This is a genomic window from Tritonibacter litoralis (assembly GCF_009496005.1).
In the GTDB taxonomy this organism is placed as follows: Bacteria; Pseudomonadota; Alphaproteobacteria; order Rhodobacterales; family Rhodobacteraceae; genus Epibacterium; species Epibacterium litoralis.
The window spans coordinates 140,647-197,790 of record NZ_WIBF01000002.1 but is presented as its reverse complement, the minus strand read 5'-3'; the positions used below and the strand labels follow the sequence as shown (position 1 = coordinate 197,790).

Annotated in this window: 52 protein-coding genes (2 of these 52 cut by a window edge); 40 read left to right on the top strand and 12 right to left on the bottom strand. The window is 55.6% G+C overall.

Translation table 11 applies throughout. The features are described from left to right. Positions 1 to 171, bottom strand: the beginning of a protein-coding gene (locus GFB49_RS05160; RefSeq protein WP_153214741.1) for a TRAP transporter substrate-binding protein. The gene continues 795 nt to the left of window position 1, outside the view; the window shows 171 of its 966 coding nt (coding positions 1-171); it begins with the start codon at positions 169 to 171; its stop codon lies beyond the left edge, outside the window. Between the two features lie 30 nt (positions 172 to 201). Further along, positions 202 to 1,452 (bottom strand): NAD(P)/FAD-dependent oxidoreductase, encoded by a 1,251-nt coding sequence (locus GFB49_RS05155; RefSeq protein ID WP_153214740.1) that lies wholly within the window; start codon positions 1,450 to 1,452, stop codon positions 202 to 204. A 101-nt stretch (positions 1,453 to 1,553) separates the two neighbouring features. Here GFB49_RS05155 and GFB49_RS05150 point away from each other — a divergent pair, with 101 nt between their 5' ends. Beyond that, positions 1,554 to 2,465, top strand: a complete 912-nt coding sequence (locus GFB49_RS05150; protein ID WP_153214739.1) for a LysR family transcriptional regulator — start codon at positions 1,554 to 1,556, stop codon at positions 2,463 to 2,465. 282 nt (positions 2,466 to 2,747) lie between these two features. Here GFB49_RS05150 and GFB49_RS05145 read toward each other — a convergent pair whose 3' ends face one another. The 3 genes from GFB49_RS05145 to maiA form a co-directional block, all read right to left on the bottom strand. Further along, positions 2,748 to 4,100: an aminotransferase class III-fold pyridoxal phosphate-dependent enzyme gene (locus tag GFB49_RS05145; RefSeq protein ID WP_153214738.1), complete on the bottom strand. Its 1,353-nt coding sequence runs from the start codon at positions 4,098 to 4,100 to the stop codon at positions 2,748 to 2,750. Positions 4,101 to 4,116: 16 nt separating this feature from the next. After that, positions 4,117 to 4,902, bottom strand: a complete 786-nt coding sequence (locus tag GFB49_RS05140; RefSeq protein WP_343032477.1) for an IclR family transcriptional regulator — start codon at positions 4,900 to 4,902, stop codon at positions 4,117 to 4,119. A gap of 119 nt (positions 4,903 to 5,021) precedes the next feature. Next, complete coding sequence (gene maiA / locus GFB49_RS05135) at positions 5,022 to 5,639, bottom strand: maleylacetoacetate isomerase (RefSeq protein WP_153214736.1); 618 nt, start codon at positions 5,637 to 5,639, stop codon at positions 5,022 to 5,024. A gap of 254 nt (positions 5,640 to 5,893) precedes the next feature. Between maiA and hmgA the strand changes: the two genes are divergently transcribed. The 5 genes from hmgA to GFB49_RS05110 all read left to right on the top strand — a co-directional run bounded on the left by hmgA (position 5,894) and on the right by GFB49_RS05110 (position 11,446). Then, entirely contained in the window at positions 5,894 to 7,246 is a 1,353-nt protein-coding gene (gene hmgA / locus GFB49_RS05130; protein WP_153214735.1) for a homogentisate 1,2-dioxygenase, read from the top strand. 85 nt (positions 7,247 to 7,331) lie between these two features. Then, complete coding sequence (gene fahA / locus GFB49_RS05125; protein ID WP_153214734.1) at positions 7,332 to 8,567, top strand: fumarylacetoacetase; 1,236 nt, start codon at positions 7,332 to 7,334, stop codon at positions 8,565 to 8,567. Positions 8,568 to 8,585: 18 nt separating this feature from the next. Further along, a complete protein-coding gene (locus GFB49_RS05120) occupies positions 8,586 to 9,536 on the top strand; it encodes an MBL fold metallo-hydrolase (RefSeq protein ID WP_153214733.1) in 951 nt (316 codons plus the stop codon). Between the two features lie 83 nt (positions 9,537 to 9,619). Further along, the gene (locus GFB49_RS05115) at positions 9,620 to 11,236 is read left to right on the top strand and encodes an FAD-dependent oxidoreductase (protein ID WP_153214732.1); all 1,617 of its coding nucleotides are present in this window, start codon (positions 9,620 to 9,622) and stop codon (positions 11,234 to 11,236) included. A 3-nt stretch (positions 11,237 to 11,239) separates the two neighbouring features. Continuing rightward, positions 11,240 to 11,446: a DUF2783 domain-containing protein gene (locus GFB49_RS05110; RefSeq protein WP_153214731.1), complete on the top strand. Its 207-nt coding sequence runs from the start codon at positions 11,240 to 11,242 to the stop codon at positions 11,444 to 11,446. Positions 11,447 to 11,598: 152 nt separating this feature from the next. Here the strand turns inward: GFB49_RS05110 and GFB49_RS05105 are convergent, their stop codons facing one another. Both GFB49_RS05105 and GFB49_RS05100 read right to left on the bottom strand, forming a co-directional pair. Continuing rightward, the gene (locus tag GFB49_RS05105) at positions 11,599 to 13,086 is read right to left on the bottom strand and encodes an aldehyde dehydrogenase family protein (RefSeq protein WP_153214730.1); all 1,488 of its coding nucleotides are present in this window, start codon (positions 13,084 to 13,086) and stop codon (positions 11,599 to 11,601) included. 95 nt (positions 13,087 to 13,181) lie between these two features. Then, a complete protein-coding gene (locus tag GFB49_RS05100) occupies positions 13,182 to 13,982 on the bottom strand; it encodes an IclR family transcriptional regulator (RefSeq protein WP_194269267.1) in 801 nt (266 codons plus the stop codon). 117 nt (positions 13,983 to 14,099) lie between these two features. Here GFB49_RS05100 and GFB49_RS05095 point away from each other — a divergent pair, with 117 nt between their 5' ends. The 7 genes from GFB49_RS05095 to GFB49_RS05065 all read left to right on the top strand — a co-directional run bounded on the left by GFB49_RS05095 (position 14,100) and on the right by GFB49_RS05065 (position 21,444). Further along, positions 14,100 to 15,038 carry a tripartite tricarboxylate transporter substrate binding protein gene (locus GFB49_RS05095; RefSeq protein ID WP_153214728.1) on the top strand — a complete coding sequence of 313 codons (939 nt, stop codon included), beginning with the start codon at positions 14,100 to 14,102 and terminating at the stop codon, positions 15,036 to 15,038. A 77-nt stretch (positions 15,039 to 15,115) separates the two neighbouring features. Continuing rightward, entirely contained in the window at positions 15,116 to 15,655 is a 540-nt protein-coding gene (locus GFB49_RS05090; RefSeq protein ID WP_153214727.1) for a tripartite tricarboxylate transporter TctB family protein, read from the top strand. 2 nt (positions 15,656 to 15,657) lie between these two features. Next, a complete protein-coding gene (locus GFB49_RS05085; RefSeq protein WP_153214726.1) occupies positions 15,658 to 17,166 on the top strand; it encodes a tripartite tricarboxylate transporter permease in 1,509 nt (502 codons plus the stop codon). Then, positions 17,159 to 18,439: an aspartate aminotransferase family protein gene (locus GFB49_RS05080; RefSeq protein ID WP_153214725.1), complete on the top strand. Its 1,281-nt coding sequence runs from the start codon at positions 17,159 to 17,161 to the stop codon at positions 18,437 to 18,439. The genes GFB49_RS05085 and GFB49_RS05080 overlap by 8 nt, the downstream gene beginning before the upstream one ends. Further along, the gene (locus GFB49_RS05075; RefSeq protein ID WP_153214724.1) at positions 18,436 to 19,392 is read left to right on the top strand and encodes a phosphotransferase enzyme family protein; all 957 of its coding nucleotides are present in this window, start codon (positions 18,436 to 18,438) and stop codon (positions 19,390 to 19,392) included. Before GFB49_RS05080 ends, GFB49_RS05075 begins: the two co-directional genes overlap by 4 nt. 18 nt (positions 19,393 to 19,410) lie before the next feature. Next, positions 19,411 to 20,652, top strand: a complete 1,242-nt coding sequence (locus GFB49_RS05070) for a Tm-1-like ATP-binding domain-containing protein (protein WP_153214723.1) — start codon at positions 19,411 to 19,413, stop codon at positions 20,650 to 20,652. A 3-nt stretch (positions 20,653 to 20,655) separates the two neighbouring features. Next, a complete protein-coding gene (locus GFB49_RS05065; protein WP_153214722.1) occupies positions 20,656 to 21,444 on the top strand; it encodes an SDR family NAD(P)-dependent oxidoreductase in 789 nt (262 codons plus the stop codon). A gap of 19 nt (positions 21,445 to 21,463) precedes the next feature. Here GFB49_RS05065 and hpaR read toward each other — a convergent pair whose 3' ends face one another. Next, the gene (gene hpaR, locus GFB49_RS05060; RefSeq protein ID WP_153214721.1) at positions 21,464 to 21,883 is read right to left on the bottom strand and encodes a homoprotocatechuate degradation operon regulator HpaR; all 420 of its coding nucleotides are present in this window, start codon (positions 21,881 to 21,883) and stop codon (positions 21,464 to 21,466) included. Positions 21,884 to 22,009: 126 nt separating this feature from the next. Between hpaR and GFB49_RS05055 the strand changes: the two genes are divergently transcribed. The 15 genes from GFB49_RS05055 to GFB49_RS04985 all read left to right on the top strand — a co-directional run bounded on the left by GFB49_RS05055 (position 22,010) and on the right by GFB49_RS04985 (position 40,261). After that, on the top strand, positions 22,010 to 22,393 hold the full coding sequence (locus GFB49_RS05055) for a 5-carboxymethyl-2-hydroxymuconate isomerase (RefSeq protein WP_153214720.1): 384 nt from the start codon (positions 22,010 to 22,012) through the stop codon (positions 22,391 to 22,393). A 1-nt stretch (position 22,394) separates the two neighbouring features. After that, entirely contained in the window at positions 22,395 to 23,903 is a 1,509-nt protein-coding gene (gene hpaE, locus GFB49_RS05050) for a 5-carboxymethyl-2-hydroxymuconate semialdehyde dehydrogenase (RefSeq protein WP_153214719.1), read from the top strand. Positions 23,904 to 24,000: 97 nt separating this feature from the next. Beyond that, entirely contained in the window at positions 24,001 to 24,855 is an 855-nt protein-coding gene (gene hpaD, locus GFB49_RS05045; protein WP_153214718.1) for a 3,4-dihydroxyphenylacetate 2,3-dioxygenase, read from the top strand. Positions 24,856 to 24,866: 11 nt separating this feature from the next. Continuing rightward, positions 24,867 to 25,850 carry a 3,4-dihydroxyphenylacetate 2,3-dioxygenase gene (gene hpaD, locus GFB49_RS05040; RefSeq protein WP_153214717.1) on the top strand — a complete coding sequence of 328 codons (984 nt, stop codon included), beginning with the start codon at positions 24,867 to 24,869 and terminating at the stop codon, positions 25,848 to 25,850. An 18-nt stretch (positions 25,851 to 25,868) separates the two neighbouring features. Continuing rightward, positions 25,869 to 27,344: an NAD-dependent succinate-semialdehyde dehydrogenase gene (locus GFB49_RS05035; protein WP_246149620.1), complete on the top strand. Its 1,476-nt coding sequence runs from the start codon at positions 25,869 to 25,871 to the stop codon at positions 27,342 to 27,344. Next, positions 27,344 to 28,741: a pyridoxal phosphate-dependent decarboxylase family protein gene (locus GFB49_RS05030; protein WP_153214716.1), complete on the top strand. Its 1,398-nt coding sequence runs from the start codon at positions 27,344 to 27,346 to the stop codon at positions 28,739 to 28,741. Before GFB49_RS05035 ends, GFB49_RS05030 begins: the two co-directional genes overlap by 1 nt. Then, a complete protein-coding gene (locus tag GFB49_RS05025; protein WP_153214715.1) occupies positions 28,738 to 29,592 on the top strand; it encodes a fumarylacetoacetate hydrolase family protein in 855 nt (284 codons plus the stop codon). Before GFB49_RS05030 ends, GFB49_RS05025 begins: the two co-directional genes overlap by 4 nt. Beyond that, a complete protein-coding gene (gene hpaH, locus GFB49_RS05020) occupies positions 29,589 to 30,389 on the top strand; it encodes a 2-oxo-hept-4-ene-1,7-dioate hydratase (RefSeq protein WP_153214714.1) in 801 nt (266 codons plus the stop codon). Before GFB49_RS05025 ends, hpaH begins: the two co-directional genes overlap by 4 nt. A gap of 11 nt (positions 30,390 to 30,400) precedes the next feature. Continuing rightward, a complete protein-coding gene (gene hpaI, locus GFB49_RS05015) occupies positions 30,401 to 31,177 on the top strand; it encodes a 4-hydroxy-2-oxoheptanedioate aldolase (protein ID WP_153214713.1) in 777 nt (258 codons plus the stop codon). A gap of 27 nt (positions 31,178 to 31,204) precedes the next feature. Then, entirely contained in the window at positions 31,205 to 31,936 is a 732-nt protein-coding gene (locus GFB49_RS05010) for a metallophosphoesterase family protein (RefSeq protein ID WP_153214712.1), read from the top strand. Positions 31,937 to 32,071: 135 nt separating this feature from the next. After that, positions 32,072 to 33,805 carry a sigma-54-dependent Fis family transcriptional regulator gene (locus tag GFB49_RS05005; RefSeq protein WP_153214711.1) on the top strand — a complete coding sequence of 578 codons (1,734 nt, stop codon included), beginning with the start codon at positions 32,072 to 32,074 and terminating at the stop codon, positions 33,803 to 33,805. Between the two features lie 140 nt (positions 33,806 to 33,945). Next, on the top strand, positions 33,946 to 35,745 hold the full coding sequence (locus tag GFB49_RS05000) for an NAD(P)/FAD-dependent oxidoreductase (RefSeq protein ID WP_153214710.1): 1,800 nt from the start codon (positions 33,946 to 33,948) through the stop codon (positions 35,743 to 35,745). 69 nt (positions 35,746 to 35,814) lie between these two features. After that, positions 35,815 to 36,867 carry a 2,3-butanediol dehydrogenase gene (locus GFB49_RS04995; protein ID WP_153214709.1) on the top strand — a complete coding sequence of 351 codons (1,053 nt, stop codon included), beginning with the start codon at positions 35,815 to 35,817 and terminating at the stop codon, positions 36,865 to 36,867. Between the two features lie 251 nt (positions 36,868 to 37,118). Further along, positions 37,119 to 37,829 (top strand): substrate-binding periplasmic protein, encoded by a 711-nt coding sequence (locus GFB49_RS04990; RefSeq protein WP_153214708.1) that lies wholly within the window; start codon positions 37,119 to 37,121, stop codon positions 37,827 to 37,829. 641 nt (positions 37,830 to 38,470) lie between these two features. Then, positions 38,471 to 40,261 (top strand): methyl-accepting chemotaxis protein, encoded by a 1,791-nt coding sequence (locus GFB49_RS04985; RefSeq protein ID WP_153214985.1) that lies wholly within the window; start codon positions 38,471 to 38,473, stop codon positions 40,259 to 40,261. A gap of 181 nt (positions 40,262 to 40,442) precedes the next feature. Here the strand turns inward: GFB49_RS04985 and GFB49_RS04980 are convergent, their stop codons facing one another. Then, on the bottom strand, positions 40,443 to 40,850 hold the full coding sequence (locus GFB49_RS04980) for a universal stress protein (RefSeq protein ID WP_153214707.1): 408 nt from the start codon (positions 40,848 to 40,850) through the stop codon (positions 40,443 to 40,445). A gap of 55 nt (positions 40,851 to 40,905) precedes the next feature. Further along, complete coding sequence (locus GFB49_RS04975; protein ID WP_153214706.1) at positions 40,906 to 41,355, bottom strand: phasin family protein; 450 nt, start codon at positions 41,353 to 41,355, stop codon at positions 40,906 to 40,908. 479 nt (positions 41,356 to 41,834) lie between these two features. On the opposite strand from GFB49_RS04975, the gene GFB49_RS04970 reads away from it, so the two are divergent. Next, entirely contained in the window at positions 41,835 to 43,055 is a 1,221-nt protein-coding gene (locus tag GFB49_RS04970; RefSeq protein WP_153214705.1) for an APC family permease, read from the top strand. 46 nt (positions 43,056 to 43,101) lie between these two features. Here the strand turns inward: GFB49_RS04970 and GFB49_RS04965 are convergent, their stop codons facing one another. Then, positions 43,102 to 43,563, bottom strand: coding sequence for an RrF2 family transcriptional regulator (locus GFB49_RS04965; RefSeq protein WP_153214704.1), 462 nt, complete (start codon positions 43,561 to 43,563; stop codon positions 43,102 to 43,104). A gap of 131 nt (positions 43,564 to 43,694) precedes the next feature. Between GFB49_RS04965 and GFB49_RS04960 the strand changes: the two genes are divergently transcribed. The 9 genes from GFB49_RS04960 to GFB49_RS04920 all read left to right on the top strand — a co-directional run bounded on the left by GFB49_RS04960 (position 43,695) and on the right by GFB49_RS04920 (position 53,366). After that, positions 43,695 to 45,314: an ABC transporter ATP-binding protein/permease gene (locus tag GFB49_RS04960; RefSeq protein ID WP_153214703.1), complete on the top strand. Its 1,620-nt coding sequence runs from the start codon at positions 43,695 to 43,697 to the stop codon at positions 45,312 to 45,314. Further along, positions 45,311 to 46,957, top strand: coding sequence for an amino acid ABC transporter ATP-binding/permease protein (locus GFB49_RS04955; protein WP_153214702.1), 1,647 nt, complete (start codon positions 45,311 to 45,313; stop codon positions 46,955 to 46,957). The genes GFB49_RS04960 and GFB49_RS04955 overlap by 4 nt, the downstream gene beginning before the upstream one ends. Positions 46,958 to 47,089: 132 nt before the next feature. Further along, on the top strand, positions 47,090 to 48,703 hold the full coding sequence (locus GFB49_RS04950; RefSeq protein ID WP_153214701.1) for a cytochrome ubiquinol oxidase subunit I: 1,614 nt from the start codon (positions 47,090 to 47,092) through the stop codon (positions 48,701 to 48,703). Between the two features lie 5 nt (positions 48,704 to 48,708). Continuing rightward, positions 48,709 to 49,872: a cytochrome d ubiquinol oxidase subunit II gene (gene cydB / locus GFB49_RS04945; protein ID WP_153214700.1), complete on the top strand. Its 1,164-nt coding sequence runs from the start codon at positions 48,709 to 48,711 to the stop codon at positions 49,870 to 49,872. Between the two features lie 13 nt (positions 49,873 to 49,885). Further along, positions 49,886 to 50,023, top strand: a complete 138-nt coding sequence (cydX, locus tag GFB49_RS04940; RefSeq protein WP_153214699.1) for a cytochrome bd-I oxidase subunit CydX — start codon at positions 49,886 to 49,888, stop codon at positions 50,021 to 50,023. Positions 50,024 to 50,112: 89 nt separating this feature from the next. Continuing rightward, positions 50,113 to 51,105, top strand: a complete 993-nt coding sequence (locus GFB49_RS04935) for an SLAC1 anion channel family protein (protein WP_153214698.1) — start codon at positions 50,113 to 50,115, stop codon at positions 51,103 to 51,105. Then, positions 51,105 to 51,542 carry a DsrE family protein gene (locus tag GFB49_RS04930; protein WP_153214697.1) on the top strand — a complete coding sequence of 146 codons (438 nt, stop codon included), beginning with the start codon at positions 51,105 to 51,107 and terminating at the stop codon, positions 51,540 to 51,542. The genes GFB49_RS04935 and GFB49_RS04930 overlap by 1 nt, the downstream gene beginning before the upstream one ends. A gap of 144 nt (positions 51,543 to 51,686) precedes the next feature. Beyond that, complete coding sequence (locus GFB49_RS04925) at positions 51,687 to 52,997, top strand: NAD(P)/FAD-dependent oxidoreductase (RefSeq protein ID WP_153214696.1); 1,311 nt, start codon at positions 51,687 to 51,689, stop codon at positions 52,995 to 52,997. Positions 52,998 to 53,009: 12 nt separating this feature from the next. Beyond that, the gene (locus GFB49_RS04920) at positions 53,010 to 53,366 is read left to right on the top strand and encodes a DUF5368 domain-containing protein (protein WP_153214695.1); all 357 of its coding nucleotides are present in this window, start codon (positions 53,010 to 53,012) and stop codon (positions 53,364 to 53,366) included. A 328-nt stretch (positions 53,367 to 53,694) separates the two neighbouring features. Here the strand turns inward: GFB49_RS04920 and GFB49_RS04915 are convergent, their stop codons facing one another. Beyond that, positions 53,695 to 54,201: a hypothetical protein gene (locus tag GFB49_RS04915; RefSeq protein WP_153214694.1), complete on the bottom strand. Its 507-nt coding sequence runs from the start codon at positions 54,199 to 54,201 to the stop codon at positions 53,695 to 53,697. Between the two features lie 355 nt (positions 54,202 to 54,556). Here GFB49_RS04915 and GFB49_RS04910 point away from each other — a divergent pair, with 355 nt between their 5' ends. Further along, positions 54,557 to 56,608, top strand: coding sequence for a TonB-dependent receptor domain-containing protein (locus GFB49_RS04910; RefSeq protein WP_194269266.1), 2,052 nt, complete (start codon positions 54,557 to 54,559; stop codon positions 56,606 to 56,608). A gap of 343 nt (positions 56,609 to 56,951) precedes the next feature. Continuing rightward, positions 56,952 to 57,144 carry the start of a TonB-dependent receptor plug domain-containing protein gene (locus tag GFB49_RS04905; RefSeq protein WP_153214692.1) on the top strand. 1,799 nt of this gene lie beyond the right edge of the window, so 193 of the gene's 1,992 nt are visible here — the first part of the coding sequence; the start codon lies at positions 56,952 to 56,954; the stop codon falls past the right edge of the window.

Below are 57,144 nucleotides of genomic sequence, written 5' to 3'. Positions count from 1 at the left end.
AGTGATGTCCACATCACCGCCGGTGTAGTCGCGCACCTTGTCGGCAAACACCACAGCCATTTCAGAATGGAAGTTGGTTGCAGCATAGGCCGTCGGCATGTCCCATTTCTCAGCCAGGGCAGAGGTCGCGCCCAGGGCCAGCATCAGGGTCAAAGTGGAAACAGATTTCATTTGTTTTCTCCCGTTGGTTATTTTCTTGAATTAGCTGCGCCTTGCAAAGCGCATTGGATCAAATGGGCTGAGGTCCTCGTTGGGACGAGTGCCGGCAATCAGATCAGCGATGAGGCGACCCGTTTTTGGCCCGCCCGTCAAGCCGATATGATGATGACCAAAGGCCGCAAAGACACCGGTGCGGCGAATTTCACCAATTAACGGCAGGCTGTCGCTGGGGGCAGGGCGGTAGCCCAACCATTCTTCTTCCTCGCTGGCCTGCAGTGCCGGAAACATCTGCGCCACGCTTTTGCGCAGCAGGGCCAGGGGGGCTGCGGATTTTTCCGGACTTAACCCGCCAAATTCTACCACGCCCGCACAGCGCAGCCCCTCCGCCATTGGGGTGGCGACAAATTTGCCCTCTGCCAACATCATTGGTGCGTTTGGCATCTGATTGGGGTGTTTAAACACAATATGATAGCCGCGCTCAGCCTCTAAGGGGACATGGATGCCAAGCTTCTTCATCAAAGGTTTCGACCAAACCCCGGTGGCCAGAACCAGCTGTGAACAGGGAAAAGATCCCTGGTCGGTTTCCACGGCGCTAATGTGTTCATCTGTAAACGTCACATCCCGTAGTTCCGCCTGAACAAAACGACCGCCCATTTGGGTAAATGTCTTGACCAGGTCCTGGACGTATTGGCCGGGATTGCGCACATAGCCGTGATCGCGGTTCAGCGCCAAAAGACCTGCCTGGGGACCAAGGATCGGTTCCAGCTCTTGCACAGCAGCGCCTTCGATGATCTCGGGGACAAAACCGGCGGCGCGGCGCAGGTCCCAGTCAAAGCGGTCCGCCTCATAGGCAGCACGATTGCGATACACGTAGTTATAGTCGCTGGTTTCAACCCAAGTCTCTGCTGCTGTGTCCTTGGAGAGCTGGATGTGTTGGTCTACACTGTCCCCCAGTAGCTGTGCCAGCCCTTTGGAAATCCGTTTCGTATCGCTCGCATTGGCGTGCGACAAATATTTGGTCAGCCAAGGTAAAAGCCGCGGCAGATACCCCCAACGCAGAAACAGCGGGAAATCAGCGTTCATCAGATAGCCGGGCGCTTTGCGCAACAGGCCTGGACCCGTGACCGGTACAATCGAGCACCGTGCCAGAATGCCGCCATTGCCAAAAGACGCTCCATGACCGGGTGTCCCCTTGTCAATCAGGGTCACATCAAGCCCTTTGCGTTTGAGCCATATCGCGCTGGCGGCACCTACGATCCCGGCACCAACTACAACCACGGGAGATTTCGTCATTTTCGCTCCACATTTTTGATTGGATTAAAAGTGAAACGATCCAAACATCATTTCAAATACAAAAAATTGCCATCCGCATCATAAAAAGTTATGCTTTTCTTATGAAGCCAAGATTTCGCCAATTGGAAGCCTTTCACGCCATTATGGTCAGTGGAACTGTGACGGGGGCTGCCGAAAAACTGGGCATTTCCCAACCAGGTATTTCAAACCTTCTGTCGCAGCTCGAAGCCAGCAGCGAGATCAAACTGTTTGAACGCCACAATGGTCGTCTCATTCCAACGCCCGAGGCGGATATCCTGTTTCAAGAAGTTGATACGTTGATGCGCGGGCTGGAACGGACAAGCCAGACACTCATGGATTTGCAAAGCAACCGGCTGGGTCAACTGCAAGTGGCGTCTCAGCACTCGCTTTCGTTTGGGTTTATGCCGCGTTTGATTTCCCGGTTTGCGACGGACCGCCCGGATGTCACGGTTTCTTTTCAGGCGCAGTATTCCGGAAAGATTCAGGAATGGGTTGCGGCTGGCCTGTTCGAAATCGGCGTGTGCGAAGCGCCGCTGTATCACGACAACCTCAATGCGGAACTGTTTCAGTTTGAGACATTTCTAGCCCTGCACAAGGCGCACCCGCTGGCGGAATATACCGTTTTGACGCCTGAAATGCTGCGCGGTGTCCCCTTTGTGGTCATGAGCCCTCAGCATCCCACCCAACGCCGGTTACGCCAGGCCTTTGACGATGCAGGTGTGCCCATTAATGCGCGTGTCCATTCGCATCTGTTCAAAAACCTACTGAGTTTTGTGAAACAGGGCATGGGCGTCGCCTTGGTGGATTGTTTTGTTTCCGATTATGACGACGAAACAGATGTCGTGCTGCGTCGCTTTGATCCAAAAGTTCCAATGGAGATGGCTGTTGTGACGTCTAAGTCACGACAAATGTCGCGTGTAGGGCATGACTTTATGGACCTATTGCTCGCGGCTCTTCACTTGAAGGCGAACAATCCCCTTAATAGAGCATGACAACTGCTGTTTGTGTCAATTCTTGCTTTTCGCACTAACCAACTCATTGGGGTCTGGTGCGAAGGCGCGCGTCACAGTCGTTTGGATGGCCTTCATGATCGATAGGCGCCAATTGTGTGATCTTTGCTGGGCCTGCCGCATACGTGCGGCCAATACAAACGGCACACAAGACGACAAGTAATCGCAGAAATTGCCGGTGAGAGACAGCTGAGCCGCGTTGTCGAGCCTTGGTGGTTCTGCCTCAGGATGGGGCAGAACCTTTTTCTTTTTTCCTATAAGCGCTTAAGCTGCTGAAAGGCCTGCATCAAGCGCTGTCAAAATTGTGTTCACATCTTCTGAGGACACGATCAGCGGCGGCGACAAGATGATGTTGTTGCCAGAGACCCGAACCATCGCGCCCGTTTCGTAGGCAGTTTTTTGGATCGTTGCCATCGTCGGTTTAGCGCCCGGGGCTTTGGTTGCCCGGTCTGATACGATTTCCAGCGCGATCATCAGACCTTCTCCGCCGCGTATATCACCGATCAGTTCGTGGCTCTCTTGGAGCTTTTGAACCCCAGCAAACAGTTCAGCACCGCGCGCTGCAGCATTGTCTTTGACGTTCAGGCGCTGGGTTTCCTTGAGGCAGGCAATCGCCGCCGCTGCACCAACCGGATGACCGGAATATGTGTATCCAGACCCGATCGCACCTTTGCCGGTTTTGTCGTTTTCAAACACGTCCGCGACCTTGTCGTTGATCATGACCGCACCAAAGGGGAAATAGCCGTTGGTGATTGCTTTTGCGGTACACATCATGTCGGGTTTCACGCCCCAATGGCGGGAACCGGACCAGCTGCCGGTGCGGCCGTAGGCGGTGATAACCTCGTCTGCGATCAAGAGGATTCCGTATTTGTCACACAGCGCCCGCACGCCAGGCATAAAACGCTTGTGCGGCGGGATAACGCCGCCTGCGCCCAGAACCGGTTCCATGATCATACCGGCAATTGTTTCTGCACCCTGGAACTTGATCTCGTCCTCCATCGCCGCCAGACACAGCTGCGCCAGTTTTTCCGGATCAGTTTCATTGAAAGGGTTGCGATAGGTGTAAGGGGCCGGGATGTGGTAGCAGCCCGGCATCAGCGGCTCGTATTGGGTGCGGAAATTGGCATTGCCATTGACCGATGCGCCCAATGTATGGGTGCCGTGGTAGCCCTTTTTCAGAGAGAGGAATTTCACCCGTCCGCCTTCGCCGCGGATCTTGTGGTATTGGCGCGCCAGACGCAGTGACACTTCGACGGAATCCGAACCGCCAGAGGTGTAAAAGGCGCGGGTCAGGCCGTCTTCTTTAAAGAAGTCTGCCAACATCGCGCCCAGTTCGATGACCTGGTCGTTGGTGGTGCCACGGAAAATAGAATAATAGGGCAAGGCTTGCAGCTGGGCAGCGATTGCGTCTTTTACAGGCTGGCATGAATAACCCAGGTTCACATTCCAAAGACCGCCAACGGCGTCCACAACGGTACGGCCGTCAACATCCGTGATGGTCACGCCTTCACCCTTGGTGATGATTTCGGGCGGGTTCGCGATGGAGTCCGCGGGGTGGGCCATCGGATGCCAGATATCTTTGGCGTTGCGCTCTTTGAGGAAGTTTGAATCGGTCATGTGCAAAGTCCTTCTTTCAGGCGTCTTGGTGCCATTTGTCTGCGTAAAGCCCGGGTAGGCTGCCACCAGTTCGTTCGGTTGCTCTTGCCGCCAGGGTCATGAGAGTTGTTTTGATTTGGGTCCGTTTAGTGTCGCTGTCGCGCAGGCTGGGAAAGGCGACTGCAAATGCGCCAATCACTTTGCTTTCTGCGCCAAACAGGGGAACCGCGAGGGAGGTGACGTCTTCGTCATATCCTTTTTCTGTCAGGCAATAGCCAAGCTCGCGGATCTTAGATAGGCGTTGTTTGATCGCATCGGGATCAGTGAGGGTTGCATTGGTATATGCCACAAGCGGCTCTTCGAGCTGCGCACGGGAAAATCCGGGGTCTGAGAATGCAAGCACACACAACCCCGATGAAGTGGCATGCAATGGCAAGATCTCTGCTTCGTCAAACTGAACGCGGGTGCGGTGCTGCTTGGTATCAGTATGGCATACCGCCGACAAAACACTCCCTTGCAGGAGTGAGGCATGGGCCAGCTCTCCGGTTTGTTCGGACAGATCAGCCACAATTGGCGAAAGGATAGAACGCATGGGATGGGTCACCTCGCGCACCCCGGAAAGGCGCAGAATTGCGGGACCCAAACGGTAGGCACGTGTCACCGGGTTCTGTTCGAGAAATCCATTCTCAGTCAGTTCGCTCAGGTGGCGATGCAATGTGGCCTTGTCGCGCTGCGCAATCTGCACGAACTCGGTCAATCCGATCTCCGGGCGCTGTCGCGAGAACGCATCCAGCAATTGCAGTGCTTTGGTAATGGTGCCCACACGACGCTCCTTTGGCTTCCTGCTTTCTTTGCTGGCAAACCGAAGGCGTGTTTTCAATAAAAATGATACTCAAGGTTCAATATGTGAACCCTGAGGTGAATTTTCAAAATCTTTGAGTTTTATGATTTGAGGGTCTTGTCGGGGTGAGCCTGTAGGAAAGCGTCGATTTGGTTCAGATGTGACGCGACCCTGCGAATCTTTGGCATGTTGGTAAGGTCCACGCCCCAACGGTCTGCGTTAAAGATCTGAGGCAGTAGGCAGACATCGGCCAACGAGACGCTATCGCCAAAACAATAGGACCCGCCGTCCAGCATTTCTTCAAATGCTTCCAGACCGGGGCGAATGAAGGTCTGCATCCAGATTTGCATCGTGATTTTTTCGCTTTGGGACGTAGCGAATTTGGCGACGCGGAGATTGCAGATGGGGTGGATTTCCATTGCAATGGCATGGGACAAGGCCCGAACGCGCGCGCGATCAATGGCATCGCCGGGTAGAAGGCCCAAGCCGCGCGTTTCGTTCAGGTATTCTACAATCGCAAGGGATTGGGTTAGTAGGTGCCCATCAATGTTCAAAACGGGGACCAAACCTTGCGGGTTTCGCGCAAGATGCTCAACGCGCGTTTGAGCACCTGCGACCAGATCCACAGGAAGGCTCTCCCATTCGAGCTTCGCTAGCCCAAGCGCAATGCGCACGCGATAGCTGGCAGTAGATCGCCAATAATCATGCAATTCTATCATTTTTATCCCTTGAGAATAGCCGTGTTTGGTGAGGAATCAGATCCGGTAATAGACAGTGCGGAGGCTTGGAAAATTCATCGAGCTGTGAACATCAAAAGGCGCGCGTCCATCGTGAGATCGAAAAAATTCCCATTCCTTTAGTGACTTAGTTATTTTTGTTGCAAGCGCAATGAATTTGATTGACTTTGTTGCATGCGCAATGAATATTTGTCAAGAAAGCGTAACTTGAGCATGCCAGTGCCGAGGAGGAATGGATGACTGAAGCCACGAAGATCAGCGGTTTGACCCGCGCCCCAAGCATTCCAGGGCCGCATGAGGGGTATATGCCAGGGTTCGCCAATGACTTTGAAACAGAGGCGCTTCCGGATGCTTTGCCGCAGGGGATGAACAGCCCGCAAAAATGCAATTATGGCCTATATGGCGAACAGCTGTCGGGTACGGCCTTTACCGTTCACCCGCCTGAGCGTACCTGGACCTATCGTATTCGCCCCAGCGTAAAACATTCTGCGCGTTACACACGTGTGGACATGCCGTTTTGGCGGTCTGCCCCTACAGTCAATGATGCGGTGAGCCTTGGTCAATATCGCTGGGGTCCGATTGAACACAGCGACACGCCGCTAAACTGGATTACAGGCATGCGCACCATGACGACGGCGGGGGATGTGAATACTCAGGTCGGCATGGCCAGCCATGTCTATCTGGTGACTGAGAGCATGGTGGACGCGTATTTCTTTTCTGCCGACTCCGAGCTGTTGGTTGTACCACAGGAAGGGCGACTGCGCTTTTGCACAGAACTGGGTGTGATTGATCTTGAACCCAAGGAAATTGCCATTCTGCCACGCGGTCTGGTCTATCGCGTCGAGGTGTTGGATGGGCCTTGTCGTGGGTTCGTCTGCGAGAACTACGGACAGAAATTCGAACTGCCAGCCCGCGGCCCGATTGGGGCCAACGCGATGGCCAACCCGCGTGACTTCAAAGCGCCTGTGGCGGCGTTTGAGGATCGCGAAGTGGAGAGCAAGATCACCATCAAATGGTGCGGGCAATTCCATGAAACCACTGTTGGACAATCGCCGCTGGATGTTGTGGCCTGGCACGGGAACTACGCGCCTTACAAATACGATCTGCGTGCCTATTGTCCGGTTGGGGCGATCTTGTTCGACCACCCGGATCCGTCGATCTTTACGGTGCTCACCGCGCCTTCAGGCAGCCCGGGCACGGCAAATATCGACTTTGTCCTGTTCCGTGAGCGCTGGATGGTGGCAGAAAACACCTTCCGCCCCCCATGGTACCACAAGAATATTATGTCCGAGCTGATGGGCAATATTTACGGGGTCTATGACGCCAAACCCGATGGGTTTGTGCCGGGGGGGATGTCACTCCATAACATGATGCTGCCCCATGGTCCGGACAAGGATGCCTTTGAAGGGGCGTCGAATTCGAACCTCGGTCCGGACAAGTTGGACAACACAATGTCCTTTATGTTCGAGACCCGTTTCCCGCAGCACCTGACGTCCTTTGCCGCCAATGAGGCGCCGCTGCAGGACAATTACATCGACTGCTGGGACAGTCTTGAGAAGAAATTCGACGGAACACCGGGGCTAAAGTGAAATCGGCCTTGCGGGCGTGGGCTGTGGCGTACGCCCGAAGAACTTTGTGAAAAAATCCGAACACCAGACAAGGGAAATGCGTAAAATGTCAGAGGTGAGATCGTGGGTCGAAACCGCGAACGGGGATACTGATTTTCCGATCCAAAACCTGCCTTATGGGGTCTTTGATGCGGGGCAGGGCGCGCGTATGGGCGTGGCCATTGGTGATATGATCCTGGATGTGGCCAAGGTCGATCATGGTTTGGATGCTGCATTGTTTGGCCGCCCTTCCTGGAATGCGGTCATGGGCGCAGGTCAGGCGGTTTGGGGGGCTTTGCGCAGCCGTTTGACCGAATTGTTGTCGGATGAAGCCTTCCGCAGCAAGGTTGAACCGCATCTGGTCAAACAGGCAGGCGCCAAGATGCTGATGCCCTTTGATGTGGCGGAGTATACTGACTTTTACGCGGGTAAGAACCATGCTGTGAACGTCGGAACCATGTTCCGGGGGGCAGAGAACGCGTTGCCACCGAACTGGCTGTCTATTCCGATTGGGTATAACGGCCGGGCGTCTTCGGTTGTTGTGTCAGGCACGGATGTGGTGCGCCCCTGGGGGCAGCTCAAGGGGCCGAATGACGAACTGCCGCGCTTTGGGACATGTGCCCGCTTCGATCTGGAGCTGGAGATGGGTGCCATTGTGGGCACGCCGTCTGATGGCATGGTGTCGGTGGAAGAAGCCGATGATATGATCTTTGGGTATGTGTTGCTGAACGACTGGTCGGCGCGCGACATTCAGGCCTGGGAGTATCAACCTTTGGGCCCGTTCCAGGCCAAGGCAACGGCGACCTCTATCAGCCCTTGGATTGTGACCAAAGCGGCGCTGGCGCCGTTCCGCACCTCCACGCCTGAACGTGAACGTCCGCTGCTGCCCTATCTTCAGGAAAAGACGCCGATGCTTTTTGACATCGATCTGGAGGTGGGTCTGAAACCCGAAGGGCAGGATGAGAGCATCATCGCGCGCACCAACTACAATGAGATGTACTACTCAGCCGCACAGCAGCTGTGTCACCACACCACGTCGGGCTGTTCCATGCGGACCGGCGACCTGTTGGGGTCTGGGACCATCTCTGGTGCCACCAAAGACAGCCGCGGTTCCCTGCTGGAGCTGAGCTGGGGGGGCAAAGAGCCGCTGACACTGGAAACCGGAGAAAGTCGCAGCTTCCTGGAGGACGGCGACACTTTGACCTTGCGCGGCGCGGCCAAGGGCGACGGCTACCGCATTGGATTTGGCGATTGTACGGGCACTGTTCTGCCCGCAGTCGATCTGCCCGACTGGGCGAAATGAGAGATAGGGAAGACCAAGATGGCAAAGGCATTTGCGTCCCAAGGGGACATGGAAGAAAAGAAAATTAGCTTCACTCAGGTCGGCGAAGGGCTTTATGCCTTTACCGCGGAAGGCGATCCCAATACCGGCGTGATCATTGGCGATGACAGCGTGATGATTGTCGAAGCACAGGCAACCCCGCGTCTGGCACGTAAGGTTATTGAATGCGTACGCACCGTCACCGACAAGCCGATCAGCCATCTGGTGCTCACCCACTATCACGCGGTGCGTGTTCTGGGCGCATCGGCTTATGGCGCGCGGGAGATCATCATGTCGGATACCGCTGCGGCCATGGTAGAAGAGCGCGGTCAGGAAGATAGGGACAGCGAATTTGGCCGCTTCCCCCGCCTGTTCCAAGGTCACGAGGAAATCCCCGGCCTGACGCGTCCGACCACGACATTTAGCGACAGCATGACTGTGTACCTCGGCAAGCGCCGTGTGGACATCATGAAGCTGGGCCGGGCGCATACCGCTGGTGATGCCGTGATCTGGGTTCCGGATCAGGAGGTTATGTTTACCGGCGATATCGTGGAATACCACTCTGCATGCTATTGTGGGGACGGCCACTTCCAGGATTGGCCAGAAACGCTGGCGAATATCGCTGCATTTGAGCCGAAATCCATTGCGCCGGGGCGTGGTGATGCGCTGGTGGGCGAAGAAATGGTGGCCAAGGCGCTGGATGCCACGGCCGACTTTATCGAGAGCACCTACAAGCCGGTGGCTCGGATCGTGGCCCGTGGCGGCTCGCTGAAAGAAGCCTGGGATGCGGTGCGCGCGGAATGTGATCCGAAATTCGCAGACTATGCGATCTATGAACATTGCCTGCCGTTCAACGTGGCCCGTGCATTTGACGAGGCGCGCGGCATCGACACGCCTCGCGTCTGGACCGCAGAGCGCGATCAGAAAATGTGGGAAGACCTGCAGGGTTAATCCCTGCATTTCCATCACAGGACCACGACGGGCGCACCGCTTGAAACAGCGCCCGTCGCACCAACAGTGGGAGGAGCCGCACGATGTTGCAGGACCGCTATTCGCTTGCCTTCAAACTTTATCCATACGCCCGACGTGCTGATCAGGACGCGACCGAAGTCGTACGTCATCCGGTTGTGGTGATCGGCGGAGGACCAATTGGTCTGGCGACCGCACTGGACCTGGGACGGCAGGGAAAGCCTGTTGTCGTGCTCGATGACCACGAAGGGGTGGGGCAGGGCAGCCGCGCCATCTGTTTTGCCAAACGCACGCTGGAGATCGCGCAGCGTTACGGCTGTGGCCAGCCTATGGTCGACAAAGGCGTCGTTTGGAACCTGGGCAAAGTCTTCTTTGATGATCGCAAGATCTATGACTTTAACCTTCTGCCCGAAGATGGCCATCGCAATCCGGCCTTTATCAACCTTCAGCAGCCTTATTTTGAAAAATTCATCCACGATCAGATTGTTGCTGAGGTCGCCCAAGGGGCTCCGATAGATATTCGTGGGAAGAACCGGGTTGAGGCGATCACCTCTCAGGACGATCATGTGGTTCTGGATATCCTGACGCCAGAAGGTCCCTATCAGATCGAAGCGGACTGGGTCGTTGCGTGTGATGGTGCGTCGTCTCCCACCCGGGCGATGCTGGGGCTTGATTTTGAAGGTCGCGTGTTCGAGGACAGTTTCCTGATCGCCGACATCAAGATGAAAAATAACGAATTTCCGACCGAGCGCTGGTTCTGGTTCGAACCCTATTTCAAGGCTGGTGCCTCGACCCTGTTGCATAAGCAGCCGGATGATGTCTGGCGTGTGGATTTCCAAATCGGCTGGGATGTAGACCGGAAGGAAGAGCTGAAGGAAGAAAACATCCGCAAACGCCTGGATGCGCTGCTTGGTAACGATGCCGAGTATGAGATGGTCTGGTCTTCGATCTACACCTTCCAGTGTCGCCGGATGAAAGAGTTCCGTCACGGTCGGGTGATCTTTGCCGGAGACGCAGCACATCAGGTGTCACCTTTTGGCGCCCGTGGGGCAAATTCCGGCATGCAGGACGTGGACAACCTGGGCTGGAAACTGGGGCTGGTACTGGATGGCAATGCGCCCGAGGCGCTGATTGACAGCTATCACGAGGAACGTGCGTTTGGGGCGGATGAAAACATCCTGAACTCCACACGGTCGACGGATTTCATCACGCCTAAATCGAAGACCAGCCATATGTTCCGTAACGCTGTACTGGAATTAGCTGAACACGTTGAATTTCCGCGTTCAATTGTGAATTCAGGACGCCTTTCGTTACCTTGTACTTATGACGGGCTTTCGCTGAATGGCGCGGACAAGCTGGAAGGTGGTCCAAACCGCACCCGAGTCGGCAGCCCTTGCCCGGACGCGCCAGTTGCGGATGGGTTCCTCTTGGATAAATTGGGGGGTGGTTTCACCCTGCTGACAATCGATGCAGACGCGCCGAATGAACTGGATGTGGATGGGGTGGCTGTTTCCCGCTTGGCGCTGAACGGCACAGACAAACATCTGGCCGAACGCTATTTGGGAGCCGCGAAGTCGGCCGTCTATTTGATCCGACCGGACCAGCATGTTGCGGCCCGTTGGAGCACCTATGATCAAACAGCGCTCGAAGCTGCGCTCAAAACAGCCTGTGCGAAAGGGTAAGTGATGTCTGATCTTAATCTGAAACCGAACCTCGCAGCCCCGGATGCATTCTATGAAGAGCTGATTGCAACCCATGAAGGGCTGCAAGACGATGAAAGCGCAGCCTTGAATGCGCGGCTGATCCTGATCCTGGCCAATCACATCGGCGACAGTGATGTGCTGAGCGCAGCGATGAAACTGGCCAAGGACCCGGCGTCGGTCTCCTCCTAGTCCTCAGCTGAAATCAAAAAAGAGGCGGTTCCAATTTGGAGCCGCCTCTTTTTGTTTGGAACACCTCTGGCATGCGAAAAAAGAGAGCGCCCGATGGGAGGTCGGGCGCCTTGAGTTGTCCGCCGCCATTGGAGGGCGGCTTGGGGAGAGGGCTAGAGTTTGAACCAGGCGGTTTTAAGCTCAAGGTATTTGTCAAACGCGTGCAGCGATTTATCGTGGCCATTGCCGGATTGTTTGACGCCGCCCAAAGGGACCGTGACATCCGCGCCGCCATAGGTGTTCACATGGACCACACCTGCGTGCAGCTTGCGCACCATGCGATGGGCGCGCGACAGGTTTTCTGTCCACACGGCGGAAGCCAGCCCGTATTTGGTCCCGTTTGCGATCGCCAGGGCTTCTTCTTCTGTGTCAAAGGGGATCACAACCAGGACGGGGCCAAAAACCTCTTCTTGTGCGATAAAGTCATTCGGTTTGACGTCTGTGAGGATCGTGGGCTGCATGTAATAGCCACCGGTTTCCTCGAGAATCCGTTGCCCACCTGTAACCAAAGTTGCGCCTTCGTCTACGGCACGTTTGACAAAGCTTAGGTTCTGCTCAAGCTGCGGCTTGGAATTCACTGCGCCTGACGTGGTATTCGCATCCAGAGGGTTGCCAACAACCATGGCTTCGGCATGGGTTTTCAGCTTGGCGACGAAATCATCATGGATGGAGCGCTCGACCAGAAGGCGGGAGCCCGCAATGCAGACCTGCCCTGAATTCCGAAAGATGCCATGAGCCGAGGTTTTGGCGGCCTCATCCAGGTTGGGGGCGTCGGCAAAGACGATGTTTGGGGATTTCCCGCCCAGCTCAAGGTAGACCCGTTTCATGTTGCTGGCTGCTGAGGCCTGCATCAGACGGCGGCCGGTGGCGCCAGAACCGGTGAACACCAGCACATCCACGTCGTGGCTTTCTGCGATGGCGGCGCCGACAGTGCCTCCTTCGCCGGTCACCACGTTGAAGACGCCAGCAGGCATGCCAGCTTCCAGCGCGAGTTCTGCCAAACGAACCAGAGTGAGCGATGCTGTTTCAGCGGGCTTCAGTACAACAGTACAGCCCGCAGCCAATGCGGGACCAAGCTTCCAGGTGCCGATCATCAGCGGGAAGTTCCAAGGCACAATCGCGCCAACAACCCCAACGGGTTGTTTGTGCACCAAACCTAGGTTGCCGGTGCCGGTTGGGGCGATCTCACCAAAGATCTTGTCCACGGCTTCGGCGAAATACTTGATGGTGCCTGCTGCTGACATCGGCTCAGCCTTTAGGGCCATGCCAATTTCGGTTCCGTTATTTTTCACCCCAAGTGTGGCAAGCTCTTTGGCGTTTTCTTCGATCAGTGCGGCCCATTTCAACAGGACCTTCTTGCGCGCGACAGGTGCGAGATCAGACCAACGCCCGTCGTCAAAAGCGGCGCGAGCAGCGGCGATGGCCGCATCGGCGTCGTCGCGCGTGCCTTTGGGCATGGTGGTCAGAACGTTTCCGTCGATGGGGGAAATGACGTCCATCACTTCGCCCGAAGACGCGGGGCGACGCTCTCCGTCGATGATGTGTAGCGCGGAGGCGATGTCCTGAGGCGGGGCGGTTGTTGGTGTTGATGCAGAGGTCATGGGAATGGTTCACATATTGAAACAGCATTTCAATTATTGTGGCACGATGCGGCTGCTGCGTCAACGATCTCGGCAAGGTTGAAGAGTAGGACTGGTTAAAGCCCCATTTTTGATAGGCTTTTTTCAATCTTTGTGGAGAAATCAGTTGGAACGCGCCCACCAATTCCAAAGGTGGTGTTGGCGACCTCGTCAAATAGAGACTGAACAATCTGGCCGCGCAGCGTGTCGTTCATGCGGTGAATCGGTGTCGCAACGGCCAAAGCCCCACATGCAAACCCGTCACTTCCAAATACTGGAACCGCAATGCCGTAGACCTCTTCCTCATTGGTTTGATCTGCAATTGCAAAGCCATTGTCCGACGCCTTGGCAATTGATGTCTGCAAAGCGTCCGAATCCGTGACGGTCGCCTTCGTTTTGGCGCTCAGAGGGCTCGCGAGAACTTTGTTCACAAAGTCCTTAGAAGAGAACGCCAAAACGCTTAGGCCGGAAGCGGTGCTGTGAATGGGCAGAATTTCTCCTGCAACAAGCGACACACGATTGCTGCGGTTGCTTTCGGAAAATCCAATGGTGGCCAAAGCACGTCCTGAGATCAGGGAAGCGTGCGCTGTCTCTCCCGTTGCGGTGGATAGTCTATCTAATGCGGCTTGGAAGACAGCCGTGACCGGGAATACCGTTTCACGCACGCGCGCCAGGCGTAAAACCCCAGCTCCAAGGCGGTAAAGCTTGGTGCTGCTTGTTTGTTCCACCAACCCCGAATCGGCCATGGCGTTCAGCATCCTGTGAACGGTCGCTTTGTCCAATCCAGCACGGCGGGCGAGGTCAGATAGGCCGATTTCAGGATCATCTTCCGAAAAATGATCCAGCAATGCCAAGGCTTTGGTCACAGTTGAAGACATCTTTGATCCTTTCTCGGGCACCATTTTGTTTCACTTCGCAATTAAATTGACAGAAGTCGGGCAGGGGTGGTAAATATAAACCAATGTTGACAATAATGAACCACAGGGAGACTGTCAATGAACAAGAAATCCAAGATGTTGTTAACCGGCGCTTTGTTCGCCTTTGCCGCCGCTCCGGCCTTTGCTGAATATCCAGACCGCCCAGTGAACTTTGTTGTTCCGTTTCCTCCGGGAGACCTTGAGGACGTTCTGACTCGAATGATTGCTGAAGACTTCGAGACAAAATACGGTGTCGCTGCAGCTGTCGTGAACAAGCCGTCCGAAGGCGGTCCGTTCCCAGGTGCTGCAGAAGTCGCCGCTTCGCCTGCTGATGGATATACAATCGGATCCTTCGTCGTGGACGTTCCGGTTGTGGGTCCCGAGGTTGGTGTTCCTGGCTTAAACCCGGATCCTTTTGAACCGCTGGGTATCTTTCTAACCTATCCGTTCGTGATTGCCGCTTCAAAGTCCGCACCGTTTTCCACCATGGAAGAACTGGCCAAATACTCTGCAGAAGAGCCGCAACTTTTGGGCCACTTTGGGTCTTTCTTGTTGCCAACCCAAGCCACCTTTGCCGCGGCAAAGGAAATGGGGTTTGAATGGGGTGGCGAAGCATCTTCTGGTGCATTGGATTGTAACTCGCTGGCCTCCGGCGATTTTGACGTGATCAACACCACCATTCAGCAAATCCTGCCTTGCATGGACGCTGTGAACATTCTGGCTTCGATCACCGAAACTCCGATCCCGGTGGCGGCTGATGTGCCCACCTTGCAATCGATCGCACCAGAGCTGAACATTTCTCTGTGGAATGGTCTGTTTGTCCACAAGGACACCCCAGCAGATGTTCGTGAGAAAATCATCGCTTCTGCGCAGGAAACCATGGCGTCTGACCGTGCCAAGGAGTTGGCAGCGCAAACCGGTGCGATCATCTATTGGCAGGATGCAGCCACCTCTGCTGAGCGCATCTCCAGCGACATTGCCGTTTCAGGGAAAATCAACGAGCTGATCTCCGAGTAATGGGATTTCATTTATAAAAATAGTGACTGGCCGAGGAACGCTCGGCCAGTCTGTCCTGGCATCGGAAGGGTGAGACAATGAATTCTCAGCAAGACGAAGCGCCGCATGTCTTTCCTGAGGGCCGCAAACCTGGGGAGATGGTGTTTTGCATTTTGATCGTTGCATTAACAACGTTTTTGCTTCTGAACATCACGAGTGAAACGGCTTGGATCGCGGGTAAAAAGCTTGCTGCTCAGCCACGTTTTTGGCCTGCGCTATCTTTGGGGGGCGCGCTGTTCTTTGCTGCGCTGAACTGGTGGAGTAGAGCGGGAGTTTCTCGAAACCCCGGTCGCTGGCGCGAAACATTCACATGGATCCGGTCACTCGAGTTTATCGGCTACTACATGCTCTATGTCGCGAGCATTTCGGTTGTCGGTTATCTGCTCGCAACAATTCTGTTTTGTATCGGACTGACTCTGCGACTGGGTTACCGGCGCCAGGGAGTGCTGATTGCGACATGTTTCGCGCTCTTTGTTGTGTTGTTCTTCAAATCTGCTCTGAACGTGAAAATCCCCGGTGGTGCGATTTATGAACTGGCACCCGAGGGCATGCGTTACATCCTATTTAGGTACTTCTGATCATGGACTTGCTACTTTCCAGCTTTGAAATCATCGCCAGATGGGACGTTATTGCCGCGCTGCTCATCGGTGCAATCGGCGGTGTTGTTGTTGGCGGTCTCCCGGGGGTCGGCGCCGCCGTAGCCATTGCCATTGTGCTGCCCGCGACATTTGCCCTTGAACCCATCGTAGGGATCACGCTCTTGTTGGGTATCTATGGGTCTTCCATGTTTGGCGGTGCTATCCCCGCTATCTTGGTCAACACGCCAGGCACTCCGGTAAACGCGCTTACGACCTATGATGGGTATCCGATGACCAAGCGTGGCGAGGCGCGTCGTGCGTTGAGCCTTGCCTATTCTGCGTCGTTCTTTGGCGCAGTGTTTTCCATCGTCGCACTGATCCTGCTTGCGCCGGTTCTGGCAAAAGTTGCCCCTATGTTTGGCGCGCGAGAGATCTTTCTTGCGGCCTTCCTCGGCATCCTTTTGGTTGTGATTACCCACCGTGGTCAGGTGCTTGCCGCTGCAATGCTGGCGTGTTTGGGGATCTTTTTACAAACCATCGGCATTGAATCCACCGCCTACACCCAGCGCTACACCTTTGGGCAGGGCTGGTTGCAATCCGGCGTCGATTTGATCGTGGTGGTTCTGGGGCTCTTTGCCGTAAGCCAAGCACTGATCCTGTTCATGGAAAAGGACAAGGATATCAAGCTGCCTCATGTTGAGAAGGTCGGCTTTTTCACCCAGATGAAAGACTTGTGGATCTATCGCCGCATCGCTGCGGTGGGGTCTGCCTTTGGTGTGTTCTGCGGTATGATCCCTGGTGTGGGCGAGTTTATGTCCCAGTTCATGTCTTATTCTTATGCGCAGCGGACCTCCAAAACACCGGAGATGTTCGGCAAAGGAAATCCCGAAGGCATTGTAGCCTCGGAAGCGGCCAATAACTCTGTTCCAGCGGCGGCTATGATCCCGCTGTTGGCGCTGGGTATTCCCGGCGAAGAGCTGACAGCGATGATGTTGGCTGTATTCTATGTGCATAACGTTGTGCCAGGGCCGCAGCTGTTCTCTGGGTCGATGGACTTTATCATTGCACTTTATCTCTGCCTCTTGATCTTGAACGTGATTGTCGTGGCTTTCCTTTATTTCGCCACCGATACGTTGATGAAGGTCATGCTGATCCCGAACCGTTTCCTCGGCATGATGATCCTGACCTTCAGCTTGATCGGTGTGTACAGCCTGCGAAACTCGCTGACAGATGTCGCGATTGCATCAGGGTTCGGGGTGTTTGGCTTCATCCTAAAACGATTGGACTATCCAACCTCTCCAATCATTTTGGGCATCGTCTTGGGCAAGTTGATGGAGGATCGTTTCCGCACTGCGATGGCGCGGGTTCGTGAACCCTTTGATTTTATCGACCGTCCGATAGCTTTCGTTCTGTTCTGCATGATTGTGGTGGCGTTGTTGATCCATGGCTACACCATGTTCAAAGGAGCCAAAGCTAAGAAAACAGCAAAAAAGGAGCCGATCCATGAATGATCTGGTCCAACGTCGCCGTGACTTGCTCGGCCCGAATGTTTCAACCTTCTACAAAGATCCTGTTCACATCGTAAAAGGTGAGGGGGTCTGGCTGTGGGACAATGATGGACGCAAGTATCTTGATTGCTACAACAACGTGCCTCATGTGGGGCACTGCAATCCCAGGGTCGTCGAAGCGATTTATGAGCAAGCCAAAACGCTGAACACTCACACGCGCTACCTGCATGAAGGCATTCTGAACTATGTCGAGAAGCTGACTGCGACGTTTGATGAGGCGTTGGACACGGCCATCATGACCTGTACTGGGTCCGAGGCCAACGATATTGCTTTGCGTATGGCAGAGGGTATGACCGGCAAGCGTGGGATCATTGCGACGGATGCAACCTACCATGGCAATACCACACTGGTGTCGCATCTTTCCAAAAGCAATGCGCCCGAGGTGGGCTTTGGCCTTGGGGAATATCTGCGCCATGTAGAGGCCCCGGACAGCTATCGGATCGCGGATCCGGATGGCACCCGGTTTGCGGCCAAAGTGCAGGCGGCGATCGATGATCTGGAGGCCGCGGGCATCGGCTTTGCAGCGCTGATTGTCTGTCCGCTGTTCCTGAACGAAGGTTTCCCGGATCAGAAGGAAGGTTGGCTAAAGCCGACTGCAGATGCTGCGCGTAAAGCGGGTGGTTTATTGATCTGTGACGAGGTGCAATCTGGATTTGCGCGCTGTGGCAGCCACTTCTGGGCGCACCAGAAACAAGGCGTTGTTCCTGACATTGTGACCATGGGCAAGCCGATGGGCAATGGTCACCCGGTTGCCGGTCTGGTTACGCGCGCTGATATCATGGAAAGCTTCCGAAAGTCCTTCCGTTATTTCAATACGTTTGGTGGAAATCCCGTTTCAGTCGCCGCAGCCAATGCCGTGTTGGACGAGCTGAAGGATAAAGATCTACAAGCCAATGCTGCCAAGGTCGGCAAACTGGCCAAGGAACGTCTGCTGGAGATGGCAACAAAGTACGATTTCATCGGTGATGTGCGCGAAAGCGGCATGGTCTTCGGCGCGGAATTTGTGCTCGACAAGGAGACCAAAGAACCGGCCGTCGCTTTTGCGGATGTGATCATCAACAAGATGCGCGAACGTGGGATTATCCTGTCTAAATTGGGACGTCACAAGAACACCCTGAAAATCCGTCCACCGATGCCCTTTGGTGACGAGCATCTGGATCTTTTGATGACCACGCTGGACGAGGTTCTGGCGGAAACGCCGGTGACAGCGGGATGACGGAAGATTTTGATGTGGATCCGGTCGATAAGGCTCTGGCGCTTTGGGGGCTTCAGAATGCCAGCGCGCGCTTTGTCGCTGGGCGTGAAAACCGGGTTTACCGTGTAGAGGATGCATCAGGTACATATGCGTTGCGCCTGCGCCGGCCAGGGTATCGCGGCGCGGATGAGCTTGCGTCAGAGCTTCATTGGTTGTTTGCAATGGCCGATGCTGGACTGAACGTGCCCGAGCCGCAGAAATCCCTAACAGGTGCACTGATGGAACCCCTTGGTGAACGTCACGTCGACCTCCTGGAGTGGCTTTCTGGAAAACCTCTGGGGCAAAGCCGCGACCCCTTGGAGTTGGACGATTCCGTCGCGACATTCCGAGACCTTGGCCGGATGATGGCCAAGTTGCACAATGCTTGTGATGCCTGGCAGCGTCCCTCCTGGTTCAAAAGATGCCATTGGAACCTGGATGGATTTCTGGGGGAGGCGCCGCTTTGGGGTCGGTTCTGGGAGAACTCAACGCTTGATGTCGAAACGCGGACCTTGTTGGTTGAATTCCGTGAAAAGGCAACCGCGGACCTTGCGGCGGTACAAGAGGGGTTGGACTATGGTCTGGTTCACGGCGATCTTGTGCGGGAGAACGTGATGGTCGACGGAGACCAGCTGTCGATGATCGACTTCGACGATGGTGGCTTTGGGTTCCGGTTGTTTGATGTTGCCACAGCGCTGATCAAGAACCTCGGGGAGCCAAATTTCCCGGACCTACAAGCGGCACTGATCGGCGGATATCGGGAATACCGCCCCTTGGACGACCGGCATTTGCCGCTGTTCATGGGCCTTCGAGCAGTAACCTATGTCGGGTGGATCGTGCCGCGCATGGAGGAGGAGGGTTCTCCTGCGCGCAACATTCGCTTTATCAACACGGCGCGCGACCTCTGCGGCGCCTATCTGAACAAAACCGCCTAAGGCGACGGGGAGGACAACATGGCCAAGACCATTCTTGTGATTGGAACGTTTGATACCAAGGACGACGAACTCGAATACCTCATGGCGCGGATCAAGGCGCAGGGCGGTAATGTTCTGAGCATGGATGTGTCGGTACTGGGCGATCCAACCAATCCAACCGATATCTCAAAGCATGATGTCGTGGGCGCCGTAGGTGAAACCATTGATGGTCTGATCGCCTTGGGTGAAGAGGGCGAAGCCTTTGAGAAGATGAGTGCCGGCGCGGCTCTTGTGACTCGTCGCCTTTTTGATGAGGGCAAGTTTGACGGGATGATTTCCCTTGGTGGCACGATGGGCACGGATCTTGCACTGGATTGCGCCTCGGTATTGCCTATTGGCGTGCCAAAATACATCGTCTCGACCGTCGCGGGCTCTCCTCTTATTGCAGCAGACCGGATGGCGGCGGATGTTCAGTTCATCCTTTGGGCCGGCGGCCTTTATGGGCTAAATCCCCTGTGCAAGTCCTCGCTCAGCCAGGCAGCAGGCGCGGTTTTGGGAGCAGCAAAAGCTGTGGAACCCCCATCTTTTGACCGACCGATGATCGGCATGACCTCTTTGGGTTCGTCCTGTTTGAAGTATATGAAACCCCTTCATGCAGAGCTGACCAAACGGGGCTATGACATCGCCGTTTTCCATACGACCGGTATGGGTGGAATGGCGTTTGAACGACTGGCTGCTGAAGGCGCGTTTGCCTGCGTTATGGATTTTTCGCAGCAGGAACTCGTCAATGTTCTCCACGGCTCCGTTGTGAGTGCTGGCGCAGACAGGTTGACCGGGGCAGGCCGCAGCGGCACGCCACAACTGGTGGCACCGGGCGCATCCGACATCTTGGACCTGGCGGGATGGCAAGAGATCCCCGCACGTTTCACCGATCGAGGTTTTCATCAGCACAACCGGTTGATCAAGAACGTTGCTTTTAACGCTGAAGAACGGCGTGAAAACGCCGCAGCCATGGTTGAACGCTTAGCCGAAGCCACAGGTCCGACGCATTTCTTTGTCCTTGAACAAGGGGTTGAGGAATGGGACCGCGAGGGTCAGGCCGCACATGATCCCGAAGGGCTTGCGGCCTTCGTCGAAGAGGCCAAGATTAAGCTGGCTGAGAACGATGTCGCGCATGACACCTTGCAATGCCATATCAATGATCCCGAGTTTGTTGCGGCAGTGATGTCAAAATTTGATGCCTGGGTTGCGGATGGGATTGTGCCTGCCGGCAAGGTGTGAGCCATGACGCGATTTTCTGGACAGGTTGCTCTGATAACTGGCGCGGGCACTGGTATCGGGGCCGCGACCGCAGAGCGCCTGTCCCAGGAAGGTGCCCATGTTGTCCTGATGGGACGTAGGCAGGAACCATTGGAAAGTGTCGCCTCCAAAACGGGCGGCGTGGTTTTTGTGGGTGATGCAGCTGACAGGGTATCCGCTGAAGCGGCCGTCAAATTTGCAAAAGACCGGTTTGGTGGCTTAGACGTTGTGGTTGCCAACGCTGGTGGTCATGGATTTGGCAGCATTCTTGAAATCTCCGACGAGGAATGGAGGGCGTCAGGGTCGGCGAACCTGGATACCTCGATGTCCATTTTGCGCGCGGCCTTGCCTGAGTTGAAAGCAAGACGCGGTGCGATTTGTCTGACGGCATCCATCGCAAGCTTGGCGGCGCCAGCTGGTGCTTTTGGATACACGGTCATGAAGCATGCGCAGATCGGTTTGATGCGATCTGTCGCGCGTGACTTCGGAGGGAACGGTGTTCGGTGCAACGCCGTGTGTCCCGGTTGGGTCCGGACCGAGATGGCAGACGAAGAGATGCAGGAGCTGATGAAACGGCGCGGCTTTGCCTCAGTTGATGAGGCCTATGCGTTTGTCACCAAAGATGTGCCGATGAAACGCCCTGCCACGGCATCCGAGGTGGCTGCTGCCATCGCCTTTTTGTGTAGTGCTGATGCCGGTATCATCACCGGCGCTGTACTGACTGTGGATGGCGGATCAACCATCGTGGATGTTCCAACGCTTGCGTTTGAGTGAGGGCTCGTCGACGATCGGCTCAACCTTCGTCCAACAGCAGTAACAAGTCCAAGAGCTGTTCGTATTTTTCGCCACCCAGGCGTTCTTTGTAACGCGCGACGATCTGTGCAGCTTCGTCTGCATGTCGGTCTATGACGGCTTGGCCAACTGGTGTGATGGCAATGGACTGGCGACGGCGATCATTTTGGTCGGCCGTTTGTGTGATCAACCCCTTGGTCTTCATCGTCTGCGCGATCCGCGTCAGGCTGGGAAACAACAGGCTGGCACGGTCGGCCAGCGTCGAGGCGTCGGTAGGGCCGAACTCAGCCAACACCCTTAGCACACGCCACTGCTGCTCAGTTATGTCGCTGTCAGCAAGCATCTTGCGAATGGGTGCCATAATGTTTTCGCGGGCACGGATCAGGACGATCGGCAGTGAACGGGACGTCGACGGTAGCATGAAGTGTACTGCATTCCTTTCTTTTGTGTGCCTGTAAGCTATCTCCCTACAAAACACAAATTTACTTTACATCGCAAGTAAAGTGTTTTATTAACATCGCAACAGTTAACATCACAAGGATTCGAAATGCCGCACTTTAGCATCGAATACTCTGCTAATCTGGAGGGCGCGATTGATGTCGCGGGCCTGTGCGAAGCGATACGGAGCAGTGCGGCAGGGATCGATACATTCCCAACAGCTGGCATTCGCGTTCGAGCCACGCGTGTTGATCACTATGCGATTGCAAATGGCGATCCAAAACATGGGTTTATCGATATTTCGATCCGCCTCAGGGGGGGGCGTCCGTTAGACGTAAAACGGGATGCCACCCAACGTATCTTCGCTGCTGCCAACGAATTTGTCGCGCCTTACATGGCGCATCAGTCGCTCGCGCTCTCGCTTGAGATGCGGGACATCGATCCTGAGCTTTCCCCGAAAACCGGCACGATCCGAGACCATTTGGAGACCTGACATGAGCCAACTAGATACAAACATCGAGAAACTGAACGGCTATCTGGCGCGGTTCCGCGAGACGGGCATTTTGAATCGTGTCGCCGGAGAAGATGTACCCGGTTCGGCTGGGGTATATCAAAACACCACCCCCATCGATAAATCGGTTATTTGTGACGTGGCTCATGGGACTGCGGCAGATATCGACGCGGCTGCCAAGGCGGCGCACGCTGCTTTTGCGGAATGGCGCGATATGCCTGCTCTGGAACGCAAAAAGATCCTGATCAAAGTCGCTGAAGGCATTGAAGCTCGCGCCGAAGAGATTGCTTTGTGTGAATGCTATGACACAGGACAGACCCTGCGGTTCATGTCCAAAGCGGCGCTGCGTGGTGCTGAGAACTTCCGCTATTTCGCGGATCAGGTGGTTGAAGCGCGTGACGGTCAGCATCTGAAATCGCCGACGCTGATGAACATTACCACCCGCACGCCTATTGGCCCGGTTGGGGTAATCACCCCATGGAACACACCCTTTATGCTGTCGACCTGGAAAATCGCCCCTGCGCTGGCTGCAGGCTGCACAGTGGTCCACAAGCCTGCTGAAGCGTCGCCGCTGACGGCGCGTTTGTTGGTGGAAATCGCCGAGGAAGCCGGTCTGCCCAAAGGTGTTCTGAACACCGTAAACGGCTTTGGCGAAGACGCAGGCAAAGCGCTGACAGAGCATCCGTTGATCAAGGCGATTGCTTTTGTCGGCGAAAGCCGCACTGGGTCGATTATCACCAAACAGGGCGCGGATACGCTCAAGCGTATGCATCTGGAGTTGGGGGGTAAGAACCCTGTCATCGTTTTTGATGACGCGGATCTGGATCGCGCGCTGGATGCGGTGATCTTCATGATCTACTCGATCAATGGTGAACGTTGCACCTCATCCTCGCGCCTGCTGATCCAAGATACGATCAAGGACGCGTTCGAAGCCAAGCTGATCGAGCGTGTCAACAATATCAAAGTTGGCCACCCGCTGGACCCCGCAACCGAGATCGGCCCGATTGTCACGGAAGAGCACTTCAACAAGGTGACGTCCTATTTTGACATCGCCAAAGAAGATGGTGCCACCGTTGCCGCAGGTGGTGAGAAAGTCGGAGAGCAAGGGTATTTTGTACGACCGACACTTTTCACCAATGCAAACAACGATATGCGCATCGCTCGTGAGGAAATCTTTGGCCCGGTTTTGACGTCAATTCCGTTCAGCACCGAAGAGGAAGCGCTGTCGATCGCAAACGACACGGAGTACGGTCTGACCGGTTATATCTGGACCAAAGATCTGACGCGTGCTCTGCGGATGACCGACAAGATCGAGGCAGGCATGATCTGGGTGAACTCCGAAAATGTGCGCCACCTGCCAACACCCTTTGGCGGTGTCAAAGCCTCTGGCATTGGCCGCGATGGCGGTGACTGGAGCTTCGAATTCTACATGGAGCAGAAGCACGTCGGCTTTGCCCTTGGCGACCACAAGATCATGCGTCTGGGCGCTTAATCGGCCCCAGAGCGCATCAACTGTCGTGGGCACCTCTGATGTGTCCACGTCCTTGAAAATCGGGGAAACGCGCAAATTTCCACGATAGGAGGAGACGATGGGAGAACTTGTTCTCGCAGCAAAAATGACCCATGTGCCGACATTGCTAATGTCCGAGCAGGAGGGCCCCGTCAAAGGCAAGCGCCAACCCGCGATTGATGGTCACCGAGAGATCGCGCGCCGGGCCAGGGAGCTTGGCGCCACTACGGTGGTGATCTGCGACACCCATTGGGTTTTAAACGCTGGTTTCCACATCAACGCTAACGACAAGTTCGAAGGGTTGTTTACTTCAAACGAATTCCCGCAGTTCATCCAGAACTTGGAGTACAGCTACAAAGGCAACCCGGAACTGGGTGATGCCATCGCGCGGATCGCGTCCGAGAAGGGTGCCTATACGCTGGCGCATCATCTGGACAGTCTGGAGCTGGAATACGGGACGCTGGTGCCGATGCGCTTTATGAGCCGCGAGCACGGGATGAAGGTTATCTCGATCGGGGCATGGTGCACGGTTCATGATCATGACGAAAGCCGTATAGTGGGCGAAGCGATCCGCCAGGCTATTGAAGAGAGCGACGAAAAAGTCCTTCTCGTAGCCTCAGGTAGTCTGAGCCACAAGATCTGGGCCAACAAGGATTATGCCGCAAACAACGGCACCTTCACCATCAGCTCGGAATTCAACCGTCAGATGGACCTGCACGTCCTTGAAATGTGGAAGCGCGGCGATCACGCGACCTTCCTGAAAATGCTTGGCGATTATGCCAACTTCTGCTGTGGCGAAGGCTCAATGCACGACACCGCAATGCTTTATGGTGCCCTTGGGTGGGACACATACGACGCGCCCTGCGAAGTTGTGACCGAATACTTCCCATCCTCAGGCACTGGTCAGACCAACGTAATTTTCCCTGTTCGATAGGAGAGCCGAACATGCCAGTACCCGCGCCGAACCTTTATCCGGATTTCAATACCATCCGGTTGAGCCACGCTTGTTTGAACGTCAAAGATCTTGCGGCTTCCAAGAAGTTCTATACTGAAATTCTGGGTCTTCAGATCACGGACGAAACAGATACCCATGTCTATTTGCGTGCAATGGAAGAGCGCGGGCACCATTGTGTGATCCTGCAGAAATCGGACCAGCCGGGCACAGTTGAAGTCATGGGTTTCAAAACCTTTGACGAAGATGATCTGGACAAGGCGCAGGCTTTCTTTGAATCCAAAGGGCGCCCAACAGAGTGGGTGGAACGCCCCTTTCAGGGCCGCACACTGTTGACTTCAGACAATATGGGCATTCCTCTTGAGTTCTATCACAAAATGGATCGTCTGGAGCCGATACACCAGAAATACGCGCTGTATCGTGGTGTGAAACCTCTGCGCATCGACCACTTCAACTGCTTTTCTTCGAACGTTGATGAAAGCGTTGCCTTCTATTCCGAATTTGGTTTCCGCGTGACCGAATATACCGAAGATGAAGAGAGCAAGCGCCTGTGGGCCGCGTGGATGCACCGCAAAGGCGGCGTGCATGACATGGCCTTCACTAATGGCACCGGTCCGCGTATGCACCACGTGGCGTTCTGGGTTCCGACCCCGCTGAACATCATTGACCTGCTGGATCTGATGTCGACCTCTGGCTATGTCGACAACATTGAACGTGGCCCTGGGCGCCATGGTATTTCCAACGCCTTCTTCCTTTACATTCTGGATCCCGATGGGCACCGGATTGAGATTTACTGCTCTGATTACCAGACAGTTGATCCGGATCTGGAGCCGATCAAATGGGATCTCAAGGATCCACAGCGTCAGACCCTCTGGGGCGCGCCTGCACCCAAAAGCTGGTTTGAGCATGGCACCAAATTTGTTGGCGTTGAAACCAAAGAGTCTGACATCGCAGCCAGCCCAATCATCGCGCCGTAAGTGCGCAAGCGAGGGAATATGTTGAACCTAAAAGATCCGAGCCTGCTGCGTCAGGCTGCTCTGGTGGGGTCAGATTGGATTGAAGCCAGCCCGGAGACCGGGCTGGCTGTCACCAATCCGGCCACCGGCGAAGTAATCGGTTATGTGCCTAATCTTGGTGCTGATGAAACCCGTGTTGCGATCGAGGCTGCAGAGGCCGCGCGTCACGGTTGGGCCAAGCGCACTGCCAAAGAGCGTAGTCAGGTCCTGCGACGTTGGTTTGACTTGATGATGGCCAACCAGGAGGATCTGGGCGCGATTCTAACGGCTGAGCAGGGTAAACCACTGGCAGAAGCCAAGGGCGAGATAGCCTATGGTGCCAGCTTTATCGAGTGGTTCGCCGAAGAGGCGCGCCGAGCCTATGGTGATATCACGCCGGGCCATGCGCCAGACAAGCGGATTCTGTCGGTGAAACAAGCCATTGGTGTGGTGGCAGCCATCACGCCATGGAATTTTCCCAATGCCATGATCACCCGCAAGGCAGGCCCTGCATTTGCGGCAGGCTGTTCCATGGTTTTGAAACCGGCCACTCAGACACCGTTTTCCGCCATTGCTCCGGCGGTTCTGGCTGAACGGGCGGGGCTGCCGTCTGGGCTGTTTTCGGTGCTGACCGGGTCTTCGCGCGCCATTGGTGGTGAGATGACCGGCAATAAGATTGTTCAAAAGCTGACGTTTACCGGCTCCACTGAGGTGGGTGCCCTGCTTTATGCACAATGTGCGCCGACCATTAAGAAACTGGGTCTGGAACTGGGCGGCAATGCACCGTTTATCGTGTTTGACGATGCCGATCTGGATGCGGCCGTTGAAGGCGCCGTGATCGCCAAGTTCCGTAACAATGGCCAAACCTGTGTCTGTGCCAACCGGATCTATGTGCAGGCCGGTGTTTATGACGATTTTGCGGAAAAACTGGCAGCCAAAGTGGCTCAATTGCCGACCGGAAATGGGTTTGATGAGGGGATTATCTTTGGCCCTCTGATCGACCAGGCCGCTGTTTCCAAAGTGCAGGAGCATGTGGACGATGCGGTTGCAAAAGGCGCAACGGTTACGCTTGGCGGCAAACCCCATACGCTTGGTGGCACCTTCTATGAACCGACCATTGTGACGGGTGTTACCTCTGACATGGCGGTGGCGCAGGAAGAGACATTTGGCCCGCTGGCACCTCTGTTCAAATTTAACACCGAAGCTGAGGTTGTGGCTGCAGCCAACGACACTGACTTTGGCCTCGCTTCCTATTTCTATGCGCGCGATCACGCCCGAGTGTGGCGCGTGTCTGAGGCGCTGGACTATGGGATGGTTGGCGTCAACACCGGCTTGATCTCAACCGCCGAGGCGCCTTTTGGCGGTGTGAAGATGTCCGGCCTTGGGCGCGAAGGATCACGCTACGGTCTCGATGACTTTATGGAGGTGAAGTACATCTGCATGGGCGGGATCACGGAAGGCGAAGAGGTTTCCTAATGAATTGGGACGAGTTTTCAATCTGGGGTAAGAAGATTACTGAATGGGCAGCTGACTATCACAAGTCGGTGGCAGAGCGGTCGGTTCGTGCACAAACTTCTCCCGGTGCGATTGCGGCCCAATTGCCCAGTTCGCCCCCGGTCGGGGGCGAAGCGATGGAAGCGATCATGGGGGATTTTGAACGGATCGTTATGCCTGGCATAACGCATTGGCAGCACCCGCGTTTCTTTGCCTATTTCCCAGCCAATGCCGCACCGCCGTCGATGCTGGCTGAAATGTTGGTCACAACCATCGCTGCGCAATGTATGCTTTGGCAAACCTCCCCAGCAGCGACCGAGGTTGAAGGCGTCATGGTCGATTGGCTGCGCCAGGCACTGGACCTGCCGGAAGGCTACACCGGGGTTATTCAGGACAGCGCGTCGTCAGCAACCTTGTCTGCTGTCCTGACAATGCGTGAACGCGCAACGGGATTTACCGGCAACCGTGAAGGTTTGGCGACCAAAGGCAATATGCGCATCTATTGCTCGGATCAGGTGCACAGCTCGATTGACCGCGCCTGCTGGGTTGCGGGGATCGGTCAGGACAATCTGGTCAAACTGCCCACCCAAGGTCCACGCCATACAATCGACGTGGAGGCGCTACGCCGGTCCATCCGTTCCGATAGGGCCGCGGGTCACATTCCTGCTGGCATAATTGCGATCACAGGAGGCACCGGCATCGGTGCCTGCGATGACCTTGCTCCGGTTTTGGCGGTTGCGCAAGACGAAGATCTCTATACGCATTTGGACGCAGCATGGGCTGGGTCTGCAATGATCTGCCCAGAGTTTCATGCCGATTTCTGGGACGGGGTTGATGGGTTCGACAGTATTGTCTTTAACCCGCATAAATGGCTCGGCGCGCAGTTTGACTGCTCGGTCCAGTTCCTGCGCGATGCAGGCCCTCAGCTCAATACACTCAAGATTGAACCTGAGTACCTGAAAACAACAGGTACTGAGGTTACCAATTATTCCGAATGGACCATCCCTCTGGGGCGCAGGTTCCGGGCGCTGAAAATCTGGTTCCTGATCCGAGCCTATGGGCTGGACGGCTTGCGCAGCCGGATTCGAAATCATGTGACTTGGGCGGCTGAGATCTGCGAAGAAATTCGCGCAATGGACGGGTTTGAGATCGTGACTGAGCCGATCTTGTCCCTGTTTTCGTTTCGTTGCCCCGGCGACGATGCCACCCAGCAGAGGCTTGTTGACGCGCTGAATGACGATGGGCGCATCTACCTGACCCAAGGTGCCTTTAACGGGCAGAAAGTCATTCGCTTCCAAGTCGGACAATTCGACACCACCCGTAACGACGTGATGATGGCGGCCGACGTCATTCAGGACGTCTGGAGGAATCTAAAATGAAATATGCAACTTATACTTCCGGCGGAGAGACTTTCTTTGGCGCGGTGACCGATGCGGGTATGATCGCCTTGAGCAGCGACTTCCCCCAATGGCCGACGCTGTTGGACGTCGTCCAAGCTGGTGCGCTTGACCAGCTGGCCGAGGCGGCGGCAGACAAAGAAGTGACCCATACCGATTTCCAATATGAAATGGTGATGCCCAACGCCCCCCGCATTCTGTGCGTCGGGGTGAACTTCCCGGACCGGAATGCTGAGTATAAGGACGGTTCAGCTCAGCCCAAATACATGTCGCTTTTTCCACGTTTTGCGTCAGGCTTTACCGGGCATGAGCGCAATCTGGTTCGCCCGCCGGAAAATCACACGCTGGACTATGAAGGTGAAGTGGTCATCGTGATCGGCAAGGAAGGCCGTCGCATCAGCCAGGAAGACGCTTACGACCACATTGCTGCGTTGACGCTGTGTAATGAGGGCACCATTCGGGATTGGGTTCGCCACGCAAAGTTCAATGTGACCCAAGGCAAGAATTGGGACAGTTCTGGTGCAATCGGACCCTGGCTTGTGCCCTTTACCGATGCCAAACAACTGGACGATGCACGTATTGTTACGCGCGTGAATGGCGAAGTCCGCCAAGACGATGTTTTGTCGCGCATGATGTTCCCGATCCGCCGCGAGATTGAATATATCTCAACCTTCATGACGCTGAAGCCAGGCGACATGATTGTGACCGGCACCCCCACAGGCGCAGGCGCGCGCTTTGATCCGCCCAGATACCTGAAACCCGGTGATGTGGTCGAGATCGAAGTTGAGGGTATTGGTCTTCTGCGCAACGGTGTCGAGGATGAAGTTGTATGACCCCTGAAGATCATGCCGCCGCCGCCGCCGCGCTTTTGAAGGCCGAAGAAAGCCGTGTACAGATCGGTCTGCTCACACTTCAGCACCCCGAAATGGGGATGGATGATGCCTATGCGGTTCAAAACGCGATCTACCGCGCAAAACTTGCCGCTGGACAAAAGGTCATCGGGTGGAAAATCGGCCTGACGTCAAAAGCCATGCAATATGCGCTGAATATCGACATTCCTGACAGCGGAATATTGTTTGACGATATGGCGTTTGAAAATGGCGCGACGGTTCCTGCGGGGCGTTTTATCCAGCCCCGGATCGAGGCAGAGATTGCCTTTGTGCTGAAAGACGCGATTGGCGGAGAGAACGTCACCCGTGAAGATGTGATCGCCGCCACCGACTTTGTCGCGCCGTCGATCGAAATTCTGGACACCCGTATTGTGCGTCAGGACAAGGCTACAGGCCAAACGCGCAAAGTGTTTGACACCATCAGCGACAACGCGGCCAACGCCGGTATCGTTCTGGGTGCGCAAAAGCATAAGGTCGATGCTTTTGACCTGCGTTGGGTTGGCGCGCTGACGTTTCGCAACGGCGAAATCGAGGAAACCGGGCTGGGGGCAGGGGTTTTGAACGACCCCGTCGAAAGTGTAGTCTGGCTGGCGCGACGCATGGCAGCTTATGGTCAAAAGATCGAGCCTGGGCAGGTGATCTTGTCAGGCAGTTTTATCCGCCCGGTGGAATGTCCGAGCGGCACCCGTATTCACGCGGATTTCGGAGCTTTCGGCTCTGTTGACATCAATTTCGACTAAGGAACAGTTCTATGCCAGCACCTCATAACCCGTTTAAAGCCGCCTTGAATGCGGGCGAAATGCAACTGGGCTGCTGGCTTGGACTCGCCGACCCTTATGTGGCAGAAATCAGCGCCCATGCCGGCTTTGATTGGCTTCTGCTGGATGGCGAGCACGCGCCCAATGATCTGCGGTCGCTATTGGCGCAGGCGCAGGTTATCGCCGCATCAAACAGCCATGCTGTGGTGCGTCCGGTTATCGGGGAAACTTGGATGATCAAGCAGCTGCTGGATGCGGGCATTCAGTCGCTGTTGGTGCCTATGGTTGAAAGCGCAGAGCAGGCCCGTGAATTGGTCGCAGCCGTGACTTACCCACCGCATGGGGTACGTGGTGTCGGATCCGCACTTGCGCGGGCATCGCAGTTTTCGGGTATTCCGGACTACTTGCAAACTGCGCGAGAGGAAATTTGTCTGCTTGTTCAGGTCGAAAATCGCAAGGGGATGGCAGCCCTTGATGAAATCTTGGAAGTGGACGGGATCGACGGTGTCTTTATCGGACCATCTGATCTGGCTGCGGACATGGGACATATCGGCAAGGCTGGCCACCCCGACGTGAAAGCTGCAGTTCTTGATGCCCTCAAACGTATCAAGGCTGCAGGCAAGGCCCCCGGAATTCTGACCCTTGATCCCGAGATGCAGAAAGAATGTGCAGAGATTGGGGTCACATTCCTGGCGACAGATATTGACGTCACATTGTTTGCCAAGGCGATCCGTGGCAGTGCCGCGGCAGCAAAAGCTTTGCGCAAATAGGCAATTGCCCACAGGAAGGACAGGCATATGACCCAACCCATCTACGCCATCGGTGATATTCACGGTCAGCATGAGATGTTGAAAGCTGCTTTGGCCCGAATTGAAGCAGATGGTGGGCAGGATGCACGGGTTGTCTTTCTGGGAGACTATACTGATCGCGGCCCCGGAAGCCCCGAAGTTCTTGATTTGTTGATCGAGGGACGAGACCAGGGGCGTGACTGGCATTTCCTGCTTGGCAATCATGATCAGATGTTTGCCATGTTTATGGAGGACTATCCGCGCAATGATGCCCGGCTTTTGGTTGGGTACGATTGGCTTCACCCGCGTATCGGTGGCCGGTCGACATTGGCCTGCTATGGGATCGAGATAGAAGAGGGGGCCCGAACCTATGAGGTTCACGCGCGAGCCAAGGAAGCCATCCCAAAAGCTCATGTGGACTTCCTGAACCAGCTTAAACACTCGCACTGTGAAGAGGGGCTCTTGTTCGTTCACGCGGGCATTCGACCCGGTGTGGAATTGGTGGATCAGGACCCGGATGATCTTATTTGGATCCGCGATGAATTCTTGGAGGACACGCGCGACCATGGACGGTTGGTTGTTCATGGACACACGCATATTGATGCACCAACGCATTATGGCAATCGCATCAATTTGGACAGTGGCGCTGGATACGGGCATCCGCTGACGGCGGCCGTTTTCGAAGGGCAAGAATGCTCGATCTTAACCTCAGAGGGCAGAAAACGCCTTTTACCCGGATGAAACCTTGGGTCGATAAAGGGGATGTCGCAGTGCTGGGACTGCACCGTGGCTGATTGTCTCAGAACCGCTTGATCGCTTTTTACTCATGTGTTGCTTTGTCTTTGTGTTAGCCTGTTCCGCATCAGGGAGGTGGGGATGCAAACACGGCAGCATGTTGAGGAAATCGAACGTGTTTTAGACGGAGCGCCGACAGGCCGGGATACTTTTGTTTCGGCCTCATGGCGGCGCTGTGTAGAGCTTTATGGGATGGATCCGCTGCGCAGTGATCCGGCTCATATTGTCACCGAAACCGAGTTGAAGGCCCATCGTAAACAGGCCGAGTGGATGATCGCAGCGGCGCGCTCCGGCCTGCAAAGCCTGTTTCGCCAGGTCGCGGGGCAGAACTATGTGCTGCTTCTTACGGATGCCCAAGGGGTTTGTGTTGATTTCTTTGGCGATGATCTGTTTCTGGACGATTTAAGAGGCGCAGGGCTTTATTTAGGCTCGAATTGGTCCGAGGAACTGGCCGGCACCTGCGGTGTTGGGGCCTGCATTGTTACCGAAGAGCCGGTGACCGTGCATCAGAGTGATCATTTTGGAAATGCCCACACCACGCTGTCGTGCACCGCGGCGCCGATATTTGACAGCCTGGGCAAACTTACGGCAGTGCTGGATATTTCGCTTCTCCGTTCACCTGCAGCCAAAAGCAGCCAGAACCTTGCCATGAACCTGGTCACAAATGCCGCGCGTCGGGTGGAAATGGCAAACCTGATGGCAGAGAGCCGCCGCGATTGGGTTTTGCGTCTCTCCAGTAGCCCTGAATTTCTGGATGTTGATCCCGAAGCCGCTGTGCGGCTGGACGGTTCCGGCAAAGTCATCGGTTACACAAGAGACGCGCGCAAACTCTTCCCTGACGGCGCACCCATCCTTGGCCGACGCATTGATGAGGTAATGGGCGTTTCGGTTGACGATCTGCCAGACCTAATGCGTAACCGTCCAACCGAGGAACGCATCGTAGAGATGGGGGACGGTGGCGCACTCTTTGGTCATGCAATTGCACCAGAAAGCCCACGCCGCGCGCTTTCGCCTATGGCTCCGCAAAAACCTCTTGGCGGGGTTCTCGCTGGGCTGGCCGGTGGAGATCCGGGTATGGGGAGACTGTTGGAAAAGGCCGAAAAACTGTCGCGGACACAGGTGCCACTGCTGATCACTGGCGAAACAGGTTGCGGAAAATGCCGCCTTGCCCGTGCGATCCATATGGCAGGTCAAACGGCAGGTTTTGTCACAGTCAATTGCGCGGGCCTAACCTCTGATGGGCTGCGTGCAGCCTGCGACAAGACCACGGGGGCTACAACTTTGCTCTTGCGCCGGGTGGAGAATATGACCGAAGAGGCTGCGCATTCACTCGCGTCGCTTTTGGACGAACGCAGCGATATCCGGCCGTTGTCCACCTGCTGTCTGGATCCTGCGGACCTTGATCTTCCCAGCAGCTTGTTTCACCGTCTTTGCGGCACGGTGCTCGCGATGCCACCTCTGCGTCAACGACAGGACCTGAGTTGGCTGATCGATCGCCTGCTGCGCCGTCGCGCACCGGATGAGATCCGTCTTTCCCCCTCTGCACGGGTGAATCTTCTGGGCCGATCCTGGCCCGGCAATCTGCGTGAATTGGAGCATGTTCTAGATGTGACACTCGCGCTCAGCGACGGTTCTGTCATCGACCTGCCTGATCTGCCGGCCCCAATTGAATCTGCTACCCGCGGTGAAGAAAGTTTGGAAGAGACCTTGGAAGCCTGCGATTGGAACATGTCACAGGCCGCGCGTCGTTTGGGCGTCAATCGTTCAACAATCCTGCGGCGGATCCGGAAATCGGGGCTCAAACCGCCAAGCTGATCTGTTGCGCGCTGTTGCGTCTGCAACATGCCGCAACGCAGAGATGCATTTCTTCGCAGATTACGACTGCAAGACAATAGATCCGCGCTGAAATCGGCAGCGATACTTCTTCAGCACACGCAGACTGAGGAGGATATGCGATGCTTGATTCAACAGTTCCAAGCAAAACACAAGAAATATTGGACGCCTTGAATATCGCTTTGGAGGAGGGCGATATCGAAGCAGCAAAGGCTCTGTTCGCGGATGATTGTTATTGGCGCGATATTGTGTCGGTCACCTGGAACATCAAAACAGTGGAAGGCCCATCTGGTGTCGGTGACCTGCTGATCCATCAATTGGCGAAGACCGGCCCCGGTGGATTTCAGATCCAACCAAAAGAAGTACCGACCGAGGAAGATGGCGTAATCACCGCCTGGATCAACTTTGAAACAAAGCTTGGTCGCGGTACCGGCTTAATCCGCATCAGAGATGGGCGCATCTGGACATTGCTGACCGCTTTGCAAGAGCTCAAAGGCTTCGAAGAGCCACGCGGGCGCCGCAGGCCCATGGGTGCGGAACATGGTGCCAAGAAAAACCGGGTTACATGGAAAGAAAAGCGCGAGGCGGAAGCCGCATCGCTGGGCTATGACACGCAGCCCTACACGGTGATCATTGGCGGTGGCCAAGGCGGGATCGCCCTTGGGGCGCGGTTGCGGCAACTGGGTGTTCCAACCATCGTTTTGGACAAACATGAACGTCCTGGCGACCAATGGCGCAGCCGTTACAAATCGCTCTGCTTGCATGACCCGATTTGGTACGACCATCTGCCCTACATCAAATTTCCTGACAACTGGCCCGTGTTCACGCCCAAGGATAAGGTCGGCGACTGGTTGGAAATGTACACCAAAGTGATGGAGATCAACTATTGGTCCAAGTCCGAGGTGACAAATGCGCGCTTTGATGAGGCGTCGGGTACCTGGATTGTTGAGGTGAACCGCGACGGTGAAAATGTAACGTTGCGCCCGACCCAGCTTATTTTTGCAACTGGTATGTCTGGTAAAATGAACATGCCGACTTTCCCGGGCATGGAAGACTTCAACGGTCAGATTCAACATTCTTCGCAACATGAAGGTCCCGATGACTGGACCGGTAAAAAGGTTGTGGTTGTCGGCTCCAACAACTCGGCACATGACATTTCTGCAGCGCTCTGGGAAGCGGATGCCGATGTGACCATGGTGCAGCGTTCCTCGACCCATATCGTGCGCTCTGACACTCTCATGGATATTGGTCTTGGTGGGTTGTACTCCGAAGACGCGCTGGACAACGGTGTCACAACCGAGAAGGCAGATATGATCTTTGCCTCTTTGCCTTACCGTATCATGCATGAATTCCAGATCCCGCTTTATGACCAGATGCGTGAGCGGGACGCCGACTTCTATGCCGGCCTTGAAAAAGCCGGGTTTAAACTCGACTGGGGCGACGACGGCTCGGGTCTCTTTATGAAATATCTGCGGCGTGGCTCGGGCTACTATATCGATGTTGGCGCAAGCCAGCTGATCATCGATGGCGAAGTCAAACTGGCTCAGGGGCAGGTGGACCATTTTGTCAGCGACGGGATTGTCCTTGGCGACGGCACCAAATTGGAGGCAGACCTGGTTGTCATGGCCACGGGTTTTGGCTCCATGAATGGCTGGGTTGCTGACCTCATCGATCAGGAAACTGCGGACAAGGTGGGCAAAGTTTGGGGTCTGGGCTCTGACACCACCAAAGACCCCGGCCCATGGGAAGGCGAACAGCGTAATATGTGGAAGCCGACCCAGCAGCCGAACCTCTGGTTCCACGGCGGTAACCTTCACCAATCCAGGCACTATTCCCTGTATCTCGCGTTGCAACTGAAGGCGCGGATGGAGGGGCTAGATACCCCGATCTATGGCCTTCAGGACGTCCATCACTTGTCTTGAGGACGTCACCGGCCATCATCAACGCCCAGCCAATAGGCTGGGCGCCCGATCAAACTTAAGGAGATTATTATGAAAGCAGCACGTTGGTATGGCGTTAAAGATATCCGTGTTGAGGATGTGCCAGAGCCCGTGGCTGGTCCTGGGGAGGTCAAGGTCAAAGTGGCCTGGACAGGGATCTGTGGCAGCGATTTACATGAATATCTTGCGGGTCCGATTTTTATTCCGGTTGACGCGCCTCATCCGCTGAGCGGCGATAAGGCGCCCATCACAATGGGACATGAATACTCCGGTGTTGTCACTGAGCTTGGGGAAGGTGTCTCAGGGCTTGAGGTGGGCGATAAGGTTGCGATTGAGCCGATCTTTGCAAGTGAAACCAGCCAAGCGTCGCTGGAAGGAAAATACAATCTTGATGACCAACTTGGTTTTGTTGGCCTATCTGGCGGTCATGGTGGATTTGCCTCCCACTCGGTTATTCCGGCGCGTATGGTCCACAAGATGCCCGATGGCCTTTCGATGGAGCAGGGCGCCTTGGTGGAACCGGCGGCCGTGGCGCTGCATGCGGTGCGTCTTTCGTCGATCAAAGCAGGCGACAAGGCCGCTGTTTTTGGTGCGGGGCCGATCGGCCTGTTGGTCGTGGAAGCGCTGCGGGTTGCAGGGGCATCTCAGATTTACGTAGTAGAACCCTCTGAGGTCCGCCGTGCCAAAGCGCTGGAACTGGGGGCCACACAGGTCATTGATCCGATGTCCCAAGACGCGGTTCAGGCGATCCGGGACGCATCCGGCGGCGTGCACGTGGCTTTTGAGGTCACTGGTGTGCCGCAGGTTCTGCCGCAATGCATCGATTCAACCCTGCATGACGGCCAGATTCTGGTGGTGTCAATCTGGGAAGGTGATGCCTCCTTCCATCCCAATACCGTTGTTCTCAAAGAGCGCCAGATCAAGGGTTCTATCGCTTATCGCCATGTCTTCCCAGCGGTGATGGAATTGATGCTGCAGGGCTATTTCCAAGCGGAAAACCTAGTGAATAAACGCATTTCCATCGACGATATAGTCACCGAAGGCTTTGACGCCCTGGTGGAAGAGAAGTCTCATGTTAAAATTTTGGTGGAAGCGCCTGAGTAGTTTAATCTCAACGAAATGTGGGCGCAGCCAGTCAAGCTGCGCCCACATTCTTACACCCAAAAGATGTTCAGGTCTGACGCAGATGCAAGGACGCTTTGCTGCGAAACAAGGGAGCCAGTAACAACGCCAGAGTACCGTCAACAAAAAGCCAATTATTTGGGCAGGTTTCCTTCTTATAAACTAAATTTCCATTCTTTGAGAGGAAAGATCCGTTTGTCACATATCTAATCCAACCTTAGGGAACACACGTGATGAACAACGTTTTTAAGATTGCCGCCGTTTGCGCGATGGGTCTTGCGTCTTCTGTACAAGCTGAAAGCATTAGCTTCTTTACCGAAGACTATGCGCCCTTGAACTTCGAGCAAGACGGAGAAATCGTCGGCGTCGCGACTGATCAAGTGAAACAGATGATGCAACGTGCCGGTTTGGATTATAGTCTGGAACTGACACAATGGTCGCGTGCGATTAATCTGGCTGAAAAAAAGCCAAACACCTGCGTTTTTGCTACCACTCACACTGAAGAGCGTGACGCACGTTTTCAGTGGGTTGAACCTTTGAGCGCGGACAAGACCGTTCTGGTCAAACTCAAAGGCAGCGACGTCAATGTAAACTCCATTGAAGATGCGCGCGCTCTTCGAACGGGCACTCAGACTGGTGACTATACAGTTGGTGTCCTGAAAGACAACGGATTCGAACTGACAGATCTGTCGCCCAACTTCGAGGTGACTGTGAAAAAACTTAAAGCAGGCCGTATCGATCTACTGGTTACATCTGGGTCATTTTATGAGTCGGCGGTTGCCGAAGGTCAGCCAATGGAAGCGGTTCTAACTCTTTCTGAGACCATCATGTCGGTGGCCTGCAGCAAGGGGACAGATGCGGACCTCATCGCGCGCATGCAAACCGCCTTGGATGCTATGATCGCAGAGGGTGTTCAGGCGGAAATTGCGGGCAAGTACCGTTAATTGATGCAGATACTTGGAAGGAAGGGCGATCTTTGGTCGCCCTTTTTTGTGTGGGCATGGGGAGCATACTTTGATGCTTTTACTTTAAGGCGATGGCCCTAGCGAAAACATATCCGGTGCAGCCATCTGGTCGCCCAAGTATTTTTCAATTTTTTACATCTAAATTTTCATCCGATAACGCGGAATTAACTGCAAGGGTGCGACAACGTGACTAGAGACGTGATTTTCTAGGTGACGAAGGTGTCGGAGTTAACACAGTGTGTGAGTCGAGGGTTGTATGTCTCAAGGCATCCTTTGCCATTGAAATGCTCCAACCAATGTTTCGCGACGTCTACAAATCTGCTGTTACGTAACGCGAAAAATGTGCAAAGCGCGATAGGGCGCTGTGATGCAAAAGTTTCGGTTTGCTTGCTTCAATTTTGCCGCAGCCACGATCACGCGCTACGCGCAAGAATTGGCATGGGACTCCGCACGCCACGGTCAACCTCCAAAATGTCTTCAATCACCGTTTGTAAAACGGCCGTCTTGAAATGGGTGCGCCTCTTCAATGTCTGGAGAAATCGTATCAGACGATATCCGATGTGAAATGGCGAGAAAATATCCAGTCCAATGAAGGTAAATGTATCTTAAAGGTTAATCCGATGCTGAAAACCACTCGTTTCAAAAACATGCCGGTAAAATTAAAGATTCTTTTGCCGGGGCTCACAGGTCTGCTTATCATGATGTTCGTGATAACAGTTTTTTGGGCAAATACGCTGTCCAATGCGCTTTATGAGGCATTTGAGGAGAAAGTCGCTCTCACGAATTCCTATGTCGCAGCACCGCTCGCGACGGCCGCATGGAATTACGATAGTGAATTGGCGGATTCGACGCTTCAATCCTTGTCACAGCAAGACTCCTTTGTTTTTGCCCAGGTCGTCAGCGCGGGCGACGTTCTTGCCGAAACTTCAAAATCCGGTCAAATGGAACCGTCATGGTTAGAAACATCGGTTGCGATGCTCGAGGCTGAGACCTTGCGCCAAGAGGCTGGCGCACTGACCTTCTTCCAGACGCCCCTTTCTTTTGACGGAGAGGTGGCCGGTAGCTTAATTTGGGCGCTTGATACTTCAATCATTGCGCAAGAAGTTAACTCTGCAAATATCACTGCAACGGTCCTTGGGCTTGTGTTCTTTGCGTCCTTCGCGGTTATGCTGTTTTTGATTTCCTCGGGTGTGGCAAATCCGATTGCCACAGTTGTTTCTCACATTGATGCGCTCCAAAAGGGCGATCAGAATCGAGAAATTCCCGAGGCTGAACGCCGAGATGAGATTGGCGCCCTTGGTAAGGCGCTGGTGTCGTTTCGCGATGCGAACGCCGAAGCAAAACGCATGGAAGAAGAGAAGCATCGCGCGGATGCCGCACAGCAACAAGTTGTGGATCGGCTAAGTGATGCCATTGGGAAATTGGCGACGGGTGATTTGACCAATTCAATTGAAAACACGTTCCCGGAAAAATATGAGCAGCTGCGCACAGATTTCAATTCTCTGATTGATCGCCTGCGCGAGACGATTTCTTCGGTTGTGGGAACAGCCGAGAGTATTCGCAGCGGCTCGAGTGAAATCACCCAAGCTTCGGACGATCTAGCTCGCCGGACGGAAAGCCAAGCGGCGACATTGGAAGAGACCGCTGCTGCTTTGGATGAGCTGACAGCCTCTGTTCGCAAAGCGGCAGATGGCGCATCAAGCGTGTCTGAGACAATGCAAGACGCAAAAAGTGAAGCCGTAGACAGCAGCGAAGTGGTCAGCAGTGCGGTCGAAGCGATGAACGCCATTCAGGAATCGTCAAACCGTATCTCGCAGATCATCGGGGTTATTGATGATATCGCCTTTCAAACAAACTTGTTGGCCTTGAATGCGGGCGTGGAAGCCGCGCGGGCAGGAGAAGCAGGTCGTGGTTTTGCTGTGGTGGCCTCAGAGGTTCGCGCGCTTGCACAAAGATCATCTGACGCTGCAACCGAGATTAAGACGCTCATTGGAGATTCATACCGTCAGGTGGAGCATGGCGTGGATCTTGTCGGCAAAACCGGCGAAGCATTACACAGTATCGTTGGCCAGGTAACGCAGATCTCGGGATTGATCTCCGAAATTGCACAAGGGGCAAGCGAGCAGTCGGGCGGTTTGGCTGAGATCAACACCGGTATGATCGAATTGGACAAAGTTACGCAGCAAAACGCGGCCATGGTCGAGGAAGCGACCGCAGCAAGCCACATGTTGAAGGGAGACGCGGCAAATCTCTCCAAGATGGTTTCGTACTTCAAGCTGAAGGAAGGAGCTGCAGTTGTGCAGATGACCCAAAGGCAAACGGTCAGCTTTGAAGACGACGAGTGGTCCGTGCCTGAGGAGACGACGACCGCAGTCGCAGGCGGCGGAAGAGCCCAGTGGACAGACTTCTGATCTGTGCTCTCAAAGAGGAGTGACCGGCCTGCTGCGCGGTTCGTGGGCTTTCCTTAGCTGTCCTGACAACCCAAAAAGCGATCCAATTTGGTTGCGCATTTATCCTGAGAATAAATAGGGGAGGGTGTGCAACCAAAGGGTTCAACAACGGCACTCCCCAAAAATTCAGGCGTAAAACGGTTCAGCGGATCACGTGCACCGAACATTTTGCGTGATGCACAACTCTATTGGCCGTTGAGCCCAGCAAGAAGTCTTCAAAGCCGGGCTTATGCGACGCCAGAACGATGCAATCGACCTTGTTTTCATTGGCAAAGTCAACAATGGCCCGGCCGGGATGACCAGAGATAAGCTGTACTTTGGCTTCGGGTAGCTCAGAGGCGCATTGTTGTAAACCTTCCAAAACGTCATGCCGCGTGTTCGCCAGCACATCGCTGGGTATCTGAGCGCTTACGTAGGCCGGGATCGGCTCTTGGACGTGCAATACAGTAAACACTGCATCCGTATCAGCCAGCTGGCGCGCCGCCTCAAAGGATGCTGGGGTATCGTTTTCTCGGTTCAGTACAACCGGGATCAGTATGTTCTTGTACATGGGAACTCCTTTCTTCGGCTCCAGTCACTTTGAATTGTTTTGCGCTGGCGGCCCGTTATACCGGGTCAGAGTTCGATGATTTTGTTGCGCTCCGCGCTCTGGCGGTAACATCATCCACTGTTTTATCGACGGCTTCCGCCTCGGTTTCGGCAACATAAGTTGCACAGCGCGTCATAATCTCGAGCCATTCCTGAGCGTCTGCAACCAAGCGTGCGGCTGAATTGCGTTGCCATTCCGTGAGGTTCTGAATGGCCTCGGTGGGTTCAGACGGGTTTGCCTCTGAGACGTTGCGGGCCGTTTCCAGAGCGGTTCGGACGGCTTCGTGTCGACGTTCAAACCAATGCTGTGCAAAGGCCTCGGTCTCTTCGAGCATCTTTTCTTGGGCATCCCAAAACTGCTCGATCTGCGCGCTGTAGATCGAATTTTCCGCAAGGGGCAGCTTCACGTTCTTCAGGCTCTCTACAAGAGATGCGGGATAGTTTGAGCTTGGCTTCAGTTGTGACATCGAAAGTTCCTCCTCATTAACGAATGGTGCAAATTAACACCTGCTGAGACCCCTCGTGTTGATAAAGATCAAGATCTTGAATGTTTCCTGCTGGGCGGCTGTGTCGTGTTGATCCACATGCAAAACCTCACCCCAAAACCGCAAACACCCAACACGGTCCTTTGGTTGAGGCAGATCAATGTCCTTGGTCGATCTAAGCGGTGAAATGGAATTGCCTCAGCCTGCGCGCCCTCTACTGTCACACTGTTTTGCAAAAGTCGGTGCGAACAGCATTTGAACCCAGGGTGCCTTCCGTTTGGCTGTTTGGCAGGCAAAGAGACGCGCGTCCGGCGATTGATCGGTCGCCATAGCGAATTGAAGTTGAGACTCAAGACAAACGATGTGGCGATCCCTTGGGGTCAACCCACGTCACGCACACGGGCCAAGAAGAGGACGGACACCGCCTGCACCCCGGCTGCAAGGTGGTCTTTGGAAAGCTTATGAACACAGTTGAGCCACAAGAACCGAAACTTCGTCGTGCCCTGACGACCCCTTTGTTGACGCTTTATGGTCTGGGCGTAACTGTGGGTGCTGGAATTTATGTGCTGGTCGGCGCTACGGCCGACATCGCAGGACCCTATGCGGCGTTTTCATTTGTTGTGGCGGCGCTCGTTGTATCATTGACGGCCCTTTCTTATGCAGAGCTTGCAACACGATTTCCCGTCAGCGCAGGCGAAGCCGCCTATGTTGAGGCCGGATTTGAAAAAAGCTGGCTGGCTGTATGTGTGGGCCTCGCCGTTGCCATGTCTGGTGTAATCTCCGCCTCAGCCGTTGCAATTGGGGCAGCCTCTTACCTGCACGCGCTGACGGGGCTGTCTGTCCCCCTCTTAACCATCGGCGTGGTTTCGATTATGGGGCTGATCGCGCTCTGGGGCATCACACAATCCGTCATGGTCGCAGCGGTTATCACAGTTATCGAGATCGCCGGGCTCCTGTTTGTGATCGGCTGGGGTATGTCGGTGCAGGATCCGCAAGGATACCCAATCACGTCGATGCTCCCCCCGCTTGAGATCGACGCCTTAAGACTTGTCTTTGCGGCTTCGCTGCTCGCCTTCTTTGCCTTTGTTGGATTTGAAGACATGGCAAATGTCGCAGAGGAGGTGAAAGACCCCGTCCGCACTATCCCCAAAGCGATCATGTTGACCCTTGTTTTGGCCACTGTTTTGTATCTTGGGACATCCGTGACGGTGTTGTTTGTGGTTCCCAGTGATGTACTTGCAACCTCTGCTGCGCCGCTTGCCCTTGTTTTTGCGGATGCACCAGAGGTTGTAAAACAGGGCTTTTCAGCCGTTGCGATTGTCGCAACGGTCAATGGCGTGCTGATCCAGATGATCATGGCCTCGCGGGTGATTTATGGGCTTGCGGATCGGGGGCAGCTGCCCAAGGCCTTGGCCACTGTGCCGCAAAGAACGCAGACACCGGTGGTCGCGACGCTTCTGATCGTTGGCATAATTCTGGTGCTCACCCAATCCCTTCCCATTGGGGTTCTGGCCGAACGCACATCCCAGATCGTGCTTGGCGTCTTTGTGTTGGTGAACGCCTCCCTGATCCTCTTGAAGCGTCAAGCGGACACCCCCAGCGAGCACTTCCGCGTTCCGGTGTTCGTCCCCATTCTTGGGGTGATGACCAGCATTTTGCTGTTCAGCGCAGGGTTTCTTTAAACAAGTGCGCCGCTCAGGGAGGGAATGGGACAGGCCAGCAGCAAGGTTAGGGTTGGCAATTTTCCGGCATGGAGGGTTTGAGCTGCAACAGCGCGCTCAGGCCGCAATTTCCCTGCACAAGATCCCGCAATGTCACCATGTCCAGCTCGTGATAAAACGCATCCAGCGCGCGTTCGATGTAGCGTTTCAGGCGGCACGCCCCGCTTAAGGGGCACGTGTTGGTTTCAGGGTCGAAACACTCGGCAAAGGGAATGTCGCCTTCAAACACGCGAAAGACCGCCCCCATCGAGATCGCATCCGCAGGGCGTGCCAGCGTGAACCCACCGGCCCGCCCCCGCAGGGTTGAGACAAACCCTTCGATATGAAGACGCTGGACCACATGGGCCGCATGGTTGGTGGAGCAGTTGCACATCTCTGCCACCTCAGCCGTCTTGAGCAGTCGGCCTGGATTGTCGGCGCAGGCCATCAGGATGCGCGCCGCGAGGTTGGTTCGAATTGTCAGTCGCATGCAATACCTCCAAGGATTGGACATTCCTGCACTTCAAAACCTTCTTATACCTTGAGCCAGATCAAGTCTTTTCACATGGAAAACACCTAATTACACATCCTAGATGCAGATTAATGTGAGCGGACAGACGCATGAGGTCGATGGTTCAAACCCGCAAAAGCGAAATGATCGGCGCGTGGCTATCCGTCCTGGCCAGCCTGATCTGGCTCTGTGGTGCGGCGGTCATCGCACGTGTTTTGGGGCGTTTGTTGATGGGCGACGATGTCTCGGCCATCGCTGCGGGGGCCGCGCTGTTTCTGCTTTGGGCCTTGCGCACAGCAACAGAGGCTGCGGCCCAACGATGCCTGTCGCAGGCTGCAGAGGCGAAAATCACCGAGCTGCGGCAGGAAATCGTGACACGAGAGGCCGCGTCGGCCTCTGCCTCTACCCTGGCCGGAGAAGGGGCATTGGCGGCGCTGGTGGCGGAAAAGCTTGAGACCCTGCGCCCAGCTTTGCTGCGCTATCGCCCGGCGCGACTGCGTGTGCTGGTGCTGCCTGCCGTGATCCTGTGTCTGACCGCTTGGCACAGCTGGGCTGTGGCCATTGTCCTTCTTGTGGCGGGCCCCTTGATCCCAGTGTTTATGGCTTTGGTAGGCTGGGCTGCCAAGGAGGCCAGCGCCCGTCAAATGCAGGAAATCGGGCAGCTCAGCGATCTTTTGGTGGACCGTCTGGCGGCTCTTTCAGATCTGCAATTGTTGGGTGCAGGCAAATCAACCGTCGAGACATTCGCCCGCGCAAGCGATACCCTGCGCCAGCGCACCATGGCCGTTTTGCAGATTGCCTTTCTGTCCTCGACGGTGCTGGAGCTTTTCTCTGCGCTTGGCGTTGCTTTGGTCGCCATCTGGGTCGGCTTCACCCTTTTGGGTGAGCTGAATTGGGGCGGGTGGGGCGTGCCGTTGACGCCCGTCGCAGGCGTATATCTTCTGCTGATGGCGCCCGAGTTCTTTCAGCCGCTGCGTGATCTTGCCGCCGCCTGGCATGACCGTGCGGCGGTAGATGCTGTGATGGACGAACTGGCCGCGTGGCGCGACGAGGACCGCGCGAAACGTCTGGGACATGGCGCAACTGAGCCCGCCTTGTCCCACACGCCTTCAATTGCAATTCAAAACCTGCACCACCGTGGCATCACTTACCCAAACATCCGCATCGAACCCGGCGAAAGCCTTGCGCTTGAAGGTGTCAGCGGAGCCGGAAAGACCACATTGCTGCGTTTAATCGCTGGCTTGGAGCAACCGGACAGGGGCACAATCCTGATCGACGGCGTTGCCCTGACCGAGGAAAACGCCAATCAATGGCGCGCCTCCATCGGTTGGATGCCACAGGCTCCGCATTTCTTTAATGGCTCGCTCCGCTACAATGTGGGCCTGGGCGCACCGGTATCAGATGACACCCTTGTGGCTGCGGGGCTGGAGACCATTATCCAGGATTTACCACGCGGCGACCTCACCCGGTTGGGTGAGCGTGGCGCGGGTTTGTCCGGCGGTGAAGGCCGGCGTGTGACCCTGGCCCGTGCGCTGCATGGCGCTCCACGCGTGCTTATTGCCGATGAGCCAACAGCTGATCTGGATGCAGAGACCGCGCGCCGGATCAGCGACAGCCTGCTGCAGTTCACAAAAGACGGCGGCACATTGCTGGTGGCATCGCATGATACCGCGCTGATCAACAGGCTGCAAAAACGCGTTTCTATCCAACGGGATACAGACGCCGCATGACAGATCTGATCGCCATCATTTACCTTATCATACGCAACGAGCGTCAAGCGCTGGCGCGCGGGTTTGCTCTGGCCTTCGTGGTGCTTGTTATGGGCGTGGCCCTGCTGGCACTGTCCGGCTGGTTTATCCTGGCAACGGCCGCGGCCGGCATGGCGGGGATCGGCATTCTGTTCAACGTTTTTGCGCCCTCCGCAATGGTCCGCTTCCTCGCGCTTGGGCGCACAGCCGCGCGCTATGGGGAGCGGATCCTGACCCATGACGCCACCCTTCGGGCCGTCTCGGAACTGCGTGTGTCCTTGCTGCGTGGGTTGCTCACCCGCCCATATCGCGCTTTGGAACGCCTGCGTGCCAATTCCGAGCTGAACCGGATTACCGCGGATACCGACGCCTTGGACGGCGCGTTGTTGCGGTTGGTCATCCCAGCCCTTGCAGGCAGCGCAGCAATCCTCATCACGTCACTGGTTTTGTGGTGGATTGTTCACCCCAGCGTCGCTGCGATCCTTGCGGCTGGATATCTTGTCTTGCCGACGGGGGTTTTCTGTATTGGCCAAGGCGTTGCAAAATCACCTGCACGTCTGGCCGAAGCTGCGCTGCAGGCGGGGCGCAGCCGAATGGTCGACCTTTTGTCCGGACGCGATGACCTGACCGTATTCGGGCAGCTGCCCCGCGCGCGCGACCATACGATCCACGCCTTTGACAAAGCCGCGCAGTCCCGCCGTCGCCTGGACCAGATCGAACGACAGACAGGCATGCTGATGGATATGGTCACGGCTTTGGTCACATCGGGCTGCTTGATGGTCGGGATCACATTGGTCCAGGCCGACGTGATCGAGACCGCCCAAGCTGCAATTGGCGTGTTTGCCGCACTTGCTTTGGGGGAGGCGGTGGCCCCCGTTCGGCGCGCCTTGTCCGAGATTGGCAAGATGACCAAAGCCGCCGCCCGTGTCCGCCCCGCCCTCAAGGCGCCGGACCTGGCATGGGATGACCCCAAACCTCCGTTAAGCGGTCAGGGGTTAGAGATGTACAACACCACCTTTGCCACCCAAGGCAAAGCGATGTTCAAACCGATCTCCCTGTCCGTTGCGCCGGGTGAAACCGTTGTCTTGGAGGGTGCAAGCGGCAGCGGGAAAAGCACGGTCTTGCTGTTGGCCATTGGGGCTCTTGTGCCTGCGCAGGGCATTGTCCGCGCTTTGGGATGTGACCCGGCGCAAGTATCGATGGACGCCATGACCCGCAAAGCTGTTCTGGTCACGCAGCGATCCGCGCTGATTGCGGGCACCATTTCCGACAATCTGAGGCTTGCGGACCCCACTGCAAGCGACGCCGCCCTATGGCGCGCGCTGGAAACTGTCTGCCTGCACAAGGTGCTGCAGAACCGGGGCGGACTGGACCTCAAACTGGGGCCGCGCGGTTCCGGGCTGTCGGGAGGAGAAGCACGCAGGCTGATCCTGGCACGGGCGATCCTGCGGCGTCCCGATCTGTTGTTGCTGGATGAACCCACCGAAGGATTGGACGACGCCACCGCAGATCTGGTCATGACGGGCCTGCGCGATGCCTTGCCAAATGCGGCCTTTCTTGTTGCGGCCCACCGCCAGGCTGAGCGTGCCCAGGCGGATGGCATCGTCCCGGTGATCCGCGCGTAATGCCGTTACGCTGCTAAATTCCACATCTGTGGCGCAAATTTGATCCAGATCATGTTCGTCTTCAAGACGCGAAATATAACGGTGGAAAATCTGCAACTGTGATGTGGAATTTAAACCGAAAGGATCAAGCTTATGGAGATCGGTCTGGTCGAGCTATCGCGCCTGCAGTTTGCGATGACGGCTATGTATCACTTTCTCTTTGTGCCGCTGACGTTGGGTCTGTCGATCCTCGTCGCGATCATGGAGACCGTCTATGTCATGACAAACCGCCCCATTTGGCGACAAATGACCAAATTCTGGGGCACGCTGTTTGGCATCAATTTTGTCCTTGGCGTCGCGACAGGCATCACCATGGAATTCCAATTCGGGATGAATTGGTCCTATTACTCGCATTATGTCGGGGACATCTTTGGGGCCCCGCTGGCGATCGAAGGGCTGATGGCCTTCTTCCTCGAAGCGACTTTTGTCGGTCTGTTTTTCTTTGGATGGGACAAACTCTCAAAGGTGCAACACCTTGTGGTGGCCTGGCTGGTGGCCATTGGGTCGAATTTTTCCGCCCTGTGGATCCTGATCGCAAATGGCTGGATGCAGAACCCGGTCGGCGCTGAGTTCAACCCCGACACGATGCGCATGGAGATGACGTCCTTTTTCGATGTGATTTTCAACGAGGTCGCGCAGGCGAAATTTGTCCATACCGTATCGGCCGGATATGTAACGGCGGCGGTCTTTGTCCTGGGCGTATCCGCCTTGTACCTCTTGCAGAACCGGCACAAGGATCTGGCGCGGCGGTCCATCACGGTGGCCTCTTCCTTTGGTCTGGCGGCCGCTTTGTCCGTTGTCGTGTTGGGGGATGAGTCCGGATATTCCGCCAGCCACACCCAAAAGATGAAACTCGCTGCCATCGAGGCGATGTGGGAGACGGAACCCGCGCCGGCCTCCTTCACACTTGTTGGCTTTCCAGATCAAGAAGCACGCGAAACACATTACGCGGTGCATATTCCCTGGGCGATGGGGCTGATCGGCACCCGCAGCCTGACCGAAGAGATCCCGGGCATCAACAGTCTGGTGATCGAAGCCGAAGACCGCATCCGGCGCGGCATCCTTGCCTATGACGCGCTGATGACCATCCGCGAAAATCGCGGCAACGTTCCAGCCGAGGCACGCGCCACCTTTGAGCAATATTCAGATGATCTCGGTTTTGCCTTTCTTCTGAAACGCTACATGGAGGATCCGCGCGACGCATCGGAAGACCAGATCGCCATGGCCGCCGAAGACACGGTTCCGGGCGTCTTCCCGCTGTTCTGGGCCTTCCGCCTGATGGTGGCGCTTGGCTTCAGCTTTATCGCTGTGATGGCTTATTTCTTCTACCGCGCCTCGTTCCGGAAAATGCAATTCCCGCGCTGGTCGCTTTATGCGGCGGTTGCGATCATTCCCACACCTTGGATTGCGGCAGAGCTGGGCTGGTTTGTTGCCGAATTTGGTCGCCAACCCTGGACGGTTGATGGGGTTCTGCCCACCGCCATGTCCGCCTCGCACCTGTCGATTGCGGATCTTCTGATCACCCTGGCTGGCTTTGTGATCTTTTACACCATCCTCTTCGTCGTCGAGATCAAGCTGATGGTGAAATACATCCGCAAGGGCCCGTTCCAGGACGTGGATGAAACCGAGGCTTGGCAAAACCGGCACGAGGCGCGGCTGCGCCAAAATCCCAACACGCCAACTGCGGCTGCCACCCCTGCGGAGTAACGGAAATGATCCTTTATGAACTGATCGAATACGACACATTGCGCGTCATCTGGTGGGTGCTGCTGGGCGTCCTGCTGATCGGATTTGCCCTGACGGATGGGTTTGACATGGGCGTGGGGGCATTGCTGCCATTTGTTGCAAAGACGGATGTCGAGCGCCGCGTAGTGATCAACACGGTTGGGCCGGTCTGGGAAGGCAACCAAGTTTGGTTCATCCTCGGCGGTGGCGCGATCTTTGCCGCCTGGCCGCCGCTTTATGCGGTGTCTTTCAGCGGGTTTTATCTGGCGATGTTTGTTGTGCTGGCGGCCCTGATCGTGCGTCCCGTGGCGTTCAAATATCGCTCCAAACGCGAAGACGCTGCCTGGCGCGCGCGCTGGGACTGGGCGTTGTTCGCCGGCGGTGCAGTGCCTGCGCTGATCTTTGGCGTGGCTGTGGGCAATGTTCTCCTTGGCGTGCCGTTCCATCTGACCCAAGATCTGATGCCGATGTATGACGGCAGCTTTTATGGCAAATTTCTCGGCCTCTTGCGTCCCTTTGCACTCCTCGCAGGCGTGGTGTCCTTCTCCATGCTGCTTATGCATGGCGCGGCGTGGCTCTCGCTCAAGACCGAAGGTCTGATTGCCGAACGCGCGCGGCGCATTGGCAGTGTCGCGGGGCTGGTGGCCGCCGCAGGCTATGCGCTGGCCGGGCTTTGGTTGGCCATTGGGATTGACGGTTTTACCTTGGTGACTGATGCCGTTGCCAACGGGCCATCCAACCCCCTCTATTCTGAAATCAGCCGCGAGGGGTCGTGGATCGCGGCCTATGGAACGCGCCCATGGATCATCGTAGCGCCGATCATGGGATTTGCGGGGATTGCGCTTGCCGTCATGGGGCTGCGGGCGGGGCGCGAAGTCTCGACCCTGTTGTGGTCCAAGGTGGCGATCACCGGCATCATCTCGTCGGTCGGTTTAACGATGTTTCCCTTCATCTTGCCCTCAACCGTAGATGCAAACAGCTCGCTGACGGTCTGGGACGCCTCCAGCTCGCATCAGACGCTGTTCATCATGCTGATCTGCACCTTGATCTTTATGCCCCTGATCCTCGCCTACACCGCCTGGGTCTACAAAGTGCTCTGGGGCAAGGTCACCGAAACCGATGTCACCGAACACGCTGACACACTCTACTGAAAGGATTGTTTTCATGTGGTATTTTGCATGGCTTCTGGGCCTGCCGCTGGCCGCCTCATTTGCCGTTCTGAACGCGATGTGGCTGGAGCTGCGTATGGATGCCTGCCTCTCTGAGGAAGGCGACTGCCCCGTTGGCGACCACAATCGCTAATCAGATCGCTTGCGCCATTGCAAGCTGTCGGACCGGGTCATGGGGCTGGGTCCGGCTCTGAAACCTTGACCTCAAATCCGGACAAACCGATGTCTGACATTTCCACAACCGAACCACGCCTTGCCCATTTTCCGGTGTCCTTCTTTGCCTCTGTGATGGGAGTATCCGGTTGCGCCACGGCGCTGCACGCCGCCGGGCTGCCGGGCCTCAGCGTGATTGCATTGGCGCTTACAATTGCGCTGTTTCTTGCATTGGCTGCCGCTTACGCGTTGAAAGCGTTGCGGCATCCAAAAGCCGTCGCCGCTGAATGGCAACACCCTGTGAAGCTTGCGTTTTTCCCGGCCATCACAATTTCATTGTTGCTGATCGCTGTGGCGCTGACACCTGTGATGCCCGGCTTGGCGCGGATCATCTGGATGGTTGGCGCGGTTGGCCAAGGGGGGCTGACGCTTGCAGTTTTGTCAAACTGGATTGGCCACCGCGCCTTTCAGCAGATCCATATCTCACCCGCTTGGTTCATCCCAGCCGTGGGCAATGTCGTGGCCCCAATTGCCGGGGTCACGCTTGGGTTTCCCGAGACGTCCTGGCTGTTCTTTTCGGCTGGGCTGATCTTTTGGGTCGTGCTGCTGGTTCTTGTTATGAACCGGCTGATCTTTCACGATCCGCTGCCGGGCCCCATGGTCCCGACGCTGGCCATTCTGATCGCCCCGCCAGCCGTGGCTTTTCTGGCGTGGCTGCAGCTGAACGGCGGGGTGCTCGACTCCTTTGCGCGGGTACTTTATAGCGCTGCGCTGGTGTTCCTTGGCCTTGCCATGACACAAGCGGGCAAGTTGCGCCGTTTGCGCTTTGGGCTGTCGCACTGGGCCATGAGCTTTCCGGTCGCCGCACTGACCCTTGCCACCCTGCGCTTTGCCGCACTGACGGACAGTATCGCGCATGTCTGGGCTGGCACTGCGGCCCTGATCCTCCTTTGCGGCATCGTCACCTTCCTTATCTTCGCCACGCTACGCGCAATGCTGCGGGGAGAGATCTGCCGTCCCGAACACCCTTTCCCAAAACGTCCAATTCATGGAGTTAACTGATGAAGACATTCTTTCTGGCCACTGCTGCCGCTTTGACCCTGGCGATCCCTGCCTTTGCACAGGACAAGCCGAAATCGCTGGTGACCATACTGACCGCGCCCGAGGCGCAAACTCAGTTGATGGCGATGGTCCTGGCCGCAAATGCCGCACAACAGGGCGTGGCGCAACATATCCTTTTGTGCGGTCCGGCTGCCGACATCGCCCTGAAGGACGCGCCCGAAACCGCCACCGCGCCGCAACCACCACGAGACATGAGCCCACAAGGTTTGATGCGCAAAATCATGTCTGGCCCGAACAACAAAGTTGAGGTCTGCGCCATCTACCTGCCCGGGAAGGGCGCGGACACATCTGTCCTGATCGAAGGCGTAGGCGTTGCCAAACCGCAGGATATGGCGGCGGCAATGGTCGACCCTTTTGCGCGGGTTACCTCGTACTGAGCCTCCCGCTTACACCTCGCGCGGGGTCTCCCCTGCGTGAGGGTTTTCGGTCGATTGCCGAACATCGTCGATTGTCTGACGTCAAAGGCAGGCGCCGAAAACTGGTTTCTGACTATTGAATGTTTTCTTGCGGAGGAGAAAAACATGCACCACCCTTTTTCAACGCGACGACAATTCCTTGGGCTGCTTGCCGGCGGCACCGCTGTTGCAACCCTAGGCGGGGCAGAAGATGCACGCGCGTCAACACGGACTAAAGCCCGCATCGTCATCATTGGCGCAGGCGCAGGGGGCACGGCGCTGGCAAATCGTCTGGTGCGCCGTCTGGAAGGCGCACAGATCACGCTGATAGACCCACGGATCCAGCACTTTTATCAACCGGGCCTGACCCTTGTCGCGGCCGGGTTGAAACCGGCCAGCTATGTCACCAGCCCGACACGTGATTGGTTGCCACGTGGCATCTCTTTGATTGCAGAAAAAGCAGCGGCCATCGATCCCGTTGCAAAAACGGTTTCAACGGACAGTGGTCAATCGCTTGACTATGACTTCCTCGTTGTGGCCCCTGGTTTGGTGCTGGATCACGACGCCATCGAAGGCTTCTCGCTTGATATGGTGGGCACAAAAGGCATCGGCGCGCTCTATGCGGGGCCGGAATACGCCGCCAAAACATGGCAAGCGGCCTCGCAATTCACCCAAGTAGGTGGCCTGGGTGTGTTCACCCGCCCCGCGACCGAGATGAAATGCGCAGGCGCGCCGCTGAAACACACATTTCTGATCGATGACATCGCACGACGCGCAGGCAATAGCGGCAAGACCAAGATCCACTATGCAGCCCCGCAAGGTGCGCTCTTCAGCGTGCCGATTGTGGCGGAAAAAGTCCGGATGTTGTTTGATGAACGCGGCATCGCCAGCCACAGCCATCATACGTTGAAAGCCATCGACGCGGAAGCAAAACGCGCCACTTTTGCCACCGCTGAAGGCACAACCCAGATTGATTATGACTACCTCCACGTCATCCCGCCCCAGCGCGCGCCCGAGGTTATCCGACAGTCCGGGCTCAGCTGGGCCGACAAGTGGACAGATCAGGGATGGGTTGAATGTGACAAGCACAGCCTGCGTCACCTGCGCTATCCCGAAATCTGGGCGCTGGGCGATGTTGCAGGCGTGCCAAAGGGCAAGACCGCAGCCAGCGTCAAATGGCAGGTGCCCGTGGTCGAGGACGGGCTGGTCTCTGCCATCGAAGGCAAAGTGCCAACAGAGACCTATAATGGCTACACCTCATGCCCCATGATCACCCAAGTTGGCCGCGCAATGCTGGTGGAGTTTGATTATGACAACAACCTGCTGCCCAGTTTTCCGGGCCTGATCGCCCCGCTTGAGGAGCTCTGGATCAGCTGGCTGATGAAAGAGGTCGCCTTGAAAGCAACCTACAACGCCATGCTACGCGGACGTGCCTAAGGAGACCCCATCATGAAAGACCTGACATTTGGAACGCTCATCGCTGTTTTTGAAGAGATCTTTGGCCGCGGTTTATTTTGGGCAATGATCATCGGTGCAGCCTTTGTGACCATTGCCTATCTCTATGTTCTGATACGCGACCGCGCGATCAGCTGGCGCCGGTTTCTGCTGGCGCAGCTGTCCATGCCGTTTGGCGCGGCGCTGGCCGTTTGGTTCGTGCTCGTGATGACACATTCGCGGGTTTCTGACCTGGGCGGGCCGATAGATTTGATTGTGTTCCTTGGGGTGGCCGTGGCCGGCGCCATCGGCTGCGCCATCTTGGTCTATACCATCCATTCCCTGATCAAGCGGCCTTCAAGTTCGGAGTAGGGGAGAGGTCTCACCATGCTTCGCAGGTTTTCAATCGCGCGCAGCGTCCCCACTAAAAAAAATGAGGATGGTTTCCCATAATTGGTTGGAGCTATCCTAATACACAATCAACCGTCACGGTCACTCGAACTAACTTCGCATCGATCAAGCAAGGTTTTTTAACAGTATCAACCCAGGACGACAAATGTTTCGCGGTGCTGGAATGACTGGTGGCTGTGCAATCCGGCCTGGGCAAGGGCCGCCAATCACTTACTGGCGCCACGGTAAAAAGTCGACACCAACCTGAGCAGTTATTCAGCATCTTTTAGTGCGTTTTTATATCCGCCCCTCACCACAAGACATAGCCCAGTGTATCACCGATCGTTTCCTCTGTGGCACCCATTTGACGAAGCTTGCCCGCAAGCGCTTCATTTGCAGGGACGATCAGAACAGCCCGGCCGTTTTTTGATTTCTTAAACGAAAAATCGGTTGTTTGGGCTGATTGCAGGACCTTGGCCATGGGCGACGGGTTTGGCCCCCAAGCTGCAATTGAGACCTGGTAGTCCGAGCCAAGATCCAAAGCGGAATACATGATCTGCTGATAGATCGGGTCGGTTGCGCGGTCCTTGCCTTTGAGGCCCTCGTTGGTCAGCCGTGACAAATCTGCAGAGCTCGGCGGTGTGGCCAGAACGTCTGCCACCGGCGTGTTGTCGCCAATGGGAAGGTCTAGGGTCGTTTGATAAGGGGAGGCTGGAACATCATCTCCACCAAAGCGTGGATATGGGACCGCAGCCTTGAAAGCGACTGCCGTAAACGCAGTTAACAGAACCGCCGGGATTCTGCCGGATTGGGTCATGGGTTTTTCACTTCGAAGTCACACAAGAGTGATCGCTCAACAGCGCTGGATTTCGAATAACTCTCAAAACGGCCTTGAGTCAAACGCCCTTTATTATAGGGAATGGCCGAAATAGGCAGGTTTAGCCTTTCGCTAACTCACCCAAAATTGAAATTAATTTGGAGAGACAGTGATGGCTAATCCCTCATTGCATAACTCGCATGCAATTTTGCATTGTACGCGTTCAAGAATACTGGCCTCTACGCTCCTTGCCGTTCCGATTTTGGCATCGGCAGCCTCGGCTCAAACCTTGAGCTCTAACAGCGGCGACACTTCCACCGTTTCGTATACTGGGGAAACACAAGAAGTAGGCGAAGTGTCTGAAGACGGCGCTTTGGTGTTGGAAGAGATCGTAGTCCGGGGAGAGCTATTGGAGCGTAGTCTTCAAGACAGCCCCACTTCAGCTGTCGTGGAGCGTGGCGAGACTCTGGAACGCCGCGGTGATCGGGATTTGTTTGATACCGTCGAACGGACTGTAAACGTTAATCAGACAGGCGGCGACGAGGGTATTTCAATTCGGGGCGTCAGCCAATTCGGTGTCGCACGGGCGTCGTCGTCGCCTTTGATCTCCACGCAGGTCGATGGGATCGCCTTGCCAGACACAACCGCGATAACTCGTGGGCAATATCCTACTTGGGACGTAGATCAGGTTGAGATTTTACGCGGGCCACAATCGACGCAACAAGGGCGCAATGCATTGGGCGGTGCAGTTGTGATCCGTACGCGTGATCCGATCTACCAAGATGAGTATCGCTTTAGAACGGGTTTTGCCAGCCGCGACGCCTATGAGGCTGCAGTATCGTTGAACAAGGTTCTGGTTCAGGACCGTGTCGCCTTTCGTTTTGCGGCTCAGACAATCAGCGAAGATGGCCCTGTCGACAACCCGACCTTGGTTCGTGACGATTTTGGTGAAGTTCGTGCGGACAGCTGGCGCACAAAATTGCGGGTCAATCCAACAGAAAGTCTGGAGGTGATCTTTTCCTATGCCGAACAGGAGAATGTGATCGGTGAAACCCGGATCGACAATGATCTGTTTCCGGGGCAGATCGTGAATATGTCCGAACTGTCAACATCCAATATACTGGATACAGAAACCGCTGGACTGCGCGCGACATACAGCTTCGCTCCGTCCCTCAAACTGGAGTTTGAGAGCAGTCACTATTCTGACCGTTTGTTTGAATTCATCGACAGCGATAGAACCTCGCTGGAAACCGGCTTCACAACAGGTACGGGCGAAGCTGAGGTCTTTGAACAAGACATCCGTTTGCTGTTTGAAGGCACGGGCTATCGCGGAGTGGCTGGTCTGTTTTATGCCGAAACCGAGTATCAACGCCGCTCCAGACAGGAATTTGAAGGCGTCGGATTGCCGATCAACCCCTTTACCGGCGCGCAGTTTGGCCAGTTGACCACTGACGGCGGCTCTACCAATACCTCTCGCAATACCGCTATTTTTGGTGAAGTCGAACTGGATGCAGACCGTTGGTTGCCGGGCTTGTCCTTTACTTTGGGCGCACGATACGACCGCGATAAGGTGGGACTGAACTCCTTTGCGACGGCGACCACATTTGGGTTTGACGTGCTTACGCCGGTCGATGTGTCCTTTGCGCGCGAGTTCGAAGCCTTCTTGCCAAAGCTTGGCACGACCTTTGAATGGCGTGAAGGGCTGAGCACGAGCTTGACCTATCAGCGCGGATACAGGGCAGGAGGTTTTGCCTTCAACGCGGTGACTGGGACCGCCAGTGAATTTGATGAAGAATTCACCGACAATATCGAACTGGCCGTCCGCGGTGAATTTTTGGAGTCGCGCCTCGTAGCCAATGCGAACGTCTTTTACACACGTTGGTCCGATCAGCAGGTGCGTCGCGACTTTACCAATTCACTTGGTCAATCTGATTTTTTGATTGAGAATGCAGGAAAATCAGAGCTTTACGGCGCGGAGTTTTCTGTGTCGTATGATGTGGCTCCCAGCTTTAACGTTTATGGATCGCTTGGCCTTCTGCAGGCAGAGTATGTTGATTTTATTGCCGGTGACAGTTCCAACCTAAGCGGCAACTCATTGCCCAACACCCCTGAAGCGACGGCTTCGATTGGCGCAAGCTATGGTTTTGGAAATGGGCTCTCCCTAGGTGTGGATGCAACCTATACAGGGTCGACCTTCACAAATGCGGAAAATACGCTCTCAACGGACGATGCGCTGCTGGTCAATGCGCAACTGAATTATATTGATGGACCGTTCAGCGCAGGTCTCTACGTGCGCAATATCTTTGACGAAGAATATGCAACGACGCGTCTGGACCAGGCAGGAACGACCTTCGCCAAATCAGGAGAACCGCTGACGATTGGCGCCTTTGTGCAATACGAGTTTTGACCAATAACTTCGTATGTGCATCAGCGTTTGTGGGTGGCTCAAAGGGCCGCCCTCAATATTAAAATGTCTCAGAAGCTCAGGAAGAGACGCCGCAACCATGGCTAGCGCCGTGCCGCCATGACTTCGCCTTTGTCAAACCCCACTTGACGTATAGAGACAGAACGCAGGTGGGCTCTCGTTTTGAACACGGGAGGCTCAGAGGGCAGCACTACGGATGGACTTGAATTCTGGTTAAGTATGCACTTGCATGTCGGTGTAATATGTCTTAAAGCGCCCCAATGGACCGCCAGTTCTGCAACGGAACCAGCCAAACTCCCAACCAGTATCATTGTTAAGGAAGACCATGGCTGCTTCTCTGATTGCGCCGCGGGCCCGTTTGCTGTGCGGAACCGCGCTTACCGTTTTGTCCGCTTTGCCTGTTGCGGCGCAGGACATTGAAACCGACGTCCTCTCGCTTGATCCGATTATCGTGCGTCAGAAAGATCCGCTGGGCGGGTCTGCGGATCGGGCGACCTCGACCTATGTGTCCGAAGCGG

What these genes read in the sequence shown, in the direction of transcription:
- GFB49_RS05115 (WP_153214732.1), top strand. Translation starts at nt 9,620, where the DNA reads ATGTTGCAGGACCGCTATTCGCTTGCCTTCAAACTTTATCCATACGCC.
- GFB49_RS05110 (WP_153214731.1), top strand. Translation starts at nt 11,240, where the DNA reads ATGTCTGATCTTAATCTGAAACCGAACCTCGCAGCCCCGGATGCATTC.
- GFB49_RS05070 (WP_153214723.1), top strand. Translation starts at nt 19,411, where the DNA reads ATGGCCAAGACCATTCTTGTGATTGGAACGTTTGATACCAAGGACGAC.
- cydB (WP_153214700.1), top strand. Translation starts at nt 48,709, where the DNA reads ATGATCCTTTATGAACTGATCGAATACGACACATTGCGCGTCATCTGG.
- GFB49_RS05065 (WP_153214722.1), top strand. Translation starts at nt 20,656, where the DNA reads ATGACGCGATTTTCTGGACAGGTTGCTCTGATAACTGGCGCGGGCACT.
- GFB49_RS04960 (WP_153214703.1), top strand. Translation starts at nt 43,695, where the DNA reads ATGAGGTCGATGGTTCAAACCCGCAAAAGCGAAATGATCGGCGCGTGG.
- GFB49_RS05025 (WP_153214715.1), top strand. Translation starts at nt 28,738, where the DNA reads ATGAAATATGCAACTTATACTTCCGGCGGAGAGACTTTCTTTGGCGCG.
- GFB49_RS05150 (WP_153214739.1), top strand. Translation starts at nt 1,554, where the DNA reads ATGAAGCCAAGATTTCGCCAATTGGAAGCCTTTCACGCCATTATGGTC.
- hpaR (WP_153214721.1), bottom strand. Translation starts at nt 21,883, where the DNA reads ATGCTACCGTCGACGTCCCGTTCACTGCCGATCGTCCTGATCCGTGCC.
- GFB49_RS05055 (WP_153214720.1), top strand. Translation starts at nt 22,010, where the DNA reads ATGCCGCACTTTAGCATCGAATACTCTGCTAATCTGGAGGGCGCGATT.
- GFB49_RS05105 (WP_153214730.1), bottom strand. Translation starts at nt 13,086, where the DNA reads ATGACCTCTGCATCAACACCAACAACCGCCCCGCCTCAGGACATCGCC.
- hmgA (WP_153214735.1), top strand. Translation starts at nt 5,894, where the DNA reads ATGACTGAAGCCACGAAGATCAGCGGTTTGACCCGCGCCCCAAGCATT.
- GFB49_RS05035 (WP_246149620.1), top strand. Translation starts at nt 25,869, where the DNA reads ATGTTGAACCTAAAAGATCCGAGCCTGCTGCGTCAGGCTGCTCTGGTG.
- hpaH (WP_153214714.1), top strand. Translation starts at nt 29,589, where the DNA reads ATGACCCCTGAAGATCATGCCGCCGCCGCCGCCGCGCTTTTGAAGGCC.
- GFB49_RS04985 (WP_153214985.1), top strand. Translation starts at nt 38,471, where the DNA reads ATGCTGAAAACCACTCGTTTCAAAAACATGCCGGTAAAATTAAAGATT.
- GFB49_RS05010 (WP_153214712.1), top strand. Translation starts at nt 31,205, where the DNA reads ATGACCCAACCCATCTACGCCATCGGTGATATTCACGGTCAGCATGAG.
- GFB49_RS04965 (WP_153214704.1), bottom strand. Translation starts at nt 43,563, where the DNA reads ATGCGACTGACAATTCGAACCAACCTCGCGGCGCGCATCCTGATGGCC.
- GFB49_RS04955 (WP_153214702.1), top strand. Translation starts at nt 45,311, where the DNA reads ATGACAGATCTGATCGCCATCATTTACCTTATCATACGCAACGAGCGT.
- GFB49_RS04930 (WP_153214697.1), top strand. Translation starts at nt 51,105, where the DNA reads ATGAAGACATTCTTTCTGGCCACTGCTGCCGCTTTGACCCTGGCGATC.
- GFB49_RS05145 (WP_153214738.1), bottom strand. Translation starts at nt 4,100, where the DNA reads ATGACCGATTCAAACTTCCTCAAAGAGCGCAACGCCAAAGATATCTGG.
- GFB49_RS05155 (WP_153214740.1), bottom strand. Translation starts at nt 1,452, where the DNA reads ATGACGAAATCTCCCGTGGTTGTAGTTGGTGCCGGGATCGTAGGTGCC.
- GFB49_RS05085 (WP_153214726.1), top strand. Translation starts at nt 15,658, where the DNA reads ATGGACTTGCTACTTTCCAGCTTTGAAATCATCGCCAGATGGGACGTT.
- fahA (WP_153214734.1), top strand. Translation starts at nt 7,332, where the DNA reads ATGTCAGAGGTGAGATCGTGGGTCGAAACCGCGAACGGGGATACTGAT.
- hpaI (WP_153214713.1), top strand. Translation starts at nt 30,401, where the DNA reads ATGCCAGCACCTCATAACCCGTTTAAAGCCGCCTTGAATGCGGGCGAA.
- GFB49_RS05095 (WP_153214728.1), top strand. Translation starts at nt 14,100, where the DNA reads ATGAACAAGAAATCCAAGATGTTGTTAACCGGCGCTTTGTTCGCCTTT.
- hpaD (WP_153214717.1), top strand. Translation starts at nt 24,867, where the DNA reads ATGCCAGTACCCGCGCCGAACCTTTATCCGGATTTCAATACCATCCGG.
- hpaE (WP_153214719.1), top strand. Translation starts at nt 22,395, where the DNA reads ATGAGCCAACTAGATACAAACATCGAGAAACTGAACGGCTATCTGGCG.
- GFB49_RS05005 (WP_153214711.1), top strand. Translation starts at nt 32,072, where the DNA reads ATGCAAACACGGCAGCATGTTGAGGAAATCGAACGTGTTTTAGACGGA.
- GFB49_RS04950 (WP_153214701.1), top strand. Translation starts at nt 47,090, where the DNA reads ATGGAGATCGGTCTGGTCGAGCTATCGCGCCTGCAGTTTGCGATGACG.
- GFB49_RS05080 (WP_153214725.1), top strand. Translation starts at nt 17,159, where the DNA reads ATGAATGATCTGGTCCAACGTCGCCGTGACTTGCTCGGCCCGAATGTT.
- GFB49_RS05100 (WP_194269267.1), bottom strand. Translation starts at nt 13,982, where the DNA reads ATGTCTTCAACTGTGACCAAAGCCTTGGCATTGCTGGATCATTTTTCG.
- GFB49_RS05090 (WP_153214727.1), top strand. Translation starts at nt 15,116, where the DNA reads ATGAATTCTCAGCAAGACGAAGCGCCGCATGTCTTTCCTGAGGGCCGC.
- cydX (WP_153214699.1), top strand. Translation starts at nt 49,886, where the DNA reads ATGTGGTATTTTGCATGGCTTCTGGGCCTGCCGCTGGCCGCCTCATTT.
- GFB49_RS04925 (WP_153214696.1), top strand. Translation starts at nt 51,687, where the DNA reads ATGCACCACCCTTTTTCAACGCGACGACAATTCCTTGGGCTGCTTGCC.
- GFB49_RS04995 (WP_153214709.1), top strand. Translation starts at nt 35,815, where the DNA reads ATGAAAGCAGCACGTTGGTATGGCGTTAAAGATATCCGTGTTGAGGAT.
- maiA (WP_153214736.1), bottom strand. Translation starts at nt 5,639, where the DNA reads ATGATAGAATTGCATGATTATTGGCGATCTACTGCCAGCTATCGCGTG.
- GFB49_RS04920 (WP_153214695.1), top strand. Translation starts at nt 53,010, where the DNA reads ATGAAAGACCTGACATTTGGAACGCTCATCGCTGTTTTTGAAGAGATC.
- GFB49_RS04935 (WP_153214698.1), top strand. Translation starts at nt 50,113, where the DNA reads ATGTCTGACATTTCCACAACCGAACCACGCCTTGCCCATTTTCCGGTG.
- GFB49_RS05075 (WP_153214724.1), top strand. Translation starts at nt 18,436, where the DNA reads ATGACGGAAGATTTTGATGTGGATCCGGTCGATAAGGCTCTGGCGCTT.
- GFB49_RS05000 (WP_153214710.1), top strand. Translation starts at nt 33,946, where the DNA reads ATGCTTGATTCAACAGTTCCAAGCAAAACACAAGAAATATTGGACGCC.
- hpaD (WP_153214718.1), top strand. Translation starts at nt 24,001, where the DNA reads ATGGGAGAACTTGTTCTCGCAGCAAAAATGACCCATGTGCCGACATTG.
- GFB49_RS04975 (WP_153214706.1), bottom strand. Translation starts at nt 41,355, where the DNA reads ATGTCACAACTGAAGCCAAGCTCAAACTATCCCGCATCTCTTGTAGAG.
- GFB49_RS04980 (WP_153214707.1), bottom strand. Translation starts at nt 40,850, where the DNA reads ATGTACAAGAACATACTGATCCCGGTTGTACTGAACCGAGAAAACGAT.
- GFB49_RS05120 (WP_153214733.1), top strand. Translation starts at nt 8,586, where the DNA reads ATGGCAAAGGCATTTGCGTCCCAAGGGGACATGGAAGAAAAGAAAATT.
- GFB49_RS04970 (WP_153214705.1), top strand. Translation starts at nt 41,835, where the DNA reads ATGAACACAGTTGAGCCACAAGAACCGAAACTTCGTCGTGCCCTGACG.
- GFB49_RS04915 (WP_153214694.1), bottom strand. Translation starts at nt 54,201, where the DNA reads ATGACCCAATCCGGCAGAATCCCGGCGGTTCTGTTAACTGCGTTTACG.
- GFB49_RS05030 (WP_153214716.1), top strand. Translation starts at nt 27,344, where the DNA reads ATGAATTGGGACGAGTTTTCAATCTGGGGTAAGAAGATTACTGAATGG.
- GFB49_RS04990 (WP_153214708.1), top strand. Translation starts at nt 37,119, where the DNA reads ATGAACAACGTTTTTAAGATTGCCGCCGTTTGCGCGATGGGTCTTGCG.